52 protein-coding genes and 1 pseudogene (2 of these 53 cut by a window edge) are annotated in these 55763 nt (G+C 62.8%); 28 read left to right on the top strand and 25 right to left on the bottom strand.

Annotation, left to right across the window (positions count from 1 at the left end):
- Positions 1-298, bottom strand: the start of a protein-coding gene (locus RTH74_RS02765; protein ID WP_316913666.1) for a DUF4105 domain-containing protein. The gene continues 1556 nt to the left of window position 1, outside the view; the window shows 298 of its 1854 coding nt (coding positions 1-298); the start codon lies at positions 296-298; the stop codon falls past the left edge of the window.
- A 218-nt stretch (positions 299-516) separates the two neighbouring features.
- On the opposite strand from RTH74_RS02765, the gene RTH74_RS02760 reads away from it, so the two are divergent.
- The 7 genes from RTH74_RS02760 to RTH74_RS02730 all read left to right on the top strand — a co-directional run bounded on the left by RTH74_RS02760 (position 517) and on the right by RTH74_RS02730 (position 7644).
- Positions 517-3006, top strand: coding sequence for an AAA family ATPase (locus RTH74_RS02760; protein WP_316913665.1), 2490 nt, complete (start codon positions 517-519; stop codon positions 3004-3006).
- A 165-nt stretch (positions 3007-3171) separates the two neighbouring features.
- Positions 3172-3525: a hypothetical protein gene (locus RTH74_RS02755; protein WP_125834025.1), complete on the top strand. Its 354-nt coding sequence runs from the start codon at positions 3172-3174 to the stop codon at positions 3523-3525.
- Between the two features lie 139 nt (positions 3526-3664).
- Entirely contained in the window at positions 3665-4156 is a 492-nt protein-coding gene (locus RTH74_RS02750) for a TIGR00645 family protein (protein WP_004423362.1), read from the top strand.
- A gap of 131 nt (positions 4157-4287) precedes the next feature.
- Positions 4288-4590, top strand: a complete 303-nt coding sequence (locus RTH74_RS02745) for a DUF6482 family protein (RefSeq protein ID WP_099522261.1) — start codon at positions 4288-4290, stop codon at positions 4588-4590.
- Positions 4587-5987, top strand: a complete 1401-nt coding sequence (locus tag RTH74_RS02740) for an exonuclease domain-containing protein (protein WP_316913663.1) — start codon at positions 4587-4589, stop codon at positions 5985-5987. The genes RTH74_RS02745 and RTH74_RS02740 overlap by 4 nt, the downstream gene beginning before the upstream one ends.
- Positions 5984-7519, top strand: a complete 1536-nt coding sequence (locus tag RTH74_RS02735) for a cryptochrome/photolyase family protein (RefSeq protein ID WP_316913662.1) — start codon at positions 5984-5986, stop codon at positions 7517-7519. The genes RTH74_RS02740 and RTH74_RS02735 overlap by 4 nt, the downstream gene beginning before the upstream one ends.
- On the top strand, positions 7516-7644 hold the full coding sequence (locus RTH74_RS02730) for a DUF2256 domain-containing protein (RefSeq protein ID WP_021488275.1): 129 nt from the start codon (positions 7516-7518) through the stop codon (positions 7642-7644). The genes RTH74_RS02735 and RTH74_RS02730 overlap by 4 nt, the downstream gene beginning before the upstream one ends.
- A 41-nt stretch (positions 7645-7685) precedes the next feature.
- Here RTH74_RS02730 and RTH74_RS24095 read toward each other — a convergent pair whose 3' ends face one another.
- From RTH74_RS24095 to RTH74_RS02715, 4 genes and pseudogenes are all read right to left on the bottom strand, one after another.
- Positions 7686-8549 carry a methyl-accepting chemotaxis protein gene (locus RTH74_RS24095; protein ID WP_420713131.1) on the bottom strand — a complete coding sequence of 288 codons (864 nt, stop codon included), beginning with the start codon at positions 8547-8549 and terminating at the stop codon, positions 7686-7688.
- Positions 8544-9311: pseudogene (locus RTH74_RS24090) on the bottom strand (MCP four helix bundle domain-containing protein); the annotation flags it as partial. The pseudogene RTH74_RS24090 and the gene RTH74_RS24095, both read right to left, overlap by 6 nt.
- Positions 9312-9380: 69 nt before the next feature.
- Positions 9381-10451, bottom strand: coding sequence for an HD domain-containing phosphohydrolase (locus RTH74_RS02720; RefSeq protein WP_280058836.1), 1071 nt, complete (start codon positions 10449-10451; stop codon positions 9381-9383).
- The gene (locus RTH74_RS02715; RefSeq protein ID WP_316913660.1) at positions 10441-12930 is read right to left on the bottom strand and encodes an ATP-binding protein; all 2490 of its coding nucleotides are present in this window, start codon (positions 12928-12930) and stop codon (positions 10441-10443) included. The genes RTH74_RS02720 and RTH74_RS02715 overlap by 11 nt, the downstream gene beginning before the upstream one ends.
- A gap of 213 nt (positions 12931-13143) precedes the next feature.
- Here RTH74_RS02715 and RTH74_RS02710 point away from each other — a divergent pair, with 213 nt between their 5' ends.
- Positions 13144-13773: an FKBP-type peptidyl-prolyl cis-trans isomerase gene (locus RTH74_RS02710; RefSeq protein ID WP_021488279.1), complete on the top strand. Its 630-nt coding sequence runs from the start codon at positions 13144-13146 to the stop codon at positions 13771-13773.
- 105 nt (positions 13774-13878) lie between these two features.
- On the opposite strand, the gene RTH74_RS02705 is transcribed toward RTH74_RS02710, so the two are convergent.
- Both RTH74_RS02705 and RTH74_RS02700 read right to left on the bottom strand, forming a co-directional pair.
- Positions 13879-14109 carry a hypothetical protein gene (locus RTH74_RS02705; RefSeq protein ID WP_004423370.1) on the bottom strand — a complete coding sequence of 77 codons (231 nt, stop codon included), beginning with the start codon at positions 14107-14109 and terminating at the stop codon, positions 13879-13881.
- 254 nt (positions 14110-14363) lie between these two features.
- Positions 14364-15989, bottom strand: a complete 1626-nt coding sequence (locus RTH74_RS02700; protein WP_316913659.1) for a methyl-accepting chemotaxis protein — start codon at positions 15987-15989, stop codon at positions 14364-14366.
- Positions 15990-16211: 222 nt separating this feature from the next.
- Here RTH74_RS02700 and RTH74_RS02695 point away from each other — a divergent pair, with 222 nt between their 5' ends.
- The gene (locus RTH74_RS02695; RefSeq protein ID WP_316913658.1) at positions 16212-17366 is read left to right on the top strand and encodes an L-talarate/galactarate dehydratase; all 1155 of its coding nucleotides are present in this window, start codon (positions 16212-16214) and stop codon (positions 17364-17366) included.
- Between the two features lie 4 nt (positions 17367-17370).
- Here RTH74_RS02695 and RTH74_RS02690 read toward each other — a convergent pair whose 3' ends face one another.
- Entirely contained in the window at positions 17371-18276 is a 906-nt protein-coding gene (locus tag RTH74_RS02690; protein WP_279921251.1) for a LysR family transcriptional regulator, read from the bottom strand.
- 97 nt (positions 18277-18373) lie between these two features.
- On the opposite strand from RTH74_RS02690, the gene RTH74_RS02685 reads away from it, so the two are divergent.
- Positions 18374-19519: an L-talarate/galactarate dehydratase gene (locus RTH74_RS02685; RefSeq protein WP_316913657.1), complete on the top strand. Its 1146-nt coding sequence runs from the start codon at positions 18374-18376 to the stop codon at positions 19517-19519.
- 56 nt (positions 19520-19575) lie between these two features.
- Here RTH74_RS02685 and RTH74_RS02680 read toward each other — a convergent pair whose 3' ends face one another.
- The 4 genes from RTH74_RS02680 to RTH74_RS02665 all read right to left on the bottom strand — a co-directional run bounded on the left by RTH74_RS02680 (position 19576) and on the right by RTH74_RS02665 (position 24089).
- Positions 19576-21096, bottom strand: a complete 1521-nt coding sequence (locus tag RTH74_RS02680) for a tripartite tricarboxylate transporter permease (RefSeq protein WP_316913656.1) — start codon at positions 21094-21096, stop codon at positions 19576-19578.
- Between the two features lie 9 nt (positions 21097-21105).
- On the bottom strand, positions 21106-21615 hold the full coding sequence (locus RTH74_RS02675; RefSeq protein WP_316913655.1) for a tripartite tricarboxylate transporter TctB family protein: 510 nt from the start codon (positions 21613-21615) through the stop codon (positions 21106-21108).
- 66 nt (positions 21616-21681) lie between these two features.
- On the bottom strand, positions 21682-22659 hold the full coding sequence (locus RTH74_RS02670) for a tripartite tricarboxylate transporter substrate binding protein (protein WP_316913654.1): 978 nt from the start codon (positions 22657-22659) through the stop codon (positions 21682-21684).
- 35 nt (positions 22660-22694) lie between these two features.
- Entirely contained in the window at positions 22695-24089 is a 1395-nt protein-coding gene (locus RTH74_RS02665) for an enolase C-terminal domain-like protein (RefSeq protein ID WP_316913653.1), read from the bottom strand.
- A 551-nt stretch (positions 24090-24640) separates the two neighbouring features.
- Between RTH74_RS02665 and kdgD the strand changes: the two genes are divergently transcribed.
- The 8 genes from kdgD to RTH74_RS02625 all read left to right on the top strand — a co-directional run bounded on the left by kdgD (position 24641) and on the right by RTH74_RS02625 (position 34687).
- On the top strand, positions 24641-25552 hold the full coding sequence (kdgD, locus tag RTH74_RS02660; protein WP_099522248.1) for a 5-dehydro-4-deoxyglucarate dehydratase: 912 nt from the start codon (positions 24641-24643) through the stop codon (positions 25550-25552).
- A 111-nt stretch (positions 25553-25663) separates the two neighbouring features.
- Positions 25664-27013 (top strand): glucarate dehydratase, encoded by a 1350-nt coding sequence (gene gudD / locus RTH74_RS02655; protein WP_099522247.1) that lies wholly within the window; start codon positions 25664-25666, stop codon positions 27011-27013.
- A gap of 176 nt (positions 27014-27189) precedes the next feature.
- Positions 27190-28515 carry an MFS transporter gene (locus tag RTH74_RS02650; RefSeq protein ID WP_316913652.1) on the top strand — a complete coding sequence of 442 codons (1326 nt, stop codon included), beginning with the start codon at positions 27190-27192 and terminating at the stop codon, positions 28513-28515.
- A 22-nt stretch (positions 28516-28537) separates the two neighbouring features.
- Positions 28538-30094 (top strand): galactarate dehydratase, encoded by a 1557-nt coding sequence (garD, locus tag RTH74_RS02645; RefSeq protein WP_316913651.1) that lies wholly within the window; start codon positions 28538-28540, stop codon positions 30092-30094.
- A 1-nt stretch (position 30095) separates the two neighbouring features.
- Positions 30096-31514: an FAD-binding oxidoreductase gene (locus RTH74_RS02640; protein WP_316913650.1), complete on the top strand. Its 1419-nt coding sequence runs from the start codon at positions 30096-30098 to the stop codon at positions 31512-31514.
- A 200-nt stretch (positions 31515-31714) separates the two neighbouring features.
- On the top strand, positions 31715-32656 hold the full coding sequence (locus RTH74_RS02635; RefSeq protein WP_316913649.1) for a 2-hydroxyacid dehydrogenase: 942 nt from the start codon (positions 31715-31717) through the stop codon (positions 32654-32656).
- A 200-nt stretch (positions 32657-32856) separates the two neighbouring features.
- Positions 32857-33780 (top strand): ABC transporter ATP-binding protein, encoded by a 924-nt coding sequence (locus RTH74_RS02630; protein WP_316913648.1) that lies wholly within the window; start codon positions 32857-32859, stop codon positions 33778-33780.
- Positions 33781-33925: 145 nt separating this feature from the next.
- Positions 33926-34687, top strand: coding sequence for an ABC transporter permease (locus RTH74_RS02625; protein WP_017678012.1), 762 nt, complete (start codon positions 33926-33928; stop codon positions 34685-34687).
- Positions 34688-34886: 199 nt separating this feature from the next.
- Here RTH74_RS02625 and RTH74_RS02620 read toward each other — a convergent pair whose 3' ends face one another.
- The 3 genes from RTH74_RS02620 to RTH74_RS02610 all read right to left on the bottom strand — a co-directional run bounded on the left by RTH74_RS02620 (position 34887) and on the right by RTH74_RS02610 (position 38598).
- Positions 34887-35279, bottom strand: coding sequence for a protease inhibitor I42 family protein (locus RTH74_RS02620; protein ID WP_316913647.1), 393 nt, complete (start codon positions 35277-35279; stop codon positions 34887-34889).
- Between the two features lie 159 nt (positions 35280-35438).
- The gene (lon, locus tag RTH74_RS02615) at positions 35439-37832 is read right to left on the bottom strand and encodes an endopeptidase La (protein WP_316913646.1); all 2394 of its coding nucleotides are present in this window, start codon (positions 37830-37832) and stop codon (positions 35439-35441) included.
- 61 nt (positions 37833-37893) lie between these two features.
- A complete protein-coding gene (locus RTH74_RS02610) occupies positions 37894-38598 on the bottom strand; it encodes a hypothetical protein (protein WP_316913645.1) in 705 nt (234 codons plus the stop codon).
- A gap of 245 nt (positions 38599-38843) precedes the next feature.
- On the opposite strand from RTH74_RS02610, the gene RTH74_RS02605 reads away from it, so the two are divergent.
- The 5 genes from RTH74_RS02605 (at position 38844) to RTH74_RS02585 (ending at position 44017) form a co-directional block, all read left to right on the top strand.
- Positions 38844-39593, top strand: a complete 750-nt coding sequence (locus tag RTH74_RS02605; RefSeq protein ID WP_296230647.1) for an AraC family transcriptional regulator — start codon at positions 38844-38846, stop codon at positions 39591-39593.
- 137 nt (positions 39594-39730) lie between these two features.
- Entirely contained in the window at positions 39731-40417 is a 687-nt protein-coding gene (locus tag RTH74_RS02600) for a methylamine utilization protein (RefSeq protein WP_316913644.1), read from the top strand.
- Positions 40404-42743, top strand: coding sequence for an EAL domain-containing protein (locus RTH74_RS02595; RefSeq protein WP_316913643.1), 2340 nt, complete (start codon positions 40404-40406; stop codon positions 42741-42743). The genes RTH74_RS02600 and RTH74_RS02595 overlap by 14 nt, the downstream gene beginning before the upstream one ends.
- Before the next feature lie 3 nt (positions 42744-42746).
- Positions 42747-43595, top strand: a complete 849-nt coding sequence (locus tag RTH74_RS02590) for a DUF3034 family protein (RefSeq protein WP_296230642.1) — start codon at positions 42747-42749, stop codon at positions 43593-43595.
- A 2-nt stretch (positions 43596-43597) separates the two neighbouring features.
- Positions 43598-44017 (top strand): group 1 truncated hemoglobin, encoded by a 420-nt coding sequence (locus RTH74_RS02585; RefSeq protein WP_316913642.1) that lies wholly within the window; start codon positions 43598-43600, stop codon positions 44015-44017.
- Positions 44018-44035: 18 nt separating this feature from the next.
- Here the strand turns inward: RTH74_RS02585 and lpcA are convergent, their stop codons facing one another.
- From lpcA to minC, 6 genes are all read right to left on the bottom strand, one after another.
- Positions 44036-44623 carry a D-sedoheptulose 7-phosphate isomerase gene (gene lpcA / locus RTH74_RS02580; protein ID WP_316913641.1) on the bottom strand — a complete coding sequence of 196 codons (588 nt, stop codon included), beginning with the start codon at positions 44621-44623 and terminating at the stop codon, positions 44036-44038.
- A 14-nt stretch (positions 44624-44637) separates the two neighbouring features.
- Positions 44638-45927, bottom strand: a complete 1290-nt coding sequence (locus RTH74_RS02575) for a M18 family aminopeptidase (protein WP_179545541.1) — start codon at positions 45925-45927, stop codon at positions 44638-44640.
- A gap of 190 nt (positions 45928-46117) precedes the next feature.
- The gene (locus RTH74_RS02570) at positions 46118-46753 is read right to left on the bottom strand and encodes an RluA family pseudouridine synthase (RefSeq protein ID WP_316913640.1); all 636 of its coding nucleotides are present in this window, start codon (positions 46751-46753) and stop codon (positions 46118-46120) included.
- 149 nt (positions 46754-46902) lie between these two features.
- Positions 46903-47157: a cell division topological specificity factor MinE gene (minE, locus tag RTH74_RS02565; RefSeq protein ID WP_004423407.1), complete on the bottom strand. Its 255-nt coding sequence runs from the start codon at positions 47155-47157 to the stop codon at positions 46903-46905.
- The gene (minD, locus tag RTH74_RS02560) at positions 47154-47969 is read right to left on the bottom strand and encodes a septum site-determining protein MinD (protein WP_037003648.1); all 816 of its coding nucleotides are present in this window, start codon (positions 47967-47969) and stop codon (positions 47154-47156) included. The genes minE and minD overlap by 4 nt, the downstream gene beginning before the upstream one ends.
- 99 nt (positions 47970-48068) lie before the next feature.
- On the bottom strand, positions 48069-48797 hold the full coding sequence (minC, locus tag RTH74_RS02555) for a septum site-determining protein MinC (RefSeq protein WP_106733111.1): 729 nt from the start codon (positions 48795-48797) through the stop codon (positions 48069-48071).
- A 217-nt stretch (positions 48798-49014) separates the two neighbouring features.
- On the opposite strand from minC, the gene RTH74_RS02550 reads away from it, so the two are divergent.
- Positions 49015-49947 carry a lipid A biosynthesis lauroyl acyltransferase gene (locus RTH74_RS02550; protein ID WP_316913639.1) on the top strand — a complete coding sequence of 311 codons (933 nt, stop codon included), beginning with the start codon at positions 49015-49017 and terminating at the stop codon, positions 49945-49947.
- A gap of 35 nt (positions 49948-49982) precedes the next feature.
- The gene (locus RTH74_RS02545; RefSeq protein WP_316913638.1) at positions 49983-51164 is read left to right on the top strand and encodes a patatin-like phospholipase family protein; all 1182 of its coding nucleotides are present in this window, start codon (positions 49983-49985) and stop codon (positions 51162-51164) included.
- A 6-nt stretch (positions 51165-51170) separates the two neighbouring features.
- Here the strand turns inward: RTH74_RS02545 and RTH74_RS02540 are convergent, their stop codons facing one another.
- From RTH74_RS02540 to RTH74_RS02525, 4 genes are all read right to left on the bottom strand, one after another.
- Complete coding sequence (locus RTH74_RS02540) at positions 51171-52025, bottom strand: pirin family protein (protein ID WP_316913637.1); 855 nt, start codon at positions 52023-52025, stop codon at positions 51171-51173.
- 109 nt (positions 52026-52134) lie between these two features.
- Positions 52135-52905: a VacJ family lipoprotein gene (locus RTH74_RS02535; RefSeq protein WP_420713110.1), complete on the bottom strand. Its 771-nt coding sequence runs from the start codon at positions 52903-52905 to the stop codon at positions 52135-52137.
- Positions 52898-54196 (bottom strand): serine protein kinase PrkA, encoded by a 1299-nt coding sequence (locus tag RTH74_RS02530; protein WP_017677988.1) that lies wholly within the window; start codon positions 54194-54196, stop codon positions 52898-52900. Before RTH74_RS02530 ends, RTH74_RS02535 begins: the two co-directional genes overlap by 8 nt.
- A 154-nt stretch (positions 54197-54350) precedes the next feature.
- Complete coding sequence (locus tag RTH74_RS02525; protein ID WP_017677987.1) at positions 54351-54575, bottom strand: DUF2061 domain-containing protein; 225 nt, start codon at positions 54573-54575, stop codon at positions 54351-54353.
- Positions 54576-54767: 192 nt separating this feature from the next.
- Between RTH74_RS02525 and RTH74_RS02520 the strand changes: the two genes are divergently transcribed.
- The 3 genes from RTH74_RS02520 to RTH74_RS02510 form a co-directional block, all read left to right on the top strand.
- On the top strand, positions 54768-55097 hold the full coding sequence (locus tag RTH74_RS02520; RefSeq protein WP_017677986.1) for a DHCW motif cupin fold protein: 330 nt from the start codon (positions 54768-54770) through the stop codon (positions 55095-55097).
- Between the two features lie 6 nt (positions 55098-55103).
- Positions 55104-55472, top strand: coding sequence for a DUF2784 domain-containing protein (locus RTH74_RS02515; protein WP_099522226.1), 369 nt, complete (start codon positions 55104-55106; stop codon positions 55470-55472).
- Positions 55473-55577: 105 nt separating this feature from the next.
- Positions 55578-55763 carry the beginning of an SDR family oxidoreductase gene (locus RTH74_RS02510; protein WP_017677984.1) on the top strand. Its footprint extends 627 nt past the window's final position, so only the first 186 of its 813 coding nucleotides appear in the window; the start codon lies at positions 55578-55580; its stop codon lies off the right edge, out of view.

The raw sequence follows: 55763 nt of genomic DNA, 5'->3' as shown, positions 1-55763 counted from the left end.
TGCGCGCCGGGTAGACGCACTGCGGGTGGCGGTCGCCCAGTTCGGCAGGTTGGTACAGCGCCTTCAGGGTCGCATGCAGTTCGGCTGCCGGGTCGCTGTCGCCATCTTCGGCGAGAAAGAAATCGTCGTCGTCGACATAGCTGCGCCAGCCGCCGAGCTTGCCGGTTTCATAGTGGCCGAGGGCGATCCAGTAAGGATCGTTGGCCAGTTGTTCGAGCGTGGCGGCGTGCAGGGGAAGGCTGAAGCTCAGGGCAAGGACCGCGAATATCCGTTTCAAGATCGCTGTTCTTCTGGTCATGGCGATGGCCGAGCTTTGGCCACACGGCAGACTGGTGTCAAGGCAGTCGACGTCGGCATTTTGCGCAAGTGCTGGCCGGTGTCCATTGTGGGCGTCGCGCGGTGCATCACGGTTGAGTTGCTCTTCATTTTTTGAATCAAGCCTTGATCCCTTTCGCGCCGCAGGCCCAGAATCGCTCCATGTTTTGCGGAAACTTCCGCCCGCTATAAGGATTGCCAATGTCCAAGCGTAGCCTCGATGCTTTGCGCCTTGCCCCCGACTCACTGACCCGCCCCTTTGCCCCCGAGCAATTCAACTTCAGCAGTACCGATGACCTCGAGCCCTTCCGCGGCGTACTGGGCCAGGCTCGCGCAGTCGAAGCCCTGCAGTTCGGCGTGGCCATGCCGCGCCCTGGTTACAACGTGTTCGTCATGGGCGAGCCCGGTACCGGACGCTTCTCCTTCGTCCAGCGTTACCTCAAGGCTGAAGCCAAGCGCATGGAGACGCCGGCCGACCGGGTTTACGTCAACCACTTCGACGAGCCACGCGAGCCACGTGCGCTGGAGCTGCCAGCCGGTACCGCGAGTGAATTCATCGCCGACATCAACCTGCTGATCGACAACCTGCTGGCCACCTTCCCGGCGGTGTTCGAAACCCCGACTTACCAGCAGAAGAAAAGCGCCATCGATCGCGGCTTCAACAAGCGCTATGACCAGGCGCTTGACGTGATCGAGCGGCTGTCGCTGGAGAAGGGCGTGGCCCTGTACCGCGACAGCACCAATATCGCCTTCACCCCGATGGCCGACGGCAAGGCGCTGGACGAAGCCGAGTTCGCGCAACTGCCCGAAGCCGAGCGCGAGCGCTTTCACGCCGATATCGCCGCGCTGGAAGAGCGCCTCAACGAGGAGCTGGCCAGCCTGCCGCAGTGGAAGCGCGAGTCGAGCAACCTGCTGCGTCAGCTCAATGAAGAGACCATTACCGTTGCCCTGCAGCCGTTGCTGGCACCGTTGTCGGAGAAGTACGCGGAAAACGCCGATGTCTGCGCCTATCTCCAGGCCATGCAGGTCAACCTGCTGAAAACTGCCGTCGAGCAACTGGTGGATGTCGACAAGGCTGACCCGCAACTGCGCAAGCTGTTGGAGGAAATGTACTGCCCGAGTCTGGTGGTTGGTCACCATGCCAACGGCGGTGCGCCGGTGGTGTTCGAGTCGCACCCGACATACGACAATCTGTTCGGCCGTATCGAATACAGCTCCGATCAGGGCGCGCTGTACACCAGCTACCGGCAACTGCGCCCCGGCGCGCTGCACCGCGCCAACGGCGGCTATCTGGTGGTCGAGGCAGAAAAAATGCTGGGTGAGCCCTTCGTCTGGGAAGCGCTGAAGCGTGCCCTGCATTCGCGCCAGTTGAAGATGGAGTCGCCGCTGGGTGATCTCGGCCGCATCGCCACCGTCACGCTCAACCCGCAGGTCATCCCGCTGCAACTGAAGGTCATCATCATCGGCTCGCGTCAGCTCTACTACGCGCTGCAGGATGCCGATCCCGACTTTCAGGAGATGTTCCGCGTGCTGGTCGACTTCGACGAGGACATCCCGCTCGCCGAGGAAAGCCTGGAGCAGTTCGCGCAATTGATGAAGACGCGTACCTCGGAAGAAGGTATGGCGCCGCTGACTGGTGCTGCCGTGGCGCGTCTGGCTACCTATAGCGCACGTCTGGCTGAACATCAGGGGCGTCTGTCGGCGCGTATTGGCGATTTGTTCCAGCTGGTCAGCGAGGCGGACTTCATTCGCCAGCTCGCCGGAGAAGGTCTCACCGATGTCGGTCACATAGAGCGCGCACTCAAGGCCAAGGCCACCCGCACCGGGCGTGTGTCAGCGCGGATCATCGACGACATGCTGGCCGGCATCATTCTGATCGACACCACGGGCGCGGCGGTGGGCAAGTGCAACGGTCTGACCGTGCTGGAAGTCGGCGACTCGGCTTTTGGCGTGCCAGCGCGGATTTCCGCCACGGTCTATCCCGGCGGCAGTGGCATCGTCGATATCGAGCGTGAGGTCAGTCTCGGTCAGTCCATCCACTCCAAGGGCGTGATGATCCTCACCGGCTTCCTCGGCAGCCGCTACGCACAGGAATTCCCGCTGGAAATTTCCGCCAGCATCGCCCTGGAGCAGTCCTACGGTTACGTCGACGGCGACAGCGCGTCACTCGGTGAGGTCTGCACGTTGATCTCGGCGTTGTCGCGCACGCCGCTGAAACAGTGCTTCGCCATCACTGGCTCGATCAACCAGTTCGGCGAAGTGCAGGCGGTCGGCGGCGTAAACGAGAAGATCGAAGGCTTCTTCCGTCTGTGCGAGGCGCGTGGCCTGACCGGCGAGCAGGGGGTGATCATCCCGCACTCCAACGTCGCCAACCTGATGCTTGACGAGCGCGTGCTGCAGGCCGTGCGAGAAGGCCAGTTCAACGTCTACGCCGTGCGTCATGTCGACGAGGCCCTGAGCCTGCTGGTCGGCGAGGCGGCTGGTCACCCGGATGAAAAGGGGCGCTTCCCCAAAGGCAGCGTCAACGCTCGGGTGGTAGAACGTTTGCGCGATATCGCCGAGATCGGGCTGGAGGAAGAGATCAAGCCGGCTGACGCGGACAAGGCGAAGGCCGAAGCCGAGGCGGCTGCTGTGAAACCGGCCAAGGCGCCGCGGCGCAAGAAGGGGGAGGGTGAAGGCACTGTGGGCTGAGCAAATATTGCACGATTGTCACGGATCGCCCGGGGCAGGTGCATCTTGATTGTTGCTCACTACTCATGCACAGAGTTATCCACAGATTGCGTGGATAACTTTGGCCTTCACAGTGCGGCTGCTCGGGGTGTAGGCTGAAGCCTGGATTCTGCGAGGGTCGCCGCCATGTCGCGCAGCCTCTGCCTCACCCGTCAATGCCTGGGCCTGGTCACTCGCATCGAATGCGTGATCAGGCCACTGGCAGGAGACAACGGACGTTGGACACTGCTTTGCGCCGCCGGTATGTCGGGGGCGCAGCCTTCCGCGATCAAGGCGCAAGGCCCGTTCTATGGGCCTTCCGTCGCCGAGGATGCCCTGGCGGCGATTGCCGAGAGCCTGGCTCTGCAGGGCTACGTCGAATGCTCTGAAGCGCCGATCTGGCGTCTGCACCTGCAGGCCGAGTTACGCCGGGTCAATGGTGAGCGGCACAGCGCTGCCGGGCCCTTCCAGCGCCATCCTGAAACCGACGGACAGAGCTGAAGCGCCCGAATCATGGCGCGTTCGGGCAATCCGGGCGTTGCCGCCGGGCTGGGGTTATCCACAGTGCTCAGGCACCTTCTTTTGGTGCAATGCGATGGGTATACTCGCCGCGATTTCCCCCTCCTTCAGTGAGCCCTCCATGGAACGCTTCATCGAAAACACCATGTATGCATCGCGCTGGTTGCTGGCGCCGATCTACTTCGGTCTTTCTCTCGCCGTGCTCGCCTTGTCGGTCAAGTTCTTCCAAGAGCTTTATCACATCCTGCCGCAGATCTTTTCCCTGGCCGAAGCCGACGTGATCCTCAAACTCCTGTCGCTGATCGACATGGCGCTGGTCGGTGGGCTTTTGGTGATGGTGATGCTGTCCGGCTACGAGAACTTCGTTTCACGCCTGGATATTCACGAAGGCACCGAGAAGCTGAGCTGGCTTGGCAAGATGGACTCCAGCTCGCTGAAGATGAAAGTGGCGGCGTCCATCGTGGCGATTTCGTCCATCCACCTGCTGAAAGTGTTCATGGATGCGAAGAACTACGATCTGGAGTACCTGAAATGGTACGTGATCATTCACCTGACCTTCGTTGGTTCTGCCTTCGCCATGGGCTATCTGGACAAGGTCACCAAGCACGACTGATCCGAAGCCGCCTCGCAACCGCCCGTCCGAACGTGACGGGCGTTTTGCTTTCTGGGCTTGAGCTTTTTCTTTGTTGTACAAGAATTGTTTTTGTATAAGTTCTTGTATAGTTAAGGTCGGAGGCAAGCCTGATGAACCTGAATGATCTGTCCACTCACGCCCAAGCCGGGCGCATCGATGAACTGAACCTGATCTCGCTCGAAGGCGGCATCTATCTGCTTGAAGCGCGCATGGACGGGCGGGCGCACCCGATCATCAATGAACAGGGCAACACGCTAAACCTGCGCTCGGTGGAGCATGCACGTGATGTCCTGCAGGAAATACCGGCGCTGCCGTTTTTCCTGGTGCACAGCTCGGTCCATGATGAAATGTGCGGCATGCCTTCGGCTGACAACAGCCTGCGCGTGCCTCTCGCTTTTCGCTCCAACTGGTGACTGCCGCCTTTGCACCGGCCGCGACGTTGCAGGGCAGGGCCCTGGCCGTCGTGGAGGTGAAGACCACAGGCGTGCATCCGGCACGTGATGCCATCTGGGAGCTGGCGATCATTCAGGTCGATGGCGACGGTACTGTCGAAGCGCGCCTGCACTGGCTGTTCGAGCCTGGCGTGGCCGTACCCCCGCCGTTGCTCAGCCTGGCAGGCCTGCATCCGTTGGAGTTGCATGGCCAGCCGCGTATCGAATGCGAGGCGCAAGCCATTGCCGAGGCCATTCGTGGCCGCGTGTTGGTGGGCCACAACCTGCGCTTCAGCCTGGCGTTCCTGCGCCGCGTGCTGCCCGAGTGGAAGCGCCTACGCCCACCCCAGCTGTGCACACTGCGCCTGGCCAGAGCGGCACTGCCAGAGCTGGCGAGCGCCAGTTTCGATGCACTCTGTACGCATGTCGGCATCGCGCGGTTTTTCCGCGATCGTGCGGTGCCGGATGCCGAGGCCGCCCTGGCCTTGGCCCGGCAGCTGTTGACGCGGGTGGCACCGTCGGCGCTGGGCAGTCAACTGCGTAGCGCCGCACGTCCACCCCTGCTGGCGGCGGAGCGTTTCGCCCGGTTGCCGGAGCGGCCTGGCGTGTATTACTTCCTGGGTGATGGCGGGGCGCAGCTTTACGTGGGCAAGAGCCGTAACTTGCGCCGCCGGGTGATGTCGCATTTTCAGAACGATCACCGCGACCGTCGCAGCCTGCAGATGGTGCAGCAGATTCGCGACGTGCAGCTGGCAGTCACTGCCGGTGAACTGGGCGCGCTGCTGCTCGAGTCTGCCGAGATCAAGCGCCTGCAACCCTTGTACAACCGTCGTCTGCGCAAGCAGCGCGAGCTGCTGACCTGGGCGCTGGCGGGCGAGCCTGGTGAGCTGCACATCGAACTGCTGCAGCACCATGCACTGAGGCCCGGGCTCAGGCATGTTGGGCTGTTCCGCTCGCGTCATCAGGCGCGTCAGTGGCTACTGGAGCAGGCGCGCGAGCGGCGTCTGTGTCTGCGCGTGCTGGGGCTGGAGGAGGGCGAGGGTGCCTGCTTCGCCTATCAACTGGGGCGCTGCGCGGGCGCCTGCTGTGGTGAGGAACCGCGCTCGGCCCATGACAGGCGGCTGCTTGCCGGTGCCGAGCGCCTGCAGACCCAGGCCTGGCCCTGGAGCGGGCCGGTAGCGCTGGTCGAGCACGACGAGCAACACGGCCTCACTCAGTGGCACGTGCTTGATCAATGGCGTCATCTCGGTACGGTCGATCAGCTCGAGCATGCCCAGCCGCTGCTGGCCGCGCGTCGTGGCGGCTTCAATCTCGATACCTATCGCATCCTGCTCGGCCATATGTGCCGCCACCCGAACATGGAGATCGTTCCACTGTGAGTGCACGCCGTCTGATTCTGATCCTGGGTGACCAGCTTACCCATGGCCTTGGTGCATTGAATGACATCGACCGCGAGCACGACCACGTGCTGCTGGCCGAAGTGATGGAAGAGGCCAGCCATGTGCCGCATCACCCAAAGAAGATCGCCCTGATCTTCAGCGCCATGCGCCATTTCGCCGAAGCCTTGCGTGAGCAGGGCATGCAGGTGCATTACGTGGCTCTGGACGATCCGGACAACACGGGCTCGTTGCCGGGCGAGCTGCTGCGCTGGACGCAACGGCTCGACCCTGCCGAGGTGCATCTGACCGAGTGCGGCGACTGGCGCCTGGAGCAGGCGCTGCGTCACTGTGGCGTGCCGATCCACTGGCATCAGGACAGCCGCTTTCTCTGCAGCCGCGATGCGTTCGCTGACTGGGCCAAGGGGCGCAAGCAGTTGCGCATGGAGTTCTTCTACCGTGAGATGCGCCGCGACAGCGGGCTGCTGCTCAACTCTGACGGCACACCGGAGGGCGGTGCCTGGAACTTCGATGCGGACAATCGCAAGGCATTGCCCAAAGACATACATCCACCCGCGCCGCTGAGTATCGAGCCGGATGCCATCACCCGTGATGTGCTGGCGCTGGTCGAGCGGCGTTTCACCAGTCATTACGGCAGCCTGGAGGGTTTCGATTATCCGGTCACGGCCGAGCAGGCCGAACGCCTCTGGCAGTATTTTCTGGCCCAGGGCCTGGCAGACTTCGGTGACTACCAGGACGCCATGGCCGATGGTGAGCCCTTTCTCTTCCACTCGCGCATTAGCGCTGCGCTGAACATCGGCCTGCTCGATCTGCGGCGGATCTGCGCCGAGGTCGAGGCCGCCTATCGTGCCGGCGACGTGCCGCTGAACGCCGCCGAAGGCTTCATCCGTCAACTGATCGGCTGGCGCGAATACGTGCGCGGCATCTACTGGCTACGTATGCCGGAGTACGCCGAGGGCAACCGCTTTGGCAATTCACGAGCGCTGCCCGAGTTCTACTGGACCGGCAAGACGCGGATGAACTGCATGCGTCAGGCCATCGGCCAGACTCTGGAGCATGCCTACGCGCACCATATCCAGCGGCTGATGGTCACCGGCAACTTCGCTTTGCTCGCCGGCATCGCGCCCAAAGCCATCTGCGACTGGTACCTGGCCGTGTACATGGACGCCTTCGACTGGGTGGAGCTGCCCAACACCCTGGGCATGGTGATGCATGCCGACGGTGGCTACCTCGGCTCCAAGCCTTATTGCGCCAGTGGTCAGTACATCAAGCGCATGTCCAACCATTGCCAGGGCTGCAGCTACAAGGTGAGCGAGAGCACCGGCGAGTCGGCCTGCCCGTTCAACGCGCTGTACTGGCATTTTCTGATGCGCCACAGCGAGCCTCTGGAGCGCAACCCGCGCATTGGTATGGTCTACCGCAACCTGGCGCGCATGACCGAGGCCAAGCAGCAGGCGCTGTGGGACTGGGGCGAGCGTCTGCTGGCCAAGCTCGATGCCGGGGAGATGCTGTGAAGAAAAGCGAGTTGCCGGTGAAGACCTGCGCTGTCTGCGGCCTGCCGTTCAGCTGGCGCAAGAAGTGGGCGCGCTGCTGGGACGAAGTGCGCTACTGCTCCGAGCGCTGTCGGCGTTCGCGCTGAGTGGGTGACCGGAGTCGGCTCCGGGCACCCGCTGCGATGGCTCAGACCTGAAAGCGCGCGACCATGCTCTGCATGTTGGCGGCCAGGCTCGACAGCGCTCGGCTGGCGGTGCTGGTCTGTTCCGAACCAGCCGAGTTCTGCAGCGACAGGTCGCGAATGTTTATCAGGTTGCGATCCACTTCACGGGCAACGTGGGCCTGCTGTTCGGTGGCACTGGCGATCACCAGGTTGCGGTCGCCGATCTCGGCAATCGACTGAATGATCTGATCCAGCGCGACTCCCGCGTCCTCGGCGATGTCCAGCGTCTGCTTGGCTAGCCCGTTGCTCGATTCCATGGCGCGCACCGCCTGTTCGGTGTCACCTTGCACGGTACTGATCATGGTCTCGATCTCGCGGGTGGATTGCCCGGTCTTGTGCGCCAGGGCGCGCACTTCATCGGCAACCACGGCAAAACCGCGACCCGCTTCGCCTGCACGTGCAGCCTCGATGGCGGCGTTGAGGGCAAGCAGGTTGGTCTGTTCGGCGATGCTGCGAATCACGTCGAGTACCTGGCTGATGCCACGGATCTTGCCGGCCAGTTGGCCGAAGTTGCTCGAGGTCGAATCGACATCGGCGGCCAGTTGGTTGATCGACGACAGCGTCTGAGTGATGCGCTCGCTGCCCTGGCGGGCAATGCGCCCGGATTCGCTGGAGCTTTCCGAGGCACTGGCGGCGTTACGCGCCACCTCATCCACGGCGCTGCTCATTTCGGTGACGGCGGTGGCGGCCTGGTCGATCTCCAGGCTTTGCTGGTGCAGGTTACGCGCGGTGCCATCAGTGACGGCACTCAGTTGTTCAGCGGCCGATGCCAGTTGATTGGAGGCGTCGGCGATCTGTTCGATGGTGCCGCGCAGATTGCCCTGCATGCTCTTGAGCGCCTGCAACAACTTGGCCGGCTCGTCATTGCCCTGGGTGTCGATCTTCAGGGTCAGATTGCCGCTGGCCACCGAGTCCGCCACCTGTACCGCGTCAGCCAATGGCTTGACGATGCTGCGAGTCAGCAGCGCGGCGAGTATCACCGTGGCAATGGCCGACAAGGCCATGACCAGCAGGGTGCCGCGTGTGGCCTGGGTGTAAACGGCATTGGCAGCTTTGGCTGCGTCCGAGGCGCCTTCGCGGTTATGCGTGATCAGCTCGTTGAGCGCTTTGGTCATCGCATCGGCTTGTGGGTTGAGGCTCGTGTAAAGGAGTGCCATGGCCGCTGCGCGATCATTGCTGCGCAGATGCTCGGCGAGCTGCGCGCGAGTGGCCAGGTACGTACTTTCGTAACGTTTGAAGTCGTCGTAGTGCGCGCGCTCTTCCGTGGAGCTGATCAGACCCTCGTAGCGTTGTTGCATCTGTGCAAGGTCATCGAGCAGTGCCTGTGCCAGGGCCGTGCTCTCCCGAAGTTGCGTGGCGTCTTCACTGAGTAGCATGCGCAATGTGGCTGAGCGTAGGCGCAAAATGTCTTGAGATACGTCGCCAAGGGTATTGATGCTGGGTATCCAGTTGTCGTCTACCTCAGTGGAGCGGTCATGCATGCTGCTCATCTGCAGCAGCGAGAAGCCGCCGAGGGCGAAAACCAGCAACGCGATCAAGCCAAATCCTATTGCAGCACGAGGGGCTATGGAGATGGATCTGAAGTTCATGGTGGCAGTACTCAAAGATGTAAGAGATGACTAGCGGGCTGAGGCGTTACGTGACGTTATCAAGGTCCATCAGTCTCCTTGAGGGCAATCGCTGAGGTCGTGCTGGAGGGTCTCGATCTGCTCATAGAGGCTCTCCACCAGTGCGACCAACTCTGGGTCGAAATGCTTGCCGGACTGTTCACGAATAAACGCCTGGGCTTTTTCGATGGGCCAGGGCGCCTTGTATGGGCGTGGCATGCGCAAGGCGTCGTAGACGTCGCAGATGGCGACGATGCGCCCGGACAGCGGGATTTGTTCACCGCTCAAACCATCGGGGTAGCCGCTGCCATCCCATTTCTCGTGATGGGTCAGGGCGATCTCCGCGGCCAGCGTGGTCAGCTCGGAGGCATGCTGGTCGCTCAGAATGGCGTGGCCGATGGCGGGGTGCTCCTGCATCTGCCGGCGTTCATCATCGGTCAGGGGGCCGGGTTTGAGCAGAATGTGGTCGGGTACGCCGATTTTGCCGACATCATGCATAGGCGCTGCCTGACGAATCAGCTCTACCCATTCGGCGCTCATGCCCAGGGCCTCGGCGATCAGTGCGGCGGACTCGCCAATACGCAGGATGTGGTTGCCGGTCTCGCTGTCGCGATAGGCGGCTGCTCGCGACAGGGTGCGCACCACGGCGCTATAGCTCTGGGTCAGCTGGGCCGTGCGTTCGCGTACGCGTTGCTCCAGTGTCGTGTTGGCTTCATACAGGGCAATGCTGGCCTGGCTCAGTTGCAGGTTGCTGCGTACCCGCAGGATCACCTCGGGCAGGTCGACGGGTTTGCTCAGATAATCGTTGGCGCCCAGTTCCAGGCCGGTACGGCGGCTGGCCGCGTCGTTCAGCGCGGTAATGATGATGATCGGGTTGCTGCTGCGATCACGGTCGGCCAGCGCGCGGAGAATGTCGAAGCCGTTCGGCGCCGGCATGTCCAGATCGAGCAGCAGTAGGCTCCAGGGGTTGTGCTGCAACCAGTCCAAGGCGGCGGCCGAGTCGGAGAAACTGATGGTGTCGCGCAGGCCAAAGGCCCGGAGGCTGGACTCCAGCAGGCGACTGTTGGCGATCACATCATCGACGATGACCACGCGTGATTGGCGAAAGTCCTTAGACAGCATCGTTAGCCTCCTTGCCGGTCAGGTCGCAGACCAGTTGGTGTAGTTCATCAGGGTCGATGGGCACGCCGAGCAAGGCGCTGGCGCCCAGACCGACCAGTTCCTGCAGCTGATCTTCACGGCTCAGCAGAATCACCGGCAGGTCCGCCAGCTCGGCGCTCTGGTGCAGGGTGCGGAGCAGGTCGCGGCCGTCCAGGCCATTTAGTTCGACGCTGAGCAACAGCAGATCAGGACGTCTGCTGTGAAGCGCTGCCAGCAGTTGCTGGCCATCCTCGAACTGCTGCAGATCGATATCGGCCAGTGCCTGGCTGACGATTTCACGGTTCGTGCGGTCGAGGTCGCCGTGATAGACGCATGCCTGAAGCGGCGTCGATTCAGGTGCTTCAGCTTGTACCGGGGGGACGTGGCGCGGCAGGTCGATCCAGAACTGGCTGCCCTTGTTCGGCTCGCTGTGCAGGCCCATCTCGCCATTCATCAGCGCTGCATATTCCTTGCACAACGATAGGCCAATTCCGGTGCCCTGGATGGCGCCGTTCTCCTGGCCCAGGCGCTGGAAGGGTTCGAACAGCAGCGGTTGCAGCTCGCTGGCGATGCCCATGCCGGTGTCGCTGACCATCAGCCGTACACGGTCATCATGTTCGGTGCAGCTCAGGCTGATGCTGCCAGATGGGGTGTACTTGATGGCGTTGGACAGCAGGTTGAGCAGCACCTGGCGCAAGCGCCGTTGGTCCGCCAGTACCGGCACGGCTGTTTCCGGCAGCGCCAGCTTGAGCGCCAGGCCATGGGCTTCGACTTCCGGTGCGACCAGGTCGGCGCACTCGTTCATCAGGGCGACGGCGTCGACCTTGGTCATGTCCAGGCGTGGCTGGTCGCTCTGTAGGCTCGACCAGTCGAGGATATCGCCCACCAGCTGGTTGAGGTGGCGGCTGGCGAGCAGGATTTCCTCGAGGTAGTCGGTGTCCTGTTTGTCCGGCTGCTCCTGCTGTATGCGCATCAACTGTGCGAAGCCCTGGATGGCGTTGAGCGGGGTGCGCAGCTCATGGCTCATGCTGGAAATGAACTGGCTCTTGGCGCGGCTGGCTTCCTGGGCCTCGTGGCTGGCGCGCTGAAGCTGGGTGGCGCTGCGTTCCAGGCGCTGGCCCATGGATTCGACGTCATCGATGATGGCTTCTAGTTCGTCGATGGTGGTCGCCGGGCGTTTCGGCTTCCAGTTGCCCTGGCCAATCTCACGGAGCATGGTGACTATGCCACCGATGGGTTTGCGCAGACGCTCGGTCAGCTCGCGGGCGCGGCCCCACATGAAGGCAAAGAACACCAGATAGAACAGCACCAGACCGCCGATCAGCAGGTAGCCGATGTTTCGGTAATGGCTGGCGAGTTCATTGGTCTGGCTGAATACCTCCATCTCATCGACCACCGCCAGCAGATGCCAGTCGGTGGATGGGATCGTTGCCCAGGCAACCAGGTGTGGACGGTCGTTGAGATTCACGGAAAGCACGCCTTTGTCCCGCTGCGCAATGGCGTTGGCGAGGCCTTCGGTATCGGCACGTTTGAGCAGATTGAAGTCCTCGGGTTTGAACAGTTCCGAACTGATGGCTTCGTCGTAGGAGTGGGTGGTCAGTTCATCCAGGCCGAAGTCGTCCTCTCCGGCTGGAGGCAAGGCCATGATGTTCATTTCGTTGCTGACGATCACTCCATATCCGTTCCATGGCACCTCGAGGCTCTGGATATGTTCGAGCAACTTGCCGACTGTGATGTCCAGGCCGACTACGCCTTCGAGAAAGTCCCCGCGTAGCACCGGGGCAACGGCCGAGAGCATCCAGCCCTGGCCTGCTGGGTCGAGGTAGACATCGGTCCAGGCGACCTTGCGTTCGGGGTTGTGCTTGGCGTCAGCGAGGTAATAGAAGTTGTAATCGGGTATCACCATGTCGTGGGGATACTGCGCGGGTGTGTCGAACCAGGGATAGATGCGGTTGTAGCTGTCCCAGCTGTTGAAATAGATGCTGGCCACCAGCGGGTTCTGCTGCACGATTTCGCGCATCAGCGGATCAAGATTGGCCAGGCGCGCGACTTTTTGCAGGTCCTGCTGCTCCAGCGGTGTGGCGTTGGAGTAGAAAGATGCCGCGCCACCTTCATCGCTGGGGCTGTAGCGCACCCCGCTGGGCGTCACTGCCAACTCTGCCGGCGCGACCGGTTGGTTGTCGTTTAGCGTGCTCTGGGTCAGGGAGGCGTAGGTGCTGGTCAGACGAGCAATATGGCCCAGCTCGCTCTCGACCAGGTGAGCTTCCTGACCCGCTGCAGCCTGCAGGTCGCTCAACGCGGTCGAGCGCAAGTGGGATATCTGTGCGTCACGGATGGAGACGTTGGTGAGCAGATAGACGCTGATCAGTACTGTCTCCACCAGGATCAGTGGAATCAGAGCCGTTTGCACGAATGCACGCCATATCCATGTCCGAAGACTGACTCGAGAGCCGTTTTGCATGACGCACGCTCCTGCGGGGCGAACGAATGATGTCGATATGATATCTGGGATTTTCTTAAGTAAGGCTTAGCTAAAGGTAGTAGCTATTGCGCCAGATCAATGCTCTTGTGCAGGCGCTGAATTCAGTGGATGAAAGGTATGGCAGGTGTCGGGTAACTTTGGGTTCTGTGCTAGTCTGGCCGGCCTTTTTCACAGCCCCAAGCGGAGCCTTTCATGTCCGAATTCAACTTCAGCCCCGATCTGTCCTCCGATGAAGGTCGCGTCAGCTATGGCATCGGTCGTCAACTCGGTGGTCAGTTGCGCGACAACCCGCCGCCCGGTGTGGACCTGACTGCCATCCTCGCCGGTCTGACCGACGCGTTCAGCGGCCAGGCCAGTCGTGTTTCCGAAGCCGAGCTGGGCGCCAGCTTCAAGGTCATCCGCGAAATCATGCAGGCTGAAGCGGCCGCCAAGGCCGAAGCCGCTGCTGGCGAAGGTCGTGCCTACCTGGCCGAAAACGCCAAGCGCGAAGGGGTGACCGTATTGGCCTCCGGCCTGCAGTACGAAGTGCTGGTCGCTGGCGAGGGCGCCAAGCCGTCCGCCGAGGATCAGGTGCGTACCCACTACCACGGCACGTTGATCGACGGCACCGTGTTCGACAGCTCCTACGAGCGTGGCCAGCCGGCTGAATTCCCGGTTGGTGGTGTGATTCCGGGTTGGGTCGAGGCGCTGCAACTGATGGGCACCGGTAGCAAATGGCGCCTGCACGTGCCGAGCGAGCTGGCCTACGGCGCCCAGGGTGTCGGCAGCATCCCGCCGCACAGTGTGCTGGTATTCGATGTAGAGCTGCTGGATATTCTGTAAGTCTTGGGACGCAAGCTGTCGCTTCGGTGCGCACAGCGCACCCTACATGGCAGCCTGATCCAACGAAACGGGGCACCCTGCTGACAGGGTGCCCCGTTTTGTCTTTCAGGATGGGCGCAGGGCCCGTGCGTAGCAGTACAGAAACAGGCTGCGCACCAGCTCTTTGAGCACGATGGGTTCGCTGGAGCTGAGCTCGTGCAGGTCCAGGTCGCCCTGGTCGCGCAGCTCGTCCAGCGCTTCTTCTTCCAGCATGGCGCAGACTTCCCCGGTTTCGCGGTTGAGGATGCGCAGGTAGGGATGCGGGCGGTCCAGCCAGGCATCGATCAGGTAGGTCATGGCAGGTCTCCTTGGCCGTCATTACGTAACTGAGAATAATTCCTATTACATAAATAGCAAGGGTTAATTGCGACCTTTTGTCGTTTGCCTGTTTTCAGTGGGGGCGGACAGGTCGAATGCTTGTCCGCCCTGCGTACCTTCCCCGCCTGTGAGCTGGAGGGCCGCAGCCTGCGTCACGGCGTCCATTCTGCCGCGCAGGCCGAAGATGCTGGGGCGAGCCGCGTGCTGCGTGCCACGCCGGTTCGCAGGTTGGCTCAGGAGCCCAGGCGGCGAGTCACTTCGCCCAGTTGGCCGGACATGTCATGCAGGTTGCGGCTGGCCTTCTGCGTGCGCTCGACGTTGTCCTGGTTGGCGCTGGCGATGGCGGTCAGCTCGGTGAGGTTGCGCGAGATGTCCTCGGCCACCGAGGTCTGCTCTTCGGCGGCGGTGGCGATCTGCTGGTTCATGTCGCGGATGGCCTCTACCGCCTCGGTGATGCGCTGCAGCATGGCGCCCGCCTCGGTGACCTGGGTCACGCCCTGTTCGCTGCGCTGCTGGCCGCTCTCGATGGCGCGCACGGCATTCAGTGCGCCGTTCTGCACGGTATCGATGATCTGGTTGATCTCGGCGGTGGATTCGGCTGTGCGCTGGGCCAGGGTGCGCACCTCGTCGGCGACCACGGCGAAGCCGCGGCCCTGTTCGCCGGCGCGCGCGGCCTCAATGGCGGCGTTAAGCGCCAGCAGGTTGGTCTGCTCGGCGATGCCGCGGATCACTTCCAGCACCTTGCCGATACGCCCGCTGTCGCTTTCCAGGCGACGGATCACCTCGGCGGTGTTGGCGATCTCGCCGCGAATGTCGGTGATGGTGGCGATGGTCGATTGCATCACCGTGCTGCCCTGGCGCGCCGAGTCGTCGGCATCGTTGGCCGCATGCGCGGCGTCTGCGGCGTGGCGCGCGACTTCCTGGGCAGTGGCGGACATCTCGTGCATGGCCGTGGCGACCTGATCGGTGCGCTCGAACTGCTCGCTGACGCCCTCGGTCATGCGTGAGGCGATGGCGTTCAGCTCGCTGCTGGCGCTGTCGAGGTTCTGCGTACTGTGGTGCAGGCGCTCGCTAGTGCTGGCGAGAAAGTCGCGCAGGGTGTTCGCGGCGCGCGCCAGCAGGCCCAGTTCATCTTGTCGGGTGCTTTCCACGCGTTGGCCGAAGCGGCCTTGGCTGAGTTGGTCGACATGGCCGATCAGGTGGCGGATGGGAATGATCAGATTGCGATTGACCAGCCACAGGCTGAAGACGGCGATGACCAGGGCGGCGGCCAGCATCACGATGGTGCCACTGAGAATGGTACGCGCGGCGCTGGCGTTGATCTGCTCGGCCTGGCTCAGGCTGTTCTGACGCAACTGCTCGACCAGTGCCGTCATCTGCTCACTGGCGGCGCGATCGATACCTCTGACGGCTTCATCGCCGGCTCTGGCATCGGCTCCGGCGGCCACGAAGGCGTCGCGGCCCTTGCGGTAATTGCCACCAAGCGCCTGATGTTCGCTACGCAGGCGCTCGACCTGCGTCTTCAACGCCGGGTCGGCTGCGGCGACCCCGGTCAACTGGCCGAGAATATCCTGCACCTTGCGCTCCTGCGCTTCGAACTGGCTCCAGTAGCGTTGCAGATTGGCGCTGTCCTGGCCGCGCAGCAGGACGTTCTTCCATTCCTGCACCTGAATCTTGAATTCGACGTTGGCCGCGTCGATCAGGCGCGAAGACTCCAGCGGCCCATCGAGCAGGCCACGGTAGGATTGAATGCCGCTGGAGAGAAAGCTGAAGCAGGCCAGAGCGGTGATCAGGATCAGTGCCAGACTGCCGCCGAGCAGGGCGAGAATCTGCGCGCGCAGGGATTTTTGCAGGAACATGATGGGATGCCTCGGAGGTCAGGCGCAGCGGGACATGTTCAGCGTAGTTGGTGAATGTTGCAGATTTGTGAAATGTCTAGATGGGTCGTCGCATTGCCGGATGAGCGAAAGATCAGTTGACGATTCTGATGCTTGAATGATTGCGCAATCATCTTAATCTGACTCGGGTTGTCCATTTTTGGCGACCCATCGGGGCGCCGAGTTTCATCACGAGGAAGAGTCATGACCGATAACTCCACCCCACGCGCCGACGATGACCGCATCACCTGGCTCAGTCTGCGCTCGGTAGCGCTGCCGTTGGCCAACCCGATCAGCGATGCCAAGGTGCTCACTGGCCGGCAGAAGCCGATGACCGAGATCGCCATCCTGATCGCCGAGATCGAAACCCGCGATGGTCATCGTGGCCTCGGTTTCAGTTACTCCAAGCGTGCTGGTGGCCCGGGCCAGTTCGCCCATGCCCTGGAAGTGGCGCCGAACCTGATCGGCGAGAACCCCAGCGATATCGCCAAACTGTGGGACAAGCTGTGCTGGGCCGGCGCGTCGGTCGGCCGCAGCGGCCTGGCGAGCCAGGCCATCGGTGCCTTCGACGTCGCCCTGTGGGATCTCAAGGCGCGCCGCAGTGGCCTGTCGCTGGCACGTTTGCTCGGTAGTCATCGTGACTCGGTGCGCTGCTACAACACCTCCGGCGGCTTCTTGCATACACCGCTCGATCAGTTGCTGAAGAACACCGATATCTCCCGCGAGAAGGGCATTGGCGGTATCAAGCTCAAGGTCGGCCAGCCTGACTGGGCGCTGGATATCCACCGCGTCAGCACGGTACGTGAGCATCTGGGTGAGAGCTTCCCGCTGATGGTCGACGCCAACCAGCAATGGGACCGCCCGACCGCGCGGCGCATGTGCCGTCGCCTGGAACCCTTCGACCTGATCTGGATCGAGGAGCCGCTGGACTGCTACGACGCTGAAGGCCACGCTGAGCTGGTGCGTCTGTTCGATACACCAATCGCCACCGGCGAGATGCTCACCAGCCCCGCCGAGCACTGGGAGTTCATTCGCCAGCGCGGCGCCGACTTCCTCATGCCCGATGCGCCGCGTGTCGGCGGTATCACCCCGTACCTGCGCGTGCAGACCCTCGCCGAACAGGCTGGCATGACCCTGGCGCCACATTTCGCCATGGAGTTGCATGTGCATCTGGCCGCCAGCCACACGCGCGAGCCATGGGTCGAGCATTTCGAATGGCTGGAGCCACTGTTCAACGAGCGCCTGGAGATTCGCGACGGACGCATGTTGGTGCCGACTCGTCCGGGCCTGGGTCTGAGTCTGAGCGAGCAGGTTGCCGGCTGGACGGTGCAGCAAGCAGAGGTCGGCAAACGCGCTTGACGCGTCAGCTCTGCGGGTAGATGTCGAGCGCGGCCTGGCGCACAGCTGCGATCATCGACGGTAAGGCCGGGTTGTCGTTGTCGTCGCGCCAGACCAGATGCAGCTCCCCGCTTATACCTTCGGGTAGCGGCAGCTCGCGGAAACGTACCTGCTCGAAGCGGATGGCGCTGGCGCTACGCGGCACCAGTGCCAGCCCCATACCGGCATTGACCAGCGACAGGATGGTCAGAGTCGAGCCCAGCGCCTGCACGAATTCCGGCTGGATGCCGCTGGCGCGGAACAGGCCGGTGTGCAGTTCGTTGAAGGGCTGCCAGGCGGTATGTGCATAAAGGATGAAGGGTTGGCCATGGAGCATTTCCAGGGTCGGCCTTTCGTGCTGCGCCAGCGGATGTTCGGCGGGCGCAGCCAGCACGAAGGGTTCGCGCAGCAGGCATTCGCTGACCAGGCCGGGTTGCTGCAAGGGCGCTCGGACGATGGCCAGGTCCACACGGCGGGCGCGCAGTGCCTGCACCTGTTCGAAGGTACTCATCTCCAGCAAGGCGATATCCACCCCAGGACGTTCGCGCTTGGCGGTGGTGATCGCGCGCGGCAGCACGTCATACACCGCGCTGGCGACGAAGCTGATGTTGAGTGCGCCGCTTTCGCCGATGGCAGCCAGCCTGGCGCTTTGCGCTGCGCGGTGGGCCTGGTCGAGCAGAGCCTGGGCTTCGACGAAGAAGGCGCGGCCAGCTGCCGTCAACGCCACCGAGCGGGTGCTGCGGGTGAACAACGCCACGCCCAACTGGTGTTCGAGCAGCTGGATCTGCCGACTCAGTGGCGGCTGAGTCATGTTCAGGCGCTCGGCAGCGCGGCGGAAATTCAGCTCGGCGGCCAGGGTGGTGAAGCAACGCAGTTGCGATAGCTCGAACACTGATTCAATCCAGGTATCAATTGAGTAGAAAACTAGATTAGACCTGGATCAATGGCAGCGTCCATCATCGCTCCACGCTTTCGCGTCCGGAGTGACGATGAGTCTCGACCTTTACACCCCTGATCCGATCACATGGATCGGCCTGCGCTCGGTGGATCTGCCACTGGCTCGGGCCGTGAGCGATGCCAAGGTGTCCACTGGTCGACAATTGCCGCTGTCGGCCGTCAGCCTGTTGTTCGTCGAACTACAAACCCGCCAGGGGCATGCCGGGCTCGGCTTCAGTTACACCCTGCGCACCGGTGGCCCGGCGCAATACGCCCATGCCCGCGAGCTGGCACCGCTGCTGCTCAACGAAGATGGCAACGATATCGCCCGTTTATGGGGGCGGCTCAGTTGGGCCAGTGCCTCCATCGGCCGCAGTGGTCTGGCAGTGCAAAGCATCGCGGCGTTCGACACGGCGTTGTGGGATCTCAAGGCGCGGCGGGCCGGTTTGCCGCTGGCCAAGCTGCTCGGCGCCCAGCGTGACGCGGTGCCTTGCTACAACACCTCTGGCGGTTATCTGCAGGCGCCCATCGAGGAGGTCATCGACCGTGCCGGGCAGGCGCTGGCGGGCGGCATCGGTGGTATCAAGCTCAAGGTCGGGCAGCCGAATCAAACTGAAGATCTACGCCGCGTGCGGGCCTTGCGTCATGCCCTCGGTGATGAAGTGGCAGTGATGGTGGACGTCAACCAGCAGTGGGATCGCACCACGGCGCTACGCATGGGGCGCGCTCTGGAAGAGCTGAACCTGACCTGGATCGAGGAGCCGCTCGATGCGCACGATCTGGATGGGCATGCGGCGTTGTCCGCGCAACTGGTCACCCCGGTCGGCAGCGGCGAGATGCTCAGCAGCGCGGCCGAGGCGTGCGCTTACGTGGAGCGCGGCGCGGTCGACGTGATCATGCACGACGCACCGCGAGTCGGTGGTATCACACCTTTCCTGCAGGTTGCCGAGGTGGCCAGACGGCACGGCCTGGTCATGGCGCCGCACTTCGTCATGGAACTGCACATCCATCTGGCGGCTGCCTACGAGCATGCCACCTGGGTGGAGCATTTCGAGTGGCTGGAGCCTTTGTTCAACGAGCGCCTGGAGATTCGCGGCGGTTGCATGCAGGTGCCGATGCGGGCCGGGCTAGGCCTGAGTCTGAGCGAGCAGGTGGCGGGCTGGACAGTGGCGCAGGACGCTTTTGGAGTGCGGGCGTGAGAGGGGAGGTGCTGGTGTTCCCCTCGCCGTGTTGGCGAGGGGAAAGGTGGGATGGGTCAGGTGCGAAGTATTTCGTTGATCGCGCTGGGTTTCGGGCGCAATGCACTGAACACCTGCCAGAGCACGAACACCAATGCCAGGCCGAGGAAGGTGCCGGCAATCGGATTGGTGAAGAACTCGGCGAAGCTTCCGTCCGACAGCATCAGGCCGCGTCGCAGGTTGGTTTCCGCCATTGGCCCGAGGATGAAGCCGATGATGAACGGCGCCGCTGGCATACCGGCCTTGACGAAGGCGTAACCGAGCAGGCCGAACAGCAGGATCGACCAGACGTCGAACAGGCGGCTGGACAGACCGAAGGCGCCGACCACGCACAGCACCAGAATGATCGGCAGCAGGATGTGCTTGGGCACGTCGAGCAGCTTGATGAACAGGCGCAGGCCGTAGAACTCCATGAACAGCATCATGCAGGTGGCGACGATCAGCGCGGCGAAGATGGTGTACACCAGCGGGCCCTGGCTGATGAACAGCAGCGGACCTGGCTGGATGCCGTGGATCAGAAAGCCGCCGAGCATGATCGCGGTAACGGTGTCGCCGGGAATGCCCAGGGTCATCAGCGGCATCATGGCGCCGCCGATACCGGCGTTGTTTGCCGTCTCGCTGGCGACCACGCCGCCGATGTTGCCCTTGCCGTAGGTGTGCCCGTCTTTCGCGCGTTTCTTGGCGATGATGTAGGACACCAGGTTCGAGGTGCCCGCACCGATGCCTGGCAGGATACCGATGCCCAGACCGATCAGGCCGGAGCGACCGGCGTTGGGCAGTTGCTCGCGGAATTCCTTGAGCGAGAAACCGAAGCCCTTGATGTTCTTCATGCTCACCGACTTGGCCTTGCCCTGTACGGCATGGCGGCCGGTTTCGGCGAGCTTGATGATCTCGGCTACGGCAAACATGCCGATCATTACCGTGAGCATCGAGAAGCCGCCATTGAGCTCACTGATGCCGAAGGTGAAGCGGCGCACTGCCTCGACCGGGGCTATGCCGACGGTGGATACCGCGATACCCAGCGCACCCGCGAACAGGCCCTTGACCATGGAGCCGGCCGACAGGGTGGCGATCAGGGTCAGGGAGAACACGGCGATGGCGAAGTATTCGTGCGGGCCGAAGCTCAGGGCGACCTTGGCCAGCTGCGGGGCGATGAACATCAGCGCGACGATGCTGAAGATGGTGCCCAGGAAGGAAAACACGATGCCGACGCCCAGCGCCTTGACGCCGTGCCCCTGTTCCATCAGCGGGCCGCCGTCGAACACCGTGGCGATCGATGAAGGTGTTCCCGGAATCTTCAGCAGGATCGCTGAGATCAGGCCTCCGGATGTGGCGCCAATGAACAATGCGACCAGCAGCGACAGACCCGCTTGCGGGCCCATGGTGAAGGTCAGCGGCAGGCATAGCGCCACGGCCATGGTTGCCGACAGGCCGGGCACGGCGCCGAAGACGATGCCCATGGCCACGCCGACGGCCATCAGCATCATGATGTTCAGTGAAAAGACGGCACCGAAGCCTTGCTGCAGTAATTCGAGCATGGTCGATCCTCAGATGTAGTTGTTCAGCAGGCCAGCGGGCAGCAACAGATCGAAGGCCTCGCGGAACAGCAGGAAGATGAGCGCAGAGCAGATGACGGCGACCAGCAGATAGGTCAGGTGCCTGGCTTTCTGGTTTACCGGGGTCAGCACGAGGAACTGCAGATACAGGTAAACCACGGTCATGATCGGGAAGCCCACAGGGCCGAGCAGGGCCATGTAGCCAAGGATCAGGCCGAGTGTCTTGATGACGGTCTTCGGCTCGACAATTTCAACAGTTGGCTCTTCGGCCTCTGCAGGAGCCGGACTGGCGGCGGGTTCGGCAGCAGCCTTGGGTTTGGCAAAGGCGCTGACCAGTTGCATCACGCCAAGCAGAGACAGGAATCCGGCCAGCAGTTTCGGCACCGTGGCCGCATCGACACCATCATGCCCGGGCAGCTGTTGTGCCAGTACCAGGTAGGTAAGGCTGGCGCCGAGCATGGCAATGCCGATGATCAGTTCTTTCTTGTTCAGGGTGTTCATCGTGTACCTCGGTGTTCTGAGGTGCAGCGCCGGCTCGAATCGGTCGTGCCGGCGCTGCGTTATGGCTTACTTGGCCTTGCGCAGTTCATCCTTGAACTGCATGAAGTCTTCGCGGGTCTTGGCCAGAATCTGCTTGGCGTCTTCGGTGGCGAAGAACGCGACCGGCTGCTTGAACTTCTTCAGGTCTTCAGCGTAGGCAGGCTGCTCGGTGATCTGCTGCATGATGTCGGACATCTTCTTCACGATCGCCGGGTCGGTGCCTTTCGGGAAGGCCACTACGTAGGGCTTGTCCATGGTGATGTCGAGGCCCTGCTCCTTGAGGGTCGGCACTTCACCCAGCATGGCGTTGCGTTCGGCGTTGGGTTGGCCCAGTGCGACCATCTGGCCGCCCTGCACGTAGTCCTGTACGGAACCGTAGGTGATAGCGCCCAGATCGAGGCGGCCGCCCAGCATGCCGACCACGCGATCGGATACGGTACCGCCGTCGACCATCTTCAGCTTGGCGCCGGTGAGTTTTTCCAGCATCAGACCCTGGATGTGGGAGAAGCTGCCCATCTCGGTGCCGTAGGTGATGCTGCCCGGGTTGGCCTTGGACTTGTCGACCAGGTCTTTCATGCTGGTCACGCCGGACTGCTTGGAGGCGACGAACACGGTGCTCTTGTCGACGCCGGCGATGCAGGAAACGTCGAAGGTCTCGTAGCTGTCTTCGGTCAGGCCGGCGACTTCGTTGACGATCAACTGGCCCGGGTGGGTGAAGAGGATGGTATTGCCATCCGGCGCTGCGCCTTTGACCTGTTCGGCCGCCAGGGTGCCGCCGCCGCCAGCGACGTTGGTCACTACCATGGTCTTGCCGGTGATCTCGTTGAAGTACTTGGCCATCATGCGGGCGTTGAAGTCGGTGTCGCCGCCTGGGTTGGCGATTACCACCACCTGGACAGGGCGGGTCGGCCATTTCACTTCATCGGCGAAGGTGGCGGAATGAGTGGCCAGGACACCCATGCCGACCAGGGCAGAAAGGAGGGAGGCGCGGAATGTTTTTTTCATTGGAATACTCCGGGTTGGGGTAAAAGCCGCGCGAGTCACTCGCGGCCGAGGCTGGGACGTTTCGGGTCGTATTGCCAACCCGGAACCAGGTACTGCATGGCCATGGCGTCGTCACGCGCGCCGCTGGCCACCTTTTTGTAAAGTTCGTGAGCGGCCATGATCCGTTCCATGTCCGGCTCGATACCCAGGCCGGGCTTGTCCGATACCTGCACCTGGCCACCGATGATCTGCAGCGGTTCGCGGGTCAGACGTTCCTCGCCTTCCTGCCAGATCCAGTGGGTGTCGATGGCCGTGACGCGGCCAGGTACGGCCGCAGCGGCATGGGTGAACATGGCCAGGGAAATATCGAAGTGGTTGTTCGAATGCGAACCCCAGGTCAGGCCGAACTCTTCACAGACCTGACCGAGGCGCACGGCGCCTTGCATGGTCCAGAAGTGCGGGTCGGCCAGGGGAATGTCCACGGCCTCCAGGCGCAACGAGTGCCCCATCTGCCGCCAGTCGGTGGCGACCATGTTGGTGGCGGTGGGGATGCCGGTGGCGCGCTTGAACTCGGCCATGATCTCGCGACCCGAGTAGCCATTCTCTGGGCCGCACGGGTCTTCGGCATAGGTCAGCACGTGGCCTTGTCCTTGGCATAGGGCGATTGCTTCATCCAGCGACCAGGCGCCATTGGGGTCGAGGGTGACGCGGGCATCGGGGAAGCGCGCTTTGATCGCGTGGATCGCGTCCATTTCCTCGGCGCCACGCATCACGCCGCCCTTGAGCTTGAAGTCATTGAAGCCGTAGCGCGCATGCGCCGCTTCGGCCAGGCGGGCGATGGCGTCCGGCGTCAGCGCTGCCTGATGGCGCAGGTGATACCAGTCATCTGCCGAACCTTTACCGGCGAGGTAGGGCAGGTCGGTGCGCTGGCGTTCACCTATATAGAAGAGATAAGCGAGCATCGGCACGCTATCGCGTTGCTGGCCGCTGCCGAGCAGCTCGGCCACCGGCACGTCGAGATGCTGGCCGAGCAGATCGAGCAGGGCGGCTTCGACCGCGGTGATCACGTTATCCAGGCGCAGATTGATCTCGTGCGGTTGCTTGAGTACACGCGCTTCGGATTCGGACGTGACCTGATGCTGGGTGGTCTGCGGCCCTCTGGCCGGGCCGGCGATGGCCTGGCGCAGGCGATTGAGCACATTGTTGTAACGGCCTACCGATTGGCCGATCACCAGTTCGCGGCAGCGCTCCAGCGCCTGGCGGATGCCCTCGCCACCGGGAACCTCACCACAGCCGATGCGCCCGGCATTGTCCTTGAGCAGCACCAGGTTGCGGGTGAAGTAGGGGGCGTGGGCGCCGCACAGGTTGAGCAGCATGCTGTCATGGCCGGCGACCGGAATGACCTGCATCTCAACGATCTGGGGTGTGCTGCTGCGGGAGGCTTCGTACATCTTGGCTGGGGCTCCGAAACTGGTGCGGCCCTCGGCCGCAAAGGCAAAGGTACGGTTCAGTCGTGCACCGGGATCATCGTGCGATCCGCGCGGTAGCAAGTGAGAGCATGGGCAAAGACGGCAACGAGGCCTGCGCGGACTGCGCTGTTCAGGCGGCTGCTGACATCGGTGCGATGGTCGGCACGATGGCAGGGTGGGGCGGCAGTGAAGGTCTGTGACATGACCAGGGCCTCGTTTGTTTTTATTGGAATGTCATAGGTTGTCGTATGACTTGGTGAAATTAGTACCAGCCTGTTCCTGGCCTGTCAACGCTGCTCATGGTTAATGATGATTGCGCTGCCATCTCTTCTGGCGCCATGATGGAGCCTGCTCTACGCTGAGCTTTCACGCTTACGCAGCGGTTTTGCGGGCAGGCTGGGCGAAGGCGATAAAAACTTCGACGAACGGGTAATACAAAAACTGGTGTTTTTTTTGTTGTTGTACGATAACGTATCTCTACAGCTGCGGCTGACGTCATTCCTCACAACTCGCTTTAACAGGGTGTTCGCATAATGAATCCACAAGAACTTAAGTCCATCCTCTCCTCCGGTCTGCTGTCTTTCCCGGTAACCGACTTCGATGCTGCCGGTGATTTCAATCAGGCTGGTTATGTGCGCCGTCTCGAGTGGCTGGCACCTTACGGTGCTTCCGCTCTGTTCGCAGCCGGCGGTACTGGCGAGTTCTTCTCCCTGGCGCCGGACGAATACAGCGCCGTGATCAAGACCGCCGTGGACACCTGCGAGAAGTCCGTGCCTATCCTGGCTGGCGTTGGTGGCCCGACCCGCGTTGCCATCCAGATGGCGCAGGAAGCCGAGCGCCTGGGCGCCAAGGGCCTGCTGCTGCTACCGCACTACCTGACCGAAGCCTCGCAGGACGGCGTCGCCGCTCACGTCGAGCAGGTGTGCAAGTCGGTGAAGATCGGCGTGGTGATCTACAACCGTAACGTCTGCCGTCTCAATGCCAACCTGCTGGAGCAACTGGCCGAGCGCTGCCCGAACCTGATCGGTTACAAGGACGGCCTGGGCGACATCGAGCTGATGGTGTCGATCCGCCGCCGCCTGGGCGAGCGTCTGACCTACCTCGGCGGCCTGCCGACCGCTGAAGTCTACGCTGCGGCCTACAAGGCGCTGGGTGTGCCGGTCTACTCCTCGGCCGTGTTCAACTTCATCCCGAAAACCGCCATGGACTTCTACCGCGCCATCGCCGCGGAAGATCACGCCACCGTTGGCAAGCTGATCGATGATTTCTTCCTGCCGTACCTGGACATCCGTAACCGCAAGGCCGGCTATGCCGTGAGCATTGTCAAGGCCGGTGCCAAGATCGTCGGTTACGACGCCGGTCCGGTACGCGCACCGCTGACCGATCTGCTGCCGGACGAGTACGAAGCCCTGGCCAAGCTGATCGAAGCCCAAGGCGCGCAGTAATACCGCAGAGGGCCGCTCGCTGCGGCGAGCGGCCTGGCCGCGCCCCGGAAGTCCGGGCGCGACGGCATTGAACCATTGTCGAACCCGCATAAGAACAACAGGGTAACGCTCATGACTTCACAGATTCCTGCCGCTGTCGGCACTCCGCTGATCACCGAGCTGCAAGTCGTACCGGTCGCCGGTCAAGACAGCATGCTGCTCAATCTGAGCGGTGCCCACGGCCCGTATTTCACCCGCAACATCCTCATTCTCAAGGACAGCGCCGGCCACGTCGGTGTCGGCGAAGTCCCCGGCGGCGAGGGCATTCGTAAGACCCTCGACGACGCCCGCTCGATCCTCGTCGGCCAACCGGTCGGCAACTACAACGCCTTGCTCAACCAGGTACGCCGCGCTTTCGCTGATCGTGATTCCGGCGGTCGCGGCCTGCAGACTTTCGATCTGCGCATCACCATTCACGCCGTCACCGCGCTGGAGTCCGCGTTGCTCGACCTGCTCGGCCAGCACCTCGGTGTGCCGGTGGCTGCACTGCTCGGCGAAGGCCAGCAGCGCGATGCCGTGGAAATGCTCGGTTATCTGTTCTTCGTCGGTGACAAGGACAAGACCGATCTCGGCTATCGCGATGAGCGCGATGCCGATGACACCTGGGAGCGCGTGCGCAACCAGACCGCATTGACGCCGGAAACCATCGTCCGCCAGGCCGAGGCCGCGCATGCGCGTTATGGCTTCAACGATTTCAAACTCAAGGGCGGTGTGCTGCATGGCGAAGCCGAAGTCGAGGCGATCCGCGCCCTGGCCGCGCGCTTCCCTGAGGCTCGTGTGACGCTGGACCCGAATGGCGGCTGGTCGCTGGATGAGGCCATTGCCCTGTGCCGCGACCTGCATGGCGTGCTGGCCTATGCCGAAGACCCGTGCGGCGCCGAGAACGGCTACTCCGGTCGGGAAGTGATGGCCGAGTTCCGCCGTGCCACCGGCCTGCCGACTGCGACCAACATGATCGCTACCGACTGGCGGCAGATGGGCCACACCATCTCCCTGCAATCGGTGGACATCCCGTTGGCCGACCCGCACTTCTGGACCATGGCCGGTTCCGTGCGCGTGGCGCAGATGTGCAACGACTGGGGCTTGACTTGGGGTTCGCACTCCAACAACCACTTCGACATCTCCCTGGCCATGTTCACCCACGTCGCCGCGGCGGCGCCGGGTCGAGTCACTGCCATCGATACCCACTGGATCTGGCAGGACGGCCAGTACCTGACGCGCAACCCGCTGCGCATCGAAGGTGGTCTGGTGCAGGTGCCGAAAACCCCAGGTCTCGGCGTCGAGCTGGATTGGGACGCGCTAGCCAAGGCGCACGAGCTGTACCAGACCAAGGGCCTGGGCGCGCGTGACGACGCCATTGCCATGCAGTACCTGATTCCGAACTGGACCTTCAATAACAAAAAGCCCTGCCTGGTTCGTTGAGTCAGGCCTGACACCGTTCCGTGATCCTACTGTCCCGTAGGGTGGGCTTCAGCCCACCATGGCTACAATCGGTGGGCTAAAGCCCACCCTACGGATTGATGACCTTAGCTGACGCGAAACGCCGGCCGGCTCACCCTACGGGCTTAGCCTTTCCTGTTGTCTCACGAGCCTTGCCGATGCCAGATGCCAAACCGGGTCGTGTGCGCTACAGCATCTTGTTGATGCTGTTTCTGGTCACCACCATCACCTTCGCCGATCGCTCCAGTCTGTCCGTTGCCGGTTCGGCGATGCAGGCCGGCCTGGGTATCGACGCGGTGACACTCGGCTACATCTTCTCGGCGTTCGGCTGGGCCTACGTGATCGGGCAGATTCCCGGTGGCTGGCTGTTCGACCGCTTCGGCACCAAGCCGGTGTACACCCTGGCGTTGTTCGTCTGGTCGGCGCTGACCCTGTTGCAGGGTTTCGTCGGCTGGCTGCCGGGCACCTGGACCGTGACCTCGATGTTTCTGCTGCGGCTGTTGGTGGGCTTTGCCAGTGCGCCGTGCTTTCCCGGTAATGCGCGCATCATCGCCTCGTGGTTTCCTACCGCCGAGCGGGCTACGGCCACGGCCATCTCCAGTTCGGCGCAATATGCCGCCACTGCACTGTTCGCACCCTTGATGGGCTGGGTGGTGCAGGCGATGGGATGGCAATCGGTGTTCATCGTGCTCGGTTGTCTGGGGCTGGCGCTGTCGCTGCTGTGGTTGAAGCAGCTGCATGGCCCACGCCAGCACCCGCGTATTGAGGCGGCCGAGCTGGCCCATCTGGAACAGGGCGGGGCGCTGATCGATCTGGAAGGGCAGCGTAGCGGTGATGGGGGTTCGCAGTGGCGCTACCTGGGCCTGCTGCTGTGCCAGCGCACGATGATCGGCATCTACCTCGGCCAGTACTGCAACAACGCCATTACCTATTTCTTTCTCACCTGGTTTCCGGTCTATCTGGTACAGGCGCGCGGCATGAGCATTCTTGGCGCCGGTTTCGCCGCCGCCTTGCCCGCCATCAGCGGTTGCGCCGGTGGCGTGCTTGGTGGGCTGCTGTCCGATGGCATGTTGCGTCGCGGTCACTCGCTGACCCTGGCGCGCAAGCTGCCGATGGTGTTCGGTCTGCTGCTGTCGAGCGCAGTGGTGCTGTGCATTTTCGTCGAGAGCGACACGGCCGTGATGGCGCTGATGGCCCTGGCCTTCTTCGGCAAGGGCCTCGGCTCGCTGGGCTGGACGCTGGTGGCCGACACTTCGCCTCGGCAGATCCTTGGCTTGTCCGGCGGGCTGTTCAACACCTTCGGTAACCTGGCAGCGATCACCACACCTATCGTTATCGGCTACCTGGTCAGCCGTACCGGATCATTCGATTGGGCATTGGCCTATGTTGGTCTCAATTCCCTGCTGGCGGTCGTGAGCTTCGGCTTGATCGTCGGCCGTATTCACAGGGTCGAGCTGGACGCTGCGTCTAGCTCGGCATCCTGAACGCACAACAGGAGCAAGCGTCATGCAGTTGATTCCCCATCAGGATTCGCCCCGTTACATCCGCCTGCACCCGAGCGACAACGTCGGCGTGGTGGTCAATGACCAGGGGGTTGCCGCTGGCGGCCAGTTCGACGATGGCCTGACGGCTATCGAAGGCATCCCGCAGAGCCACAAGGTGGCGCTGGTGGATATCGCCGAAGGCGGCGAGGTGGTGCGTTATGGCGAGGTCATCGGCTATGCGCTCAAACCCATCGCCGCCGGCAGCTGGGTCACCGAGCAGGTGCTGCGCATGCCCGAGCCGCCAGTACTGGACAACCTGCCCAAGGCGACCATCAAGGCCGCACCCGGCGAGCCGCTGGAGGGCTACACCTTCGAAGGCTTCCGCAACCCGGACGGCAGCGTGGGCACCCGTAACATCCTCGGCGTGACCACCACCGTGCAGTGCGTGGTCGGTGTGCTCGATCACGTGGTCGAGCGCGTGCGCAAGGAAATCCTGCCCAAGTACCCCAACGTCGACGACGTGGTCGCGCTGTCGCACAGCTACGGCTGCGGCGTGGCGATCAACGCGCCGGACGCGGTGGTGCCGATCCGCACCCTGTACAACATCAGCCGCAATCCCAACCTGGGTGGCCAGGCGCTGGTGATCAGCCTCGGCTGCGAGAAGCTGCAGGCCAACCAGTTGATGGATGGCGACCAGCTCACCAACGGCATGGAGGAGGAAGACTGGCTGTTCCGCCTGCAGGATTCCGGCACCGGCTTCACCGGCATGGTCGAGCAGATCATGGGCATGATCGAGGATCGCCTGAAGGTGCTCGATCTGCGTCGTCGCGAGACCGTGCCGGCTGCCGAGCTGGTGGTCGGTATGCAGTGCGGCGGCAGCGATGCCTTCTCCGGTATCACCGCCAACCCGGCGCTCGGCGTGGCCGCCGACCTGCTGGTGCGCGCCGGCGCCACGGTGATGTTCAGTGAGAACACCGAAGTGCGTGACGGCATCCACCTGCTGACGCCGCGCGCCGCTACTGTCGAGGTGGCCGATGCGCTGATTCGCGAGATGGACTGGTACGACCGCTACCTTGCACGCGGCATGGCCGACCGCAGTGCCAACACCACGCCGGGCAACAAGAAGGGCGGGCTGAACAACATCGTCGAGAAGGCCATGGGCTCCATTGCCAAGTCCGGCAACGGCACCATCGCCGGGGTGGTCGCCCCGGGCGAGCGCATTCGTGGCAAGGGCCTGTGGTTTTGCGCCACGCCGGCCAGCGACTTCATCTGCGGCACCCTGCAACTGGCGGCGGGCATGAACCTGCACATTTTCACCACCGGTCGCGGCACGCCCTATGGACTGTCCATGGTGCCAGTGATCAAGGTGGCCACGCGCACCCAACTGGCCGAACGCTGGCCGGATCTGATCGACGTCGACGCTGGGCAGATCGTCTCCGGGCGCATGACGCTGGAGCAAATGGGCTGGCATATCTTCCAGCTCTACCTGGACGTGGCCAGCGGTCGCAAGCAGACCTGCGCCGAGCACCTGCGCCTGCACAACGACCTGGTGCTGTTCAACCCGGCGCCGGTGACCTGAGATGCGCAGCCTGCCCGATGATCTGCTTGAGGCGTTGCGCGAGGCGGTCGGCGAGGCTGGCCTGATCACTGACGCCGAGCGTATGCAAAGCTATCTGAGCGACTGGCGAGGCGCCTACCGTGGCCGGGCGGCTGCCGTGCTGCGCCCGGCTTCGACCGAGGAAGTTGCCGCCGTGGTGCGTCTTTGCGCGCAGGCCGGCGTCGCCCTGGTGCCACAAGGGGGCAATACGGGCCTGTGCGGCGGCTCGATTCCGGACGACAGCGGAGCGCAGGTCGTTCTGTCGCTGACGCGCATGAAGCGCATCCGTGCAGTGGACGTGGGCAATGAAACCATCACCGTCGAAGCGGGGGTGATCCTGCAGCAGCTACAGGAGGCCGCCGCCGAAGTCGGCCGGCTGTTCCCGCTGTCGCTGGGCGCCGAGGGTAGCTGCACGGTCGGCGGCAACCTGGCGACCAATGCCGGCGGCACCGCGGTGCTGCGCTACGGCAACATGCGCGACCTGACCCTGGGTCTGGAAGTGGTGTTGCCCGATGGGCGCATCTGGGACGGCCTGCGCGGATTGCGCAAGGATAATACCGGCTACGATCTCAAGCACCTGTTCATCGGCAGCGAGGGCACCCTGGGCATCATCACCGCCGCCGTGCTCAAGCTGTTCCCAGCGGTGCGCAGCCTGACCACCGCCTGGGTCGCCTTGCCCAGCACGCAGGCGGCCGTCGAGCTGATCGGGCAGATGCGCGGGCTGTGCGGCGACCGCCTGACCGGCTTCGAGCTGATGTCGCGGCAGAGCGTCGAGTTCGTCCTGAGCCATGTCGCCGGTGTCAGCGATCCGTTTGCCGACACGCATCCCTGGTACGTGCTGATCGAGCTGAGTGACACCCAGCCCAACGCGCCCCTGAACGAACTGCTGGAGGAGGGCCTCGGCGCTGCCTTCGAGCAGGGCGTGGCGCTGGATGCCGTTGTCGCGGCCAGCGACGCCCAGGTGCGCGCCTTGTGGGCGCTGCGCGAAGGCATCTCGGAGGCGCAGAATCACGAGGGGCCAAGCCTCAAGCACGACATCAGCGTGCCGGTCAGCCGTATTCCCGACTTCATTGCGCGTACCGATCAGGCGTTGCAGCAGATGTTTCCCGGTGTGCGCATCGTGGCCTACGGGCACGTCGGCGACGGCAACCTGCATTACAACATCAGCAAGCCAGTCGGTGCCGAGGATGCCGCGTTCAAGGCGCAGGCCGAGGCGGTCATGCGGGTGATCTACGACCAGACCCTGCGTTATGCCGGTAGCATCAGCGCCGAACATGGCCTGGGCCAGTCCAAGCGCCTGGCTGCGCAGCACTACAAGGCGCCGCTGGAGCTGGAGTTGATGGCTCGGGTCAAGCAGGCGCTGGATCCGGCCGGACTGATGAATCCGGGCAAATTGCTGTAGCAGGTCGTTGAAAAACGTAGGCGAGGTAGCCAGTGCAAGGCAAGTACAGGCGAAAAACGGCCGGGGTCGCGACCGACTTTACGAGCTGTAAATGAGCATTTTGATCGGACTCGCGCACGAGCCTGTATTTAACGCAGCATTGGCAACGCAGGTAGTTTTTCAACAGCCTGGCAAATCGCACGATCCAAACAGGAGGTTCCATGAGCAAACCCAAGGTGCTGCAGATCGGCCCGCTGAGCGAGCGCTTCAACCGCGAGCTGGCCGAGCAATACGAGGTCAGCGCGCTGTGGCAACAGGCCGAGCCGCTGGCATTCCTGCGCGAACAGGGCGAGCAGTTCATCTACATGGTGTCCTCAGCACGCTTCGGCTGTACGGCTGACCAGCTCGCGCTGCTGCCGAATCTGCGCGCCATCTGCAGTTTCGGCGTGGGCTATGACCCCTATCCGCTGGATCTACTGCGTGATCGTGGCATCGTGCTCAGCACCACGCCGGACGTGCTCAACGACTGCGTGGCCGACCTAGCCATGGGCCTGATGATCGACAGCGCGCGGCGCCTGTCCGAGGCCGATCGCTTCGTGCGCAGCGGCGCCTGGAGCAGCACTACGGGCTTCCCGCTGGCGCGTCGGGTCAGCGGCAAGCGCCTGGGGATCGTCGGCCTTGGCCGCATCGGCGAGGCAGTCGCCTTGCGCGCCTCCGGTTTCTCCATGCCGGTGCGTTACCACAATCGCCGTGCGGTCGAGGGCAGCCCTTACCGGCACGAGCCGGATCTGCTGGCGCTGGCGCGTTGGGCAGACTTTCTGGTACTGACATGCCCGGGCGGCAAGGCCACCCATCACCTGATCAACGCCGAGGTGCTCGAAGCACTCGGCCCGGATGGCTTTCTGGTCAACGTCGCACGTGGCTCGGTGGTCGATGAGGCTGCACTGATCACGGCGTTGCAGCAGAAGGTGATCGGCGGTGCCGGGCTGGACGTTTTCGAGCGTGAGCCTCAGGTACCGGCGGCGCTGCGCGAACTGGACAACGTGGTGCTGTTGCCGCACGTCGGCAGCGCCAGTGTCGAGACGCGCCAGCAGATGGCTGATCTGGTGCTGGACAACCTGCGCGCCTTCATCGCCACCGGCAAGCTGCTGACGCCGCTCTGATCCCGCTCGCCACCGAATACGCCGGGCGGCGCTTGCCGCCAGGCCTATCGTTACATCGCCACAAGCGCTGTAATCGTTTCTACCTCACCCGTAGCATCCCCGGCGCACCACAAGTGCGCCGTTTTTTCTTACGCGCGCTGATGTCGGTGCCTCATGCCCTGTAAACTGTTGCGTTTTCCGCAGGCAAGGGGCCATCCACCGTGCAGTCGGTCATCTCCATCCAGCAACTGAACAAGATCTATGCGTCCGGGCATCCGGCGCTGCAAGGCATCGACCTGGACATTCGCCAGGGAGAGATTTTCGCCTTGCTCGGCCCCAACGGCGCGGGCAAGACCACCCTGATCAGCATTATCTGCGGCATCGTCAATCCGGGCGATGGCAAGGTGCTAGTCGGCGGCAAGGACATCGTCCGTGACTACCGCGCGGCCCGCTCTCAGATCGGCCTGGTGCCGCAGGAGCTGGTCAGCGACGTGTTCGAAACCGTCTGGGCGACTGTCAAGTTCAGCCGTGGCCTGTTCGGCAAGAAGCCCGACCCGGCATACCTGGAACAGCTGCTCAAGGACCTGTCGCTGTGGGACAAGCGCAACGCCAAGATCATGGAACTGTCCGGCGGCATGAAGCGCCGGGTGATGATCGCCAAGGCGCTCTCCCACGAGCCACAGATCCTGTTTCTTGACGAGCCCACCGCGGGCGTCGACGTCGAACTGCGCCGCGACATGTGGAACATGGTGCGGCGCCTGCGTGAGCGCGGCGTGACCATCATCCTGACCACCCACTACATCGAGGAGGCCGAGGAAATGGCCGACCGCATCGGGGTGATCAGCAAGGGCCGCATCATCCTGGTGGAAGACAAGCAGGTGCTGATGCACAAGCTGGGCAAGAAGCAGCTGACCCTGCACCTGCAGCAGCCGCTGTCCTGCGTGCCGGCCGAGCTGTCGCGCTATGGCCTGGAGCTGGCCGATCAGGGCCATGCTCTGGTGTTCACGTTCGATGCCCAGCACGAGAACACCGGCATCGCCGAACTGCTGCGCGACCTGGCTCAGCACGGCATCGACTTCAAGGATCTGCAGTCGAGCCAGAGCTCTCTGGAGGAAATCTTCGTGTCACTGGTCTCAGGCCGATGAGAAGCTACTGCGCTCGCCCAGGCTGCGTTGAAGTCAGGCTCGGCCTGCTCATGTACAACGCGTACACTCCGCGGCCTCGCCTGACTTCGCCTTGCCTGACCTTCGCTCGCTACGCCTCTCAGCGCCCTGAAATGGAGATTTGCGCATGAACCTGTATGCCATCAAGGCCATCTACCTGTTCGAGCTGGCGCGCACCTGGCGCACCCTGCTGCAGAGCATCGCCACACCGGTGATCAGCACCTCGCTGTATTTCGTGGTGTTCGGCTCGGCCATCGGTTCGAGCATGACCCAGGTGCAGGGCGTGAGCTACGGCGCTTTCATCATTCCCGGCCTGATCATGCTGGCGCTGCTGACCGAGAGCATTTCCAATGCCTCGTTCGGCATCTACATGCCCAAGTATTCCGGAAGCATCTACGAGCTGCTGTCGGCGCCGGTGTCCTATCTGGAAATTCTGATCGGTTATGTCGGCGCGGCGGCGACCAAGTCGGTGATCCTCGGCCTGATCATCCTGCTCACCGCCAGGCTGTTCGTCGATTTCGAGATTCAGCATCCGATCTGGATGGCGGCGTTCCTGGTTCTGACGGCGCTGACCTTCAGCCTGTTCGGCTTCATCATCGGCGTCTGGGCCGATGGCTGGGAGAAACTGCAGATCGTCCCGGCGCTGATCGTCACGCCGCTAACCTTCCTCGGCGGCGCCTTCTATTCGATCAGCATGCTGCCGCCGGCCTGGCAGACGGTGACCCTGTTCAACCCGGTGGTGTACCTGATCAGCGCCTTCCGCTGGAGCTTCTACGGCGTGTCCGACGTCAACGTCGGCGTCAGCCTGGCGATGGTGTTGGGCTTTCTGGCGCTGTGCATCTTGCTGGTGGGTTGGATCTTCAAGACCGGCTACCGGCTCAAGAGCTGAGGTCGGGCGAGAGCCGCGAAACGCGGAAACGAAAGGGGCGCATGAAGCGCCCCTTGTTCGTTTTCGGCCTGTAGAGCGGGTGCAACCCGCCAATGAATAGATGGTGGTACGGAACCGTGGGAGGCGCTTTAGCGGCGATTTGCTTCAAGTCGTCGCGGCTAAAGCCCCTCCCACAGAAGCTCTACCGTGTTCGGCTTGCTCACTTCACCCGCAGTTCACACTCGAAGGTTTCCGCTGGCGGCACGTTCGGCTCCCAGGGTTGCTGGTAGGTCAGCAGCAGGCGACCTTCGCCTGGCTCACTCGCGGTGAAGCGCCAGGTGGAGATGCCGCCAGCGCCTACCAGTCCAGCGTCTTCCGGGTTGCTGTAGACCTCGGGGCCGAGGCTTTGCAGCACGTTCGCCGCTCCATCGCGAACTTCCCAGCGAAAACCGGTGGTGGGGTTGCTGGGTAGGCTGAGAATCAGTTGCTGACCCTTGTTCAGCGTCAGCGGGCACTGCCGATCCTTCTTCAGTTCCAGCGTGCCGGATTGATGGGCGCAGGCCGTAAGCAGGGCCAGGGCGGGCAGGATAAGCAGGCGCAAGGTGGCGTGCATGACGAACTCCAGTCTATGAAACCTGGCCCAGCATAGCGGCATAGACCTGTCGGTGGCGACCGTGGAGATGCGCGGTTTGCTGTAGGAGCGAGCTCTGCTCGCGAATGTCTGTGAGCCTGAAAAGCTTCGCGAGCAGAGCTCGCTCCTACATATGCCTCTTTAGTCGAACAGCACCTTGGCTACATCGCCGTAGCGCTTGGCGAAGTGCACGGTAATGCCTTCCTTGAGGTAGTCCGGCAGTTCCTCGTAGCTGCCGCGATTAGCCTCCGGCAGGATCAGCTCGTGAATCTTCTGCCGCCGCGCCGCGATCACTTTTTCGCGCACGCCACCGATGGGCAGCACCTGGCCGGTGAGGGTCAACTCGCCGGTCATGGCTACGCCTTTCTTCGGCGCCTGGTTGCGCGCGAGCGACAGCAGGGCGCTGGCCATGGTGATGCCGGCACTGGGGCCATCCTTGGGCGTGGCGCCTTCCGGTACGTGCAGGTGGACGAAGGCCTGGTCGAAGAAGGTCGGGTCGCCGCCGAACTGCTTCAGATGCGAGCTGACGTAGCTGTAAGCGATCTCCGCCGACTCTTTCATCACTTCGCCGAGCTGGCCGGTGAGCTTGAAGCCGCGATTGAGCGTATGGATGCGCGTCGCTTCGATCGGCAGAGTCGCACCGCCCATGCTGGTCCAGGCCAGGCCGGTGATCACCCCAGTGCCGGCCAGCACTCGCTCGTTGCGGAATACCGGCATGCCGAGGGCTTCCTCGAGATCCTTGGCGCCAATGCGAATCTTCGCCTCGGGATCGTCCAGCAGCTTCACCACTGATTTACGCACCAGCTTACCCAACTGTTTCTCCAGTTGGCGCACGCCGGCTTCGCGGGCATAGCCTTCGATCACCGCGCGCAGCGCCGCATCGCTGATGGACAGGCGTGCCTTCGGTACGCCGGCTTTTTCCAACTGCTTGGGCCACAGGTGGCGTTTGGCGATGGCCAGTTTTTCCTCGGTGATGTAGCCGGAGAGGCGAATCACCTCCATGCGGTCGAGCAGCGGCCCGGGGATGGAATCGAGGGTGTTGGCGGTGCAGACGAACAGCACCTTGGACAGATCCAGGCGCAGATCCAGGTAATGGTCGAGGAACTCGACGTTCTGCTCCGGATCGAGGGTCTCCAGCAGCGCCGAGGCCGGGTCACCCTGGTAGCTGGTACCCATCTTGTCGATCTCGTCGAGCATGATCACCGGGTTCATCACCTCGGCTTCCTTCAGCGCCTGCACCAGCTTGCCGGGCATGGCGCCGATGTAGGTGCGGCGGTGGCCCTTGATCTCTGCCTCGTCACGCATGCCGCCCACCGAGAAGCGGTAGAACGGCCGGCCGAGGGATTCGGCGATGGACTTGCCGATGCTGGTCTTGCCCACGCCCGGCGGGCCGACCAGCAGCACGATAGAGCCGGCGATCTCACCCTTGAAGGCGCCGACGGCCAGGAACTCGGTGATGCGCTCTTTGATGTCGTCCATGCCGGCGTGATGCTTGTCCAGCACCTTGCGCGCGCGGCCCAGGTCGAGCTTGTCCTGGCCATGAATGCCCCAGGGCAGAGCGGTGGACCAGTCCAGATAATTGCGCGTGACGGCGTACTCAGGCGAGCCGGCTTCGAGGATCGACAGCTTGTTCAGCTCCTCGTCGATGCGTTTCTGCGCCTGCGCAGGCAGGGTCTTGCCTTCGAGGCGGGCGAGGAATTCTTCGCGATCCGCGCTCTTGTCGTCCTTGCTGAGACCCAGCTCCTGCTGGATCAGCTTGAGCTGCTCCTTGAGGAAGAACTCGCGCTGGCGTTCGCCGATCTGCTTGTTCACTTCGGCCGACAGTTCTTTCTGCAGACGACCGACCTCGACCTCCTTGCGCAGTAGCGGCAGCACCTTCTCCATGCGCTTGAGCATGGGCACGGTGTCCAGCACTTCCTGTAGTTCATGGCCGGAAGCAGTGGTCAGGGCGGCGGCGAAGTCGGTGAGCGGTGACGGCTCGTTGGGACTGAAACGATTGAGGTAATTCTTCAACTCTTCGCTGTACAGCGGGTTGAGCGGCAGCAGCTCCTTGATCGCGTTGATCAGCGCCATGCCGTAGGCCTTGACCTCGTCGCGCGGGTAGGCCGGCGGCTGCGGGTATTCGACTTCGGCCAGGTAGGGGCCGCGCCGGCTGAGCCAGCCACGAATGCGCACGCGGGTCAGGCCCTGGGCGACGAACTGCAGCTTGCCGCCTTCCTCGCTGACGTGGTGCACGCGCACCAGGGTACCGTGCTCGGGCAGGCTATCGAGATCGAACTCGCCGTGCTCGTCCGGTGGGTTGTCGACGTAGAACACCGCCAGGCATTTGTGTTCGGTGTTGTCCACGCGCTTGAGCGTGCGCCCCCAAGGGTGCTCGTTGACGATCACCGGCAATACCTGCGCGGGGAAGAACGGGCGGTTGTTGATGGGGATGATATAGAGCTTGTCCGGCAGCCTTTGTGCAGGCAGCACCAGGCCGGTGGTGGATTGCACGTTGTCGTCGACAGCTTCGGAGTGGATGTCCTGATCGTTCATGGAGCACCTTTGCTTGCACGTTGGTTGCTACATGGGGCGACTGCGGGATTTTTTCAACGTTTCAATCCAGGCTCAGACGAATGCCCAGCAGGCGCTGTTCGATCAGTGGGGTGAGCAGGGCGAAGCACTCACCGGGCGCCAGGCGAATCTGCGCGGGCTCGATCAGATCACTCTGCAGGCGCTCGATCAGTGCGAGCAGATGCGAGTCCTGCTCCTGATCGAGCATGCGCTTGCAGAGAAAGCGTAGTTGCATCTGCAGGCCGGGCGGGCAGCGCTCGTAATTGGCCGCGCGTACCGCCAGGCCGCGCAGCCTGGCAAGGTCCTCCAGCGCGCGGCAGGCCTCACCGAGCCCGCGAATTCTGGGGTGATGCTGACGGTAGAGGCGGTCTTCGAGTTGTTCGATCACCGTCAGCAGTGCCTCGATCAGTCGGCAGTGGGCAGCGAAGTCGGCGGGTTTGCGGCGCAACTGCGGCCAGTGTTGCTGCAAGGGCGGTAGTTGCATGGCGGCGCCGGGCCAGTCGAGCCAAAGCTGGTCCAACTGCTGCGCTTGCGCATTGCGCTGCGCAACGCTCGCGGCATCCAGCTGTGCGCCCAGTCCGCGATGTTGCTGCAAGGCCTGAAGCAGGTCGAGGCAGCGCTGCACGATCCTGGTGTCCGCCTGCTTGCTGGCCCTCACCTGGTGATTTTCCGCGCGGTGGGTGAGCCAGTAGCTAAGTGTGAGCAACGCGACCAGCAGGGTCAGAAAAATGAGGGCGGCATTACTCATTGAGGTTCGCTTGTCATGATCGTTAGAGAGGAGCGAAGCAACTCTCCTGCCATTTGCCCGAGGCTACATAATGCGGTTCAGCGGGGTTGATAGGGTGCACGGTAATGGAGCCAGCGGGTATTCGGAGATGCGATTTGGTGCGTAGGTTGCTATAGGTGCAACCATTTCGCTGATGGGTGGTTGCGGCGTTTTCTGTTGGAAAGGAGTAAAGTGCAACCCTTGTTTCGTGCCGCCAGTCTTTTGCGATGTTGCAAGCCCGTGTGATCCGCCTGGATGAACAGGCCCATGAACATGCCCATGACCATCATCAACTGGTGATGTCTCTGGTCGGCCGCGCCGAATTCGAAGTCGGCGGTCGTGGTGGAGAAGTCTGCCGGATGCGTGCCTGCCTGGTACCGGGCGATGCCGCTCACCAGTTCGCCGGCATGGGCGACAACCGTATGCTGATCCTCGATCTGGACGAGCAGGACACCCCCAGCGAAGACCTGGAATTGCTCCACCGCCTGTTCGAAACGCCTCGCTATCCCGCCCTCGATGTCGATTTCCAGCACCTGCTGACCTATGCCGGCGCGGAGCTGGAGCGCTATGGCAGCGACTCGATTCTGGCACGCTCGCTTGGCGGCGTGTTGCTCCGCGCTCTGCATCTGCGCCTGTTCGGCGAGCAGCGCAGGCAGCCGCAAGGGGCAATGGACCTGCAGCGCCTGGATGATTACATTGGCGAACACCTGGCGCGGCGCATCAGTGTCGCCGAGCTGGCACACGAAATGTGCCTAAGCCCCAGCCACTTCCATGCCCAGTTCAAGGACAGCGTCGGCCTCACGCCGCACCAGTATCTGCTCCAGACCCGCCTGGACCGCGCCGCGCGCATGCTGCGCGAGAGCAACCTGCCATTGGTGCGTATCGCCGAGGAGTGCGGTTTCTCCAGCCAGAGTGCGCTGACCACGGCCATGCGCCGCTATATGGGCCTTACTCCCAAACGCTTGCGCCGCGAATAAAGTCGCCGGTGGCCAATTGCCGCTGGCTGGTTGGCCGCCAGCCAGCTAGGCTACCTACCCAGTACGACAAACTCGGTTGCCAGGACGGCATGTAATCCTGTGAGCGTCCGGCCTCAGGCTCGGGCCAAGGTAAGCGTATGACTGTGTGCAATTCCCGCCTGTTCTCTCTTGCTCTGTTCGCTGCCCTCGCTATGATCAGCCCAGCGTATGCCTCGGCTTTTCAGGCCGAGCTGGTGGACGCTGCCGGTGAGCCGCTGGGTGATGCAGTAATCACGCTGCGTGGTCTGGCGGACTCGCCCCGTGCACCGCTGCCGGTGCAAATGGACCAACGCAATCAGCAGTTCCAACCTCATGTGCTGGCGGTGCGCACTGGCACATCCGTGTCTTTTCCCAACAGTGATGATATCCGTCACCAGGTCTATTCCTTTTCACCGGCCAAGCGTTTCGAGCTGCGCCTTTACCAGGGCACGCCGAGCGAGCCGGTGCTATTCGACAAGCCCGGACTGGTGGTGCTTGGCTGCAACATCCATGACTGGATGCTCGGTTACATCTACGTCACGGATGATCCCTGGTTCGCCGTCAGCGACGACGACGGCCGTGCTGTTATTGCGGACCTGCCGGCTGGGCGCTACGTCGTGACCCTGTGGCACCCTGGCAACCCGGATTTGCTGCCTCAGGTTGCTGGCGAGATACAGTTCGATGCTCGCGTGTCGAGTCAGCGTTTTGTCCTGGGTAGCCCCGGCCCTGCCGAGCAGCCCGCTCCGCCGGCACCGAGCGCGTTCGGTGAGGCGTTTAGGAAAGCTGCCGAAGATGCTGCGCAGTAGTTTTCAGGCGCGCATTGCTGGCGTCCTGATCCTGCTCCTGCTGGTGGTGGTCGGTGCCCTCTATATAGCAGTCAAGGCGGCTACCAATGTTGCGGTACGTGCTCAGGCACAGGAACAGCTGAACGTTGGCAGTCGGGTCTTCGAGCAACTGCTGGCATTGCGCAGCGATCAGCTGCAACAGGCCGCCCAGGTGCTGGCAGCCGATTTCGGTTTCAAGGATGCGGTAGCCAGCGGTGATGTGCCTACCATCCGCTCGGCGCTGGCCAATCAGGGCGCACGTATCAACGCTGGCGCGGTGTTCCTGCTGGGGCTCGATGGTAGCCTGCAGGTGAGCACGGACCCGGACATCGACACCGAGGCGGTGGCCGGGCTTGCCAGTCAATTACAGCAGCCCCGGCGCGACGGTCCACGCCTTTTCCTGTTACCCATTGACAGGCAGATCTACCTGCTGGTGGACGCTTCGGTCAGTGCACCATTGCCGATCGCCCGGTTGCTGATGGGGTTTGCCGTTGATCGTGCGTTTGCCCTGCAGTTGCGTGAGTTGACTCATCTGGAACTGAGTGTGGTGGCACGTCGCGAGGGCTTTGCACCGACCTGGGTCAGCACTCTGCCGACCAGTGCCCAAAGGCTGCTGAAGATGCACGTTGAGACAACAGGTGCGATGCCGCAGCACGTTGACGATGACATCGAGCACTACCTCAGCCAGCACCTGCAACTCGCCAGTGGCCCTGGCTATCGGATCGAAGCGCTGCTACACCGGTCCCTTGGTGAAGCCGAAGCGGCGTTCGCACCGCTTGATCGTCGCATCCTGTTGATCAGCTTGGGGGCCATGCTTGCCTCGCTGGTCGGTGCGCTGGTGCTGGCGCGTAGTGTTTCGCGGCCGGTGCGCGAGCTGGCCGATGCCGCCCAGCGTATTGGCCGTGGCGACTATCAGCAACCGGTGGCGCTGGTTCGTAGCGACGAACTGGGCGTGCTGGCTCTGGCCGTCAATGACATGCAGCGGGGCATTGCCGAGCGTGAGCGACAGCTGGCGCACAACGCCCTGCACGACGCCTTGACCGGTCTGCCCAATCGCACCCTGGCGCTGGAACGGCTGGGCAGCGCGATCACAGCCGGGCGACCGATCGCCCTGCTGTATCTGGGGGTGGGCAACTTCGCCGCGATAAACGAGAGCTGTGGCCAGAGCGGCGGCGACTTCGTCTTGCAGCAGTTGTCACGGCGCCTGCAAGCGACCCTGCGCCCTGGAGACAGCTTGGCGCGCCTGCTGGGCGACGAATTCCTCGTGCTGCTGGATCACTGCGACGGCAGCAGTGCCGTTGCCAGTGCCGACCGTGTGCAGCAACTGCTGCTCAAGCCATTACGCATCGGCACGCTGGATGTTGCCCTTGATTGCCGTATGGGGATTGCTGCCTACCCGGCCGATGGCGACACGCCAGACGATCTGCTGCGCCGTGCGCGTATCGCCATGCAGGATGCCGCCCAACAGCCTGGGCGCCTGCAGCTTTACCAGCAGGGTCGCGACGCCGCCCAGCAGCGGCAGATCAGGCTGATTCGCGACTTGCGTCATGCTGCTGAGCAGGGGCAACTGCTGCTGCATTACCAGCCCAAGCTGGATATTCGCGATGGCAGCGTGCGTCAGGCCGAAGCCCTGTTGCGCTGGCAGCACCCGCAGTTTGGCATGGTCTCGCCTGGTGAATTTATCCCATTGGCAGAGCGCACTGGCAGCATCCAGTTGCTCACCAGTTGGGTCATCGAGGAGGTCATGCGCCAACTGCATGAATGGGATGGACGCGGGGTCTGGGTACAGGTTTCGCTGAACATTTCCACCGAGGACCTACTCGACACTGCTCTGCCAGCGCGGGTTGACGCGCTACTTGCGCAATACCAGGTGGCACCGGAGCAACTGATCTTCGAGATAACGGAGAGCGGTGTGATGCTCGATCCCGAGCGTGCGCTGGAGGTGCTGCACGGCTTGCGCCGCTGCGGCATCGGCTTGTCCGTGGATGATTTTGGAACCGGCTATTCCTCACTGGCGCAGCTCAAGCGCATGCCGGTGCAGGAGCTGAAGATCGACCAGAGTTTCGTGCGCGAGCTGGACGATAACAGTGAAGACTCGGTGATAGTGCGCTCGACCATCGAAATGAGCCACAGTCTGGGCCTGAAGGTGGTGGCCGAAGGCGTCGAACTGGCGCCCAGCCTGAGCTTGTTGCAGCGCTGGCACTGCGATACCGCGCAGGGCTACCTGATCAGCCGCCCACTGGCCGCAGAGGCCTTCGAGGCCTGGTTGGCGCAACCCTATCGTTTCCCCAAGGCCGAGGTGCACTGACGTATGCGGTTCGTTTATCTGCTGGGACTGTTTTTCTGTAGCGAGTTGCTGGCTGGCGAAGGCCGCCTGCTGGCTACTGGCGGTGCGACCAGCCTGGAGGGCGCTGCCGGGGGCGGCATCATGCCCTGGGCGGTGCTGGCAGGATATGGCGAGCGCGGCGAATGGGGGGCGGACGTGTTCGCCACCCGCGTCGAGACCGGCGACTACCGCCTCGACGTGGCCGGCGTGGCGGCGGCCTACGGTAACCGGATTGAGCTGTCCTACGCGCGCCAGCGCTTCGACCTCGGTACCCTGGCGCGCGACCTGAATCTGCCAGACAACAGCCTCAGTATGGACACGCTCGGTCTTAAAGTGCGCTTGGCTGGTGATCTGATCTACGATCGGTTGCCGCAGATTTCCCTCGGCCTGCAGCACAAGCGCCAGCGTGATTTTCTGGTACCCAGCCTGGTTGGCGCGCAGCGCCGCGAGGACAGCGAGGGCTACTTGGCGGCCAGCCGGCTGATACTCGGCGGCGCTTTCGGCTACAACCTGCTGCTCAATGCCAACCTACGATATAGCCGGGCCAATGAGTTGGGTCTGTTGGGCTTCGGCGGCGACCGCCGCGATCGTCATTCCTGGCTCAAGGAGGGCTCGGTTGCAGTGCTGCTGGATCGACACTGGGCGGTGGGCATCGAGTACCGGGAGAAGCCCGATAACCTGAGCTTCGCTGGTGAAAGTGATTGGGCCGATCTGTTCGTGGGTTACTTTCCGAACAAGAATCTGGCGCTGGTGCTGGCCTATGCGCGGCTCGGCGAGATCGCCACGCTGGATAACCAAGACGGCGTCTATCTGTCTGTGCAGGGGAGTTTCTGAGCATGCGCCTGGGGTTGTTCTGCTTGTCTCTGTTACTGGTTGCCTGCGCCCAGCAGCCCCCACGTGATGATGGCCTGTACCGCGCCTTGGGTGAGGAGCCTGGTATCGTGCGGATCGTCGAAGGCATGCTGCTGGGATCTGCGCGTGACCCTCGCATTGCCCGGCACTTTCTCAACATCGACATCGAGCGTTTGCGGGCGAAGCTGATCGAACAGCTGTGCTTCGAGAGTGGCGGCCCCTGCGTCTACACCGGCGACAGCATGGAGGAGAGTCACAAGGGGTTGCGGCTGACCCCGAGCGACTTCAATGCCCTGGTCGAGCACCTGCAGGACGCGATGGACGCCGAGGGCGTGCCGACGCCGGCGCAGAACCGGCTGCTAGCACGGCTGGCGCCGATGCGCGGGCAGGTGATCGACCGCTAGCGAGCAACGCTGGCGGGCTCAGGCGTAGTTCTGCGGGCTCAGCTTGCGCTCGATCAGCTCGATGAGGATGTGCAGGGTCTTGATGTGCAGTTCCTGTACGCGGTCTGCGAAGTCGCCGCCCGGGGCACAGATGCACACGTCGGCCAGGCTTTCCAGCAGTGAGCCGGGCTTGCCGGTCAGGGCGATCACCTTCACGCCCAGCGTCTTGGCCGCTTCGGCGGCCTTGACCACGTTGGGGCTCTTGCCGCTGGTGCTGATGGCGATCAACACGTCTCCTGCGCGGCCATGGGACTCGATGTAGCGCGAGAAGATGAAGTCATAGCCAAAGTCATTGGCGACGCAGCTGATGTGGCTGGGGTCGCTGATCGACACGGCGGCGATGCCGGGACGGTTCTTGCGGTAGCGTCCGGTCAGCTCTTCGGCGAAGTGCATGGCATCACACATCGAGCCGCCGTTGCCGCAGGAAAAGGCCTTGCCCTTGTGCTCGAAGCTCTCGACCAGCAGTTCGGCGGCCTTCTGGATGTTGCCCAAGGTCTGCTCGTTGGCGAGGAAGGCCTCCAGCGCGCGCTGGGCTTCCTGCAGGCTGTTGCGGATATGTTCGATCATCGCGTCTCAGAACCTCAAGGGAGTTCAGGGCTGGAATAGAAGGCGGTCAGCACTTTGACCAGGTGCTCCAGATCGTGGCTGCCGGCCAGTTCACGGATCGAGTGCATGGCGAAGGTGGGCAGGCCGATGTCGACCGTGCGCACGCCGAGCTGGCTGGCGGTGATCGGACCAATGGTGGAGCCGCAGCCCATGTCGCTGCGCACCACGAAACTCTGCACCGGCACTTCGTTTTCCAGGCACAGGTGGCGGAAGAAACCGGCGGTCTCGCTGTTGGTGGCGTAGCGCTGGTTGCTGTTGATCTTGATCACTGGGCCGGCGTTGAGCTTGGGCCCGTGGTTGCCGTCGTGCTTGTCGGCGTAGTTGGGGTGTACGCCGTGGGCGTTGTCGGCCGACACCAGCAGCGAGCGCTGGATAGTGCGAACGAAAGCATCGCCGCCAGGTAGTACGCGGCGCAGCACCTGTTCGAGGAAGGGGCCGTCGGCGCCACAGGCGGAGCAGGAGCCGACTTCTTCATGGTCGGTGCAGACCAGTACGCAGGTTTCCTCGTCATCGGATTCGATCAGCGCCTGCAGGCCGGCGTAGCAGGACAGCAGATTGTCCAGGCGTGCGCTGGCGATGAAATCCTGGTTGAGACCGACGATAGCGGCGCTTTGGGTGTCGTAGAAGCTCAGTTCATAGTCCAGCACTGCGTCCGGGTTGAAGTCGTGCTCCATGGCCAGTTGTTCGGCGAGCAGGGCGCGGAAGTCGGCGGTTTCGCTACTGGCCAGTTGGGCCAGAATCGGCGGCAGTTCGTTCTGCGGATTGATCGCCCAGCCTTGATTGGCTTCACGGTTGAGGTGAATGGCCAGGCTGGGGATCACGGCGATGGGCTGGTAGAAGTCGATCAGTTGGCTTTCGACCTTGCCGTCGCGGCGGTAGGTCACGCGGCCGGCCAGCGACAGGTCGCGGTCGAACCAGGGAGCGAGCAGGGCGCCGCCGTAGACTTCCACGCCGAGCTGGAAGAAGCCCTGGCGCTGTAGTTCCGGATTTGGCTTGACGCGCAGGCAGGGGCTGTCGGTATGGGCACCGACCAGGCGAATGCCGCCATCGACGGCCGGGCGCTTGCCCAGCTTGAAAGCGATGATCGAGGAGTCGTTGCGGGTCACGTAGTAGCGGCCGCCGGCTTCGGTCTGCCAGGGGGCGCGTTCGTCTAGATGGCGGTAACCCGCGGCTTCCAGGCGCATGGCCAGGCTGGTGGTGGCATGGAAAGGCGTCGGCGAGGCGTTGAGAAAATCGAGCAAGCCTTGGATCAGTTCTTCGCGCATAGGGACTCCGGGCAACGATGGCGCGAGTGTAACCAATTTGCATCGCGCTGTGCCGGCTGCGCACTTCTTTGGGGCGATAGTTTCAGACTATATGCGGGTAGGGAGCGCTGCGCCTTTGCGGTCTGAGATCGCCCCGTCGCCTTTGCTGGTGCGCATTGCGTACCCTACGGGGCGTGAGGGGCGGGAGTTATCAGAACGGCGCTGGGCACTCGAAGCGCAGGCGCTCGCCCGTTTGCGGATGGGTGAGGGCGAGCATGCTGGCGTGCAGGCACAGGCGCTCATGGGCGGCCAGGGCCTGTTCGTGGGCGTAGAGGCGGTCGCCTAGCAGTGGATGACCGATGGACAGCATATGCACGCGCAACTGGTGCGAACGGCCGGTGATGGGCGTGAGCTCTACCCGGCACCAGTCGCCGCAGCGCTCGATAATGCGCCAGTGGGTCAGGGCATGCTTGCCCAGTTCGTGATCGACGACGTGACGCGGCTTGGTAGGCGGGTCATAACGCAGCGGCAGGTCGATGCTGCCGCTGTCGGCCTGCGGCTGGCCCCAGCACAGGGCGGTATAGGCCTTCTCGGTTTCGCGGTCGTGGAACTGGCGCGACAGCTCGCGGTGGCTGTCGGCATCGCGGGCCAGGACGATGATGCCGGAGGTTTCCCAGTCCAGCCGATGCACGATGCGCGCCTCGGGGTAGCCGTTTTCCTGCAGGCGGGTGACCAGGCAATCCTTGTTGTCATCGGCGCGGCCGGGCACCGACAGCAGCAGGGTGGGCTTGTTGATCACCAGCAAGGCGGCGTCCTGGTGGAGAATTTCGATTTGGCTTAGCGGCATGGGGCGTTCGCAACGGTCTGGTAGGAGCGAGCTCTGCTCGCGAAAAATGCAGGTCACCGATATTCGCGAGCAGAGCTCGCTCCTACAGGCTATCGATGGCTACAAACGAACACGGCGGCCGAAGCCGCCGTGAGCGCAACTGGACTCGATTAACGATCTGGCAGAGTGATGTTCAACTCCAGAATCGAGCAGCTGCCCTGGTTTTCCAGTGCAACCTGTACCTGGTCAGAGTCGATGTTGACGTACTTGCGGATCACTTCCACCAACTCTTGCTGCAGGGCAGGCAGGTAGTCTGGCTGAGTGCGCTGGCCACGTTCGTGGGCAACGATGATCTGCAGGCGCTCTTTGGCGATGGATGCAGTGGTTTCCTTCTTGCGCGAACGCAAGAAGTCAAAAATATTCATTCTCGACCTCCAAACAGGCGCTGCAGGAAGCCCTGCTTCTTCACATCCAGGAAGCGGTGCGCGACTTCCTTGCCAAGCAGGCGATCAACAGCGTCGCTGTAGGCCTGGCCGGCATCGCTCTGGTCATCGAGGATGACCGGGATGCCCTGGTTGGATGCCTTGAGCACGGCCTGGGATTCGGGGATCACGCCGAGCAGGCGGATGGCGAGGATTTCCTCGACGTCTTCGACGCCGAGCATTTCGCCCTTGGTGACGCGCTCGGGGTTGTAGCGGGTCAGCAGCAGGTGTTCCTTGATCGGCTCTTCGCCTTTCTCGGCACGGCGCGACTTGCTCGCCAGCAGGCCGAGCATGCGGTCGGAGTCACGTACCGAGGACACTTCCGGGTTGGTCACGACGATGGCTTCGTCGGCGAAATACATCGCCAGGTGTGCACCCTTCTCGATACCAGCAGGCGAGTCGCAGACCACATATTCGAAATTCTGCGACAGCTCGGAGATGACCTTCTCGACGCCTTCCAGAGTCAAGGCGTCCTTGTCACGGGTCTGGCTGGCGGCCAGCACGTAGAGGTTCTCGAGGCGCTTGTCCTTGATCAGGGCCTGGGTCAGGGTGGCTTCGCCGTTGACGACGTTGACGAAGTCGTACACCACGCGGCGTTCGCAGCCCATGATCAGGTCGAGGTTACGCAGGCCGACGTCGAAGTCGACGATGACGGTCTTGTGGCCGCGCAGGGCGAGACCGGTACCGATGGCAGCGCTGGTGGTGGTTTTACCAACGCCACCTTTGCCGGAAGTGACTACGAGGATCTTGGCCAAGGTGATTCACCCCAAAAAATTAAAAAACGCGGGAATCTGAGGCCATTCGAGGCTTCCAGATGCCCTTTTTGTGTCCGTAAAAAGTGGCGGAAGTATCCGTTAAAGGCGGGTGATGTTCAACACGTCACCCGACAGGCTGACCTGTATCGCATCGCCCCACAGCGGGTCGCGGCGCAGGTCTTCGGCGACCTTGTAATGGCCGGCGATCGACAGCATTTCGGCGCCCATTTGCTGACAGAAAATCCGTGCCTTGGTGTTGCCCTTGATACCTGCGAGGGCGCGGCCGCGCATGGGCGCGTAAACATGGATGTTGCCATCGGCGAGAAGTTCCGCCCCGGCGCTGACCGGCGCCAACACGATCAGATCGCCACCTTGGGCATACACCTGCTGTCCGCCGCGCACCGGGCTGGTGATGATGCGGCTGGGTTTGTGCTCGGGTTCGGCAGGCTTTTCTTCGATTTTTTTCGGCGCAGGATCGAGAGGGCGTTCGCGTGCGCCGGATGGCGGCAGCACAGGCAGATCCATGGCTTCGGCCGCGGCAACGTCGCTTTCACGTGAGGCGCGGATGGCCAGGGTACGCAGGCCGTGGCGCCGGCAGACGGCCATCAGCTCGGCCAGGTCCAGCTCGCCTTCGCCCTCCGGCAGTTTGTCCAGTGCCAGCACCAGCGGCGTGTTGCTGAAGAAGGCTGGGGCCTGGGCGACTTTTTCCGTCAGTTGCGCGTCGAGGCGTTCGAGATCGTTGTGCGCCAGTTCCATCACGGTGATGGCGAGCATACTGCCCTTGAGCTGGAATACGGGGTCTTGGGCGAGGAGGTCGGCTTGGCTCATGGTGGTGCGATGGGCCTTCTGGCGAGTCGAAAGATGCCCGGACTTATAACGAGATAGCCCGCATGCCGCAAGCCACGTGCGTCAGCCAGGCAGGGTCGAGGTGAAAGCTTGGCTGTCGATTCGCTGTCGTGACCTGCTCTGACGGCTGTGATGCCAGCGAGCCGGTCGGGCAAACTGCGTTAGAATGCGCGGCTTTGTAAGTGATCGGAAACCTTTCATGGATCGCCCCCGCTTTCGCGCCTATTTTCTTCATCCGCGCTTCTGGCCGCTGTGGCTTGGCTTTGGGCTGCTGTGGCTGGTGGTGCAGTTGCCTTATCGCTTGCAGTTGAAACTGGGGCGGGCACTGGGCTGGCTGATGTACCGCACGGCCAGCTCACGTCGGCAGATCGCTGCGCGCAATCTGGAGCTGTGCTTTCCTGGCAAGAGCACCGCTGAGCGCGAGCGTTTGCTCAAGGAAAACTTCGCTTCCACCGGCATCGCCTTCTTCGAGATGGCCATGAGCTGGTGGTGGCCCAAGGCGCGCCTGGCTCGCCTGGCGCACGTCGAAGGCCTCGAGTATCTGCAGCAGGCGCAAGCCGAAGGGCAGGGCGTGATCCTCATGGCGGTGCACTTCACCACCCTGGAGATCGGTGCCGCGCTGCTCGGCCAATTGCACACCATCGACGGCATGTACCGCGAGCACGACAATCCGTTGTTCGACTTCATCCAGCGTCGTGGCCGCGAGCGCCACAACCTCGATGCCACCGCCATCGAGCGCGAGGATATTCGAGCGATGCTCAAGGTGCTGCGTGCCGGTCGTGCCATCTGGTATGCGCCGGATCAGGATTACGGTCGCAAGCAGAGCATTTTCGTGCCGTTGTTCGGCATCCAGGCGGCGACGGTTACTGCCACTACCAAGTTCGCTCGCCTGGGCAAGGCGCGTGTGGTGCCGTTCACTCAGCAGCGTTTGGCCGATGGCAGCGGTTATCGCCTGGTGATCCATCCGCCGCTCGAAGGCTTCCCGGGTGAAAGCGAAGAGGCCGATTGCCTGCGTATCAACCAGTGGGTCGAGCAGGCGATCAGCACCTGTCCGGAGCAGTACCTGTGGGCGCACCGTCGCTTCAAGACGCGTCCCGAGGGCGAGCCGAAGCTGTACGGAAAGCGCGCGTAGCCCATCTATACTGCAACGAAAAACAGGATCGCCTGATGACCGTGATTGCTCGTCCCGATGCGCCCGTTACCGGGTTGATCCTCTCTGGTGGTGGGGCACGGGCGGCCTATCAGGTGGGTGTGCTGTCGGCCATTGCCGACCTGTTGCCGGACGCCTCGCACAACCCCTTTCCTGTGATAGTTGGCACCTCTGCCGGGGCGATCAATGCCGTCAGCCTGGCCTGTGGCGCGCTGCAGTTCGGCGAGGCGGTACGGCGCCTGACCTCGGTCTGGCAGGGCTTTCATACCCACATGGTGTACCGCAGCGACTGGCCGGGCGTGCTGCGCCAGGCGGCACGCTTCGTCGGCCACAGCTTGCTCGGTCTGGGGCGCGATGTGCCGGTGGCCTTGCTCGACAGTTCTCCATTGCGCGAGTTGCTGGAGCGCGAGCTGGATTTCTCTGGTATCGCGGCGGCGGTGCGTCATCGCCAGCTGCGTGCCGTGGCGGTGACGGCCTTCGGCTACGAAAGCGGTCAGGCAATGACCTTCTACCAAGGCCGCGCCACCATCGACCCCTGGTTCCGCCACCGCCGTGTGGGTGTGCCGACGCGGTTGCAACTCGACCACCTGCTGGCTAGCGCGTCGATCCCGCTGATCTTTCCGCCGGTAAAGATCAACCGCGAATATTTCGGTGACGGTGCGGTGCGCCAGGCAGCCCCGATCAGCCCCGCGCTGCACCTTGGCGCCAGCCGCGTGCTGGTGATTGGCGTCAGCGGCAACGCGCACGGTGATCCGCAAATGCCTGTTCCGGTCAACCCTGCCAACCGCCCGCCGAGCCTGGCGCAGATCGGTGGGCATATGCTCAACAGCACCTTCATCGACAACCTGGAAACCGATATCGAGCTGCTCGAACGGCTCAACCAGATGAGCGCGCTGGTGCCGCCTGAGCGGCGCCCGCGCAACTTGGGTTTGAATCCGGTGGATGTGCTGGTGATCGCTCCGAGCCAGCCGCTGGATCAGATCGCAGCGCGCCATCAGCGTGAGCTGCCCAAGGCGCTGCGACTGTTCCTGCGCGGGCCGGGTGCGACCAAGGCGGGTGGGGCGGGCGTGCTCAGTTACCTGCTGTTCGAGCCTGGCTATTGCAGTGAACTGATCGAACTAGGCTATCAGGACGCGATGACGCGCAAGGCCGACCTCTGCCGTTTTCTTGGGTTGACCGAGGTCGTCCAGTCCGCCTGATTCAGCTCAGGCCAGCACGCCATCACGAAAATCACGCAGGGCCTGCTCGATTTCCTCGCGGCTGTTCATCACGAACGGCCCGTATTGCACGATGGGCTCGTTCAGCGGTGTGCCGGCGATTAGCAGCGCTCGCGCGCCCTGGGCGCTGGCCAGGTGCAGGTCACCCTCGTCGGACAGGCGCACCAGACGCCCGGCGCTTACCGGTTGAGCGCTGGCCCCAGGCAGCTCCAGCAAACCCTGGTAGACGTAGAGCATCACCCGCTGACCATCGGCCAGGCGCGGTGAAATCTGGCTGCCTGCTGGCAGATTCAGGTCGAACAGCTGAGGCTGGGTGTGCGGACGTTGCACGGCGCCAGCCTGGCGGATATCGCCGTCATCGAACTCACCGGCGATCACCACCACCTCGGCACCGGACGCTGTGTTGATGCGCGGGATCTCGCTGGCTGGAATGTCGCGATAGCCCGCTTCGCCCAGCTTGTCCTTGGCTGGCAGGTTGAGCCACAGCTGGAAGCCGCGCATGGCACCGGACTCCTGCTCGGGCATCTCACTGTGGATGATGCCGCGCGCAGCGGTCATCCACTGCACGCCGCCGCTGCCGAGCAGACCGACGTTGCCCAGGTGATCCTCATGGCGCATGCGCCCCTCGAGCATGTAGGTGATGGTCTCGAAGCCACGATGCGGGTGCGGCGGGAAGCCGGCGATGTAGTCGTCGGGATTGTCGGTGGAAAACTCGTCGAGCATCAGAAACGGATCGAAGCGCTCCAGGCCGGGGCCGCCGATCACGCGGTTGAGGCGCACACCGGCGCCGTCGGAGGCAGGTTGGCCGGGCTGGATGCTGATGACGCGGCGTTGCGAGGTCATGGCGAGCTCCTTGAAAGGTAGGAATGACGCCATGCTAGTCGCGTTGAATCGATATTTGGGTGGAAAATTTACGGGTTATGCATCGATAAAGTCGATGCATAACCCTGGCTCAGTCGGCAATCTTCAACTTGCGCGACTCGTGGTAGAAGAAGCGCAGCTTCTCGTACTCGAATGGCGAGTTCAGCTGGCCGTAGCGGAAGCCGGTATTGGCGCGGGTATCGACTACGCGCAGCACGGTAATGCCGGGGTTGCTGCGGCTGGCGTCGGCCACATCGAGGTAGTTGACCGCATTCTCCAGGCTGTAATCCGCCACCAGGCCACCGGTGTCGCGCAGGTTCGACGGGCCGAGCAGCGGCAGCATCAGGTACGGGCCGGCAGGCACGCCGTAGTAACCCAGCGTCTGGCCGAAGTCTTCGCTCAGGCGCGGCAGGCCCATCTTCGTCGCTGGGTCCCAGACGCCGCCCACCCCGAGGATGGTGTTGAACAGCAAGCGAGCGGTGCTGTTCATCGCCCGCTTGCCCTTGAGCTGCAGCACACTGTTGGCCAGCGTGGGAATCTCGCCGAGGTTGTTGAAGAAGTTGTGCACGCCGGTCTGCACCAGATTGGGCGTGACGTAGCGGTAGCCGTCGACCACGGGCAGGAACACCCACTGATCGAAACGGTAGTTGAAGTGGTAGACGCGGCGGTTCCACGACTCCAGTGGGTCATAGACCTGCAGGGCATCGCTGGAGGCGCGTTCGAACTCTTGTTGATCCAACCCAGGGTTGAATTGCAGGTTCTGCAGCGGATTGGTGAAACCGTCTGCGTCGACCTGGTCTTCGGCCAGTGTCTGCCCGCTGGCCAGCAGCAGGGCAAGGATGAGAGTGCTGTGCTTAACCACGGAAGAACTCCAGCATGGCGTCACTGTTGACGCGATAGTTGAGGTTGCCGCAGTGCCCGCCACGCGGGTAAAGGGTCAGGCGGTCGCCGAAAGTGCGGCGCAGGAAGCCGATATCGCCTGGGCCGAGGATCAGGTCGTCGGCATTGTGCATCACCGAGACCTTGTCGCTGCCTTTGAGGTAGTCCTCTAGGGCGTAGAGGCTGCTCTTGTCGATCAACTGGTTGAGGCTGCCGCCGTCATAGCGCGCACGCCACATGGGCATCAGTTGCTCGGCGATGTAGCAATCGAAGTCGCAGCGCAGGGCCATCTGGAAGAATGGCGTGAGGCTGGTGCTCTCGGTGATGCGGTAGTCGCGCGGAGTGATCAGGCCACGGCGGTTGAGCAGGTCCGAAGTGAAGACGATATCGGCAGACGAGAAGCGGAACGAGGTGCCGATCAGCATTGCCATCTGCTCGTCGGAGAGCTTTTCCTTGGATTGCTGGAAGTCGTAGAGCATGGCCTCGTTGATATCGAGGTAGCCCTTGTCGTTGAAGTAGCGAGTCAGCTTGCCCAGCACCAGGTCATAGAAATTGGTGCTGTTGTCGATGCCTTGCACCTTGGTCTGCACCAGCTTGTCCAGGTTGCTGACAGAGGTGTAGAGGTTGACCGGCGGGTTGAGCAGCAGCACGCGTTTGAAATCGAAGGCACGCCGGGTTTCGTCCAGCTGGCTGACGAAGGCGGCATGCAGCGCCCCCAGGCTGTAGCCGGTCAGCAGGAACTCGCTGACCTCCAACTTTGGATGCTGGGCACGCACGGCCTGCATGGCGCGGTACAGATCGTCGGCATCATCTGGGCTGTAGCCTGGCGTGGCCGAGCGCGAGGCAGCGGCCATGAAGTCGTAGCTGGTCGGTGACGACAGCTGCACGACATGGAAACCAGCGCCGTAGAACAGCTTCTTCAGGTATTCGGTGGTGCCGCTGGCGTAGTGCGCGCCGGTGCCGGAGATGATGAAAATCAGCGGCGCACGACCGTTCTGCTGGGCCAGGCGGTAACGCAGCTTGGTCACCGGCCAGAAGTTGTCCAGCAATTCAAACTCACGATCCGGGCGCAGGCGTACCGAGTAGTCGCGTTGCCGGATGTCGCCATCGGCCGGCAGCGTCGGGCGCAGCTCCGGCGGCGTGGTGGCGATGGTCGCCTCGAACGGGTTGGCCAGTGGGTAGCCGTAGCTTTCGGCATCCACGTCGGCGGCCATCGCGGAGGCACAGAAGACCAGGCCGCCGAGCAAGGCGGCGAGTCGGGCAAGGCTGGGCATGTATTAAGTCCCTTTGAATAAGAGAACGTCTGGGTTGAGCAGCTGGCTTATGACAGCAGCAAGCGGGGCAAAGTGCCAGACTATCCTGCCTTATCTCAAGGAAACATGCGTAGCCGCAACAAGAGGCGCGCCGACTGACTCCAGGCTTTTTCAATCAGGCGTGGTGGTGCAGCCAGGCATGCTTTGGGCGCTCTGCCGCAGGCTGACGACGGCGTTCGAAACGCTGCCAGACCTTCTCGTGAAAGTAGAAGCCCACCGAGTTGCACAGGGGCTCGATGGCCGCCACCATGCCGCTGGCTGCGACACTGCCAGTCAGGGCGTAGGTGACGCCGAAGGCGATGCAGAAGTGCATGATGGTGAAGGTCAGGGTCTTGAGCATGATGCACCTCGTTGAGAATCATTTCGTCATGTAAGAGAGGCTAGTCCTGTTCGTCAGTGTCGGGAAATGTGGCCTTTGCATGGTCTTGATAGTGTTGGTCAATTGATTTCTTTTCTTAGAGAGTCTCTTTCTATTTATTTTGCCTCGGGGTGTCTGCGTTAAGGTGGCGCTCTCTTTCGGTGGAGTTGGGCGATGCAGATTAGTGATATTCCCTTCGGCGTAACGGACTGGGCTGCTATACCAGCGACCGAGCATCCGGGTGAGCGAGGCGTGGCACGTTGGCGTACTTGCCAGTTCGGTGCGCTGCGTGTGCGCATGGTCGAGTATTCGCCGGGCTACCTGGCCGACCACTGGTGCCGAAAAGGGCATGTGCTGTTGTGTCTGGAGGGAGAGCTGACCACCGAGCTTGAGGATGGCCGGGTATTCGTGCTCAAGCCTGGTATGAGTTATCAGGTGGCGGATGGGGCCGAGGCTCATCGTTCATCGACGATGTCTGGCGCACGCCTGTTCGTGGTGGACTGAGCCGCAATGCTTTGGCGCATGGCTGCCGATGCCCTGGTGCTGGTGCACCTGGGTTTCATCCTGTTCGTGCTACTGGGTGGCTTGTTGCTGCTGCGCTGGCCGCGTCTGATCTGGCTGCATATACCTGCAGTGGTCTGGGGCATCGTGGTGGAGTGTTTGCATCTGGGTTGTCCGCTGACGCCCTGGGAAAACCAGTTACGCCGCGCGGCCGGGCAGGCTGGCTATGACGGCGGCTTTATCGAGCATTACCTGATACCGCTGATCTATCCGGCCGGGCTCACGCCAAAGATCCAGCTCTATCTGGGCGCGATCGTGGTGTTGGTCAACCTGACCGTATACGGCTGGCTGATCTGGCGCTGGCGCAACAAGGCTTGATCGCGATTTGCCCTGCCTATTCATAAGTCTGATGAAGGCGCGGGTGCTTTATTGCCTTCGCTACACTGCCAATCATTGCAACCAAACATTGAAGGCAGGGCTGCTATGCAAAACCGCATGATGATCACTGGCGCGGGCTCCGGCCTGGGACGCGAAATTGCCCTGCGTTGGGCACGCGAGGGCTGGCGACTGGCGCTGGCCGACGTCAACGAGGCCGGCCTGGCGGAAACATTGAAACTGGTCCGTGAGGCTGGCGGTGATGGCTTCACCCGACGCTGCGACGTGCGTGAC

Origin of the sequence: Pseudomonas sp. zfem001, from assembly GCF_032621725.1 — a bacterium.
In the GTDB taxonomy this organism is placed as follows: domain Bacteria; phylum Pseudomonadota; class Gammaproteobacteria; order Pseudomonadales; family Pseudomonadaceae; genus Aquipseudomonas; species Aquipseudomonas sediminis.
The sequence above is the reverse complement of the archived record's forward strand: the minus strand, read 5'-3'. Positions and strand labels throughout refer to the sequence as shown.

Excerpts from the sequence above, each read along its gene's own strand:
- RTH74_RS02760 (WP_316913665.1), top strand. The coding sequence starts at position 517 with ATGTCCAAGCGTAGCCTCGATGCTTTGCGCCTTGCCCCCGACTCACTG.
- RTH74_RS02755 (WP_125834025.1), top strand. The coding sequence starts at position 3,172 with ATGTCGCGCAGCCTCTGCCTCACCCGTCAATGCCTGGGCCTGGTCACT.
- RTH74_RS02750 (WP_004423362.1), top strand. The coding sequence starts at position 3,665 with ATGGAACGCTTCATCGAAAACACCATGTATGCATCGCGCTGGTTGCTG.
- RTH74_RS02745 (WP_099522261.1), top strand. The coding sequence starts at position 4,288 with ATGAACCTGAATGATCTGTCCACTCACGCCCAAGCCGGGCGCATCGAT.
- RTH74_RS24095 (WP_420713131.1), bottom strand. The coding sequence starts at position 8,549 with ATGCAGGGCAATCTGCGCGGCACCATCGAACAGATCGCCGACGCCTCC.
- RTH74_RS02720 (WP_280058836.1), bottom strand. The coding sequence starts at position 10,451 with ATGCTGTCTAAGGACTTTCGCCAATCACGCGTGGTCATCGTCGATGAT.
- RTH74_RS02715 (WP_316913660.1), bottom strand. The coding sequence starts at position 12,930 with ATGCAAAACGGCTCTCGAGTCAGTCTTCGGACATGGATATGGCGTGCA.
- RTH74_RS02710 (WP_021488279.1), top strand. The coding sequence starts at position 13,144 with ATGTCCGAATTCAACTTCAGCCCCGATCTGTCCTCCGATGAAGGTCGC.
- RTH74_RS02705 (WP_004423370.1), bottom strand. The coding sequence starts at position 14,109 with ATGACCTACCTGATCGATGCCTGGCTGGACCGCCCGCATCCCTACCTG.
- RTH74_RS02700 (WP_316913659.1), bottom strand. The coding sequence starts at position 15,989 with ATGTTCCTGCAAAAATCCCTGCGCGCGCAGATTCTCGCCCTGCTCGGC.
- RTH74_RS02695 (WP_316913658.1), top strand. The coding sequence starts at position 16,212 with ATGACCGATAACTCCACCCCACGCGCCGACGATGACCGCATCACCTGG.
- RTH74_RS02685 (WP_316913657.1), top strand. The coding sequence starts at position 18,374 with ATGAGTCTCGACCTTTACACCCCTGATCCGATCACATGGATCGGCCTG.
- RTH74_RS02680 (WP_316913656.1), bottom strand. The coding sequence starts at position 21,096 with ATGCTCGAATTACTGCAGCAAGGCTTCGGTGCCGTCTTTTCACTGAAC.
- RTH74_RS02675 (WP_316913655.1), bottom strand. The coding sequence starts at position 21,615 with ATGAACACCCTGAACAAGAAAGAACTGATCATCGGCATTGCCATGCTC.
- RTH74_RS02670 (WP_316913654.1), bottom strand. The coding sequence starts at position 22,659 with ATGAAAAAAACATTCCGCGCCTCCCTCCTTTCTGCCCTGGTCGGCATG.
- RTH74_RS02665 (WP_316913653.1), bottom strand. The coding sequence starts at position 24,089 with ATGTACGAAGCCTCCCGCAGCAGCACACCCCAGATCGTTGAGATGCAG.
- kdgD (WP_099522248.1), top strand. The coding sequence starts at position 24,641 with ATGAATCCACAAGAACTTAAGTCCATCCTCTCCTCCGGTCTGCTGTCT.
- gudD (WP_099522247.1), top strand. The coding sequence starts at position 25,664 with ATGACTTCACAGATTCCTGCCGCTGTCGGCACTCCGCTGATCACCGAG.
- RTH74_RS02650 (WP_316913652.1), top strand. The coding sequence starts at position 27,190 with ATGCCAGATGCCAAACCGGGTCGTGTGCGCTACAGCATCTTGTTGATG.
- garD (WP_316913651.1), top strand. The coding sequence starts at position 28,538 with ATGCAGTTGATTCCCCATCAGGATTCGCCCCGTTACATCCGCCTGCAC.
- RTH74_RS02640 (WP_316913650.1), top strand. The coding sequence starts at position 30,096 with ATGCGCAGCCTGCCCGATGATCTGCTTGAGGCGTTGCGCGAGGCGGTC.
- RTH74_RS02635 (WP_316913649.1), top strand. The coding sequence starts at position 31,715 with ATGAGCAAACCCAAGGTGCTGCAGATCGGCCCGCTGAGCGAGCGCTTC.
- RTH74_RS02625 (WP_017678012.1), top strand. The coding sequence starts at position 33,926 with ATGAACCTGTATGCCATCAAGGCCATCTACCTGTTCGAGCTGGCGCGC.
- RTH74_RS02620 (WP_316913647.1), bottom strand. The coding sequence starts at position 35,279 with ATGCACGCCACCTTGCGCCTGCTTATCCTGCCCGCCCTGGCCCTGCTT.
- lon (WP_316913646.1), bottom strand. The coding sequence starts at position 37,832 with ATGAACGATCAGGACATCCACTCCGAAGCTGTCGACGACAACGTGCAA.
- RTH74_RS02610 (WP_316913645.1), bottom strand. The coding sequence starts at position 38,598 with ATGAGTAATGCCGCCCTCATTTTTCTGACCCTGCTGGTCGCGTTGCTC.
- RTH74_RS02605 (WP_296230647.1), top strand. The coding sequence starts at position 38,844 with ATGTTGCAAGCCCGTGTGATCCGCCTGGATGAACAGGCCCATGAACAT.
- RTH74_RS02600 (WP_316913644.1), top strand. The coding sequence starts at position 39,731 with ATGACTGTGTGCAATTCCCGCCTGTTCTCTCTTGCTCTGTTCGCTGCC.
- RTH74_RS02595 (WP_316913643.1), top strand. The coding sequence starts at position 40,404 with ATGCTGCGCAGTAGTTTTCAGGCGCGCATTGCTGGCGTCCTGATCCTG.
- RTH74_RS02590 (WP_296230642.1), top strand. The coding sequence starts at position 42,747 with ATGCGGTTCGTTTATCTGCTGGGACTGTTTTTCTGTAGCGAGTTGCTG.
- RTH74_RS02585 (WP_316913642.1), top strand. The coding sequence starts at position 43,598 with ATGCGCCTGGGGTTGTTCTGCTTGTCTCTGTTACTGGTTGCCTGCGCC.
- lpcA (WP_316913641.1), bottom strand. The coding sequence starts at position 44,623 with ATGATCGAACATATCCGCAACAGCCTGCAGGAAGCCCAGCGCGCGCTG.
- RTH74_RS02575 (WP_179545541.1), bottom strand. The coding sequence starts at position 45,927 with ATGCGCGAAGAACTGATCCAAGGCTTGCTCGATTTTCTCAACGCCTCG.
- RTH74_RS02570 (WP_316913640.1), bottom strand. The coding sequence starts at position 46,753 with ATGCCGCTAAGCCAAATCGAAATTCTCCACCAGGACGCCGCCTTGCTG.
- minE (WP_004423407.1), bottom strand. The coding sequence starts at position 47,157 with ATGAATATTTTTGACTTCTTGCGTTCGCGCAAGAAGGAAACCACTGCA.
- minC (WP_106733111.1), bottom strand. The coding sequence starts at position 48,797 with ATGAGCCAAGCCGACCTCCTCGCCCAAGACCCCGTATTCCAGCTCAAG.
- RTH74_RS02550 (WP_316913639.1), top strand. The coding sequence starts at position 49,015 with ATGGATCGCCCCCGCTTTCGCGCCTATTTTCTTCATCCGCGCTTCTGG.
- RTH74_RS02545 (WP_316913638.1), top strand. The coding sequence starts at position 49,983 with ATGACCGTGATTGCTCGTCCCGATGCGCCCGTTACCGGGTTGATCCTC.
- RTH74_RS02540 (WP_316913637.1), bottom strand. The coding sequence starts at position 52,025 with ATGACCTCGCAACGCCGCGTCATCAGCATCCAGCCCGGCCAACCTGCC.
- RTH74_RS02530 (WP_017677988.1), bottom strand. The coding sequence starts at position 54,196 with ATGCCCAGCCTTGCCCGACTCGCCGCCTTGCTCGGCGGCCTGGTCTTC.
- RTH74_RS02525 (WP_017677987.1), bottom strand. The coding sequence starts at position 54,575 with ATGCTCAAGACCCTGACCTTCACCATCATGCACTTCTGCATCGCCTTC.
- RTH74_RS02520 (WP_017677986.1), top strand. The coding sequence starts at position 54,768 with ATGCAGATTAGTGATATTCCCTTCGGCGTAACGGACTGGGCTGCTATA.
- RTH74_RS02515 (WP_099522226.1), top strand. The coding sequence starts at position 55,104 with ATGCTTTGGCGCATGGCTGCCGATGCCCTGGTGCTGGTGCACCTGGGT.